This is a genomic window from Clostridium sp. 1001283B150225_161107_B6, from assembly GCF_015556325.1.
In the GTDB taxonomy this organism is placed as follows: domain Bacteria; phylum Bacillota; class Clostridia; order Lachnospirales; family Lachnospiraceae; genus Enterocloster.
Window position 1 is genome coordinate 1 of sequence record NZ_JADNMD010000012.1, and the last position, 57,671, is coordinate 57,671.

Consider the following 57,671-nt stretch of genomic DNA (forward strand, 5'->3'; position numbering starts at 1 on the left):
TCATGACCTGACCGGGAATCGAACCCGGGTTTACGCCGTGAGAGGGCGTCGTCTTAGCCGCTTGACCATCAGGCCTTATCTGTGCATCTCAGCGACAGCTTGTTTATAATATCATATAGTTCTTAGTTTGTCCAGTATTTTTTGAAAAAAATTATACCGGGCAAACATATGCCGGAAAATAAAAATCAGCAAAGTAAAATGACCAGTCGGGGAACTGGTCATTTTAGGAGAAGGTATTTCGTTTCTTATGGGGTGTAACAAAAACTATATAATGTATTGGGGGGGTTTACGTTAATTATAATAGCATATGCCATGAAAAAAGTGTGCACAAAGTTTGAAGAATGGAAAAAAGTATTTTATGCATTCTTACAAGGCTCTTGTGAAAATGAAATAAAAAGGCTCTTTACAGGCTGCCGGACATAGCACTATGAACACAGCACGATAACCCGGTTGGGAGCTGTCTGTGGCGGTATGCTCTTAGTGGCAGCCGCATAATATACCAGCAGGAAATGATTTGCCGGGAAACAGAAATAGGGCTGACCGTTTAGGGTTGACAATACAGTGGACTGATACAGGTTCAGCTTCAGCGATTGGTCGGATGCAGTGAGGGTTTCATCAAACCAGGAAAGGTTTACATCCTCCTCCGGCCTGACAACGGCAATTAATTCAGCCTGGTATTGCGGCGGATAGATAAGGGGAACAGGCAGGGTGCTGTCATAAAATGCAGCCACACGCATGCCCGGCATCAGCCGCATGGTGTCCACCACAAAGGTTTCATTGGATAGAATCATATTGACGGGCTGGCCTTCCACACCCAGTGTTATGACCTGGGTACAGCAGTCCCCTTCCTGAGTAGAGATGTTGGTAATGACTCCGACTATGGGAGTCAGATTTTCATAGTTCATAAAAAATATCCTTTTTTAATTATCATATGCCGGGAACGTAAAAAGAATCCAGAAAGTTGAATAAAAAGGAGGAGGCCGGAAGGACTTCATCCCTCCGGCCGAGTATTATGAAAAAAAGTTTTATTAGCATTAGCTCTTTACATAAATTAGTATATCCATAAAATGTGAGGAAAATTTTATGATTCTGTAACGGAATTATGAACATTATGTGAGAAGTTTGTGAATGACCGGACAGGGGAAGGACAGCGTTATATGTAATTATATGGAATCATATGGAATCCGAAGCTGCTATGTTATTGTTAATTTTCCGCCATTGTATTGTAATAAGGCTAAATTGTGATAGACTGGATTTAGACAATACATAGAAGGAGGTATAATATGAAATTTTATATTTGCAATCACTGCGGCAACATAATTGCCTATGTGAAGAGCAGCGGCGTACCGGTTGTCTGTTGTGGGGAAAAGATGCAGGAGCTGGTTCCAAACACCACAGACGCGGCAGTTGAAAAGCATGTGCCTGTCATCCGCACAGATGGGGCCAAGGTGACTGTCACAGTCGGGTCAGCCGAGCATCCTATGATTCCGGAACACTACATCCAGTGGATTGCTCTGGCTACCAGGCAGGGGAACCAGAGAAAAGAACTGCAGCCAGGACAGAAGCCCCAGGCAGAGTTCATGCTCTGTGAGGGAGATGCGGTTGAGGCTGTATACGCATATTGCAACCTGCATGGTTTATGGAAGGCAGAGCCGTAATCTGCCCGGCATGATATCCGGGTGAGGTGTATCCGGCTTTATAAGATGCAGCAGGATATGATATGCAATCAGACATAATCAAAGGAAACAAACAGCATTTCGGCCGTTGGGGTACGAAATGCTGTTTTTTAGTTGCAAAACAGTGTGGCAGGATAATTAGCAGGATTTTTTTATTGGATGCAACTTTTATGAAAGCTCTCCCGTCTAATCATATGAAACCGTATGGAATATGAAAGAATTAAGATGAAAAGGAGATTTACCATGAAAAAACATTTAGCTGCTGTTACCATCTGTACCCTGGCTCTGACCAATGCCATTCCTGCCGTGCCTGTTTACGCTGCCGCCGGAAAACCGGCTGCCGCTTATTCCGCGAGGCAGAGGCGTGAGGGACAGAAAAAAGTTAAGGATGCGGCATCCAGGGTCAAATCAGCTTTTAAGAAACAGGACCTGAATGCATTGGCAGATTTATGCAACTATCCGCTCACCATATCATACGCATCCGGCGAATTGGTTGAGCTCAAAAACAAGCAGGAGCTGCTGGCCCTGGGTTCCGGTCCTGTTTTTACGGCTGGAATGAAGTCCGCCATTGCATCCACGGATGTCTCCAAGCTGAAAGAGGTAGGGGATGCAGGGGTGCAGATGGGCGGCGATGCAGGTCTGAGTCTGTATAAGTTTGGAAAGCAATGGAAGGTTAACAACATTTACAGTGATTACGGCAGCCAGTCAGGCAGCGCCTCAGGGGCGCTCAATATCGGCAATCTGGAGGAAGCAGCCACCACGGTCCAGAAATGCTTTTCTTATAAGGATATAGAGACTCTTTCCAGGATTTGCAATTATCCGGTGAATGTAATCTATGCAGATGGAACATCCGCAGAATATAGCGATGCAGCCACTTTTATAGCCAAATGCGGCGACAGGCTGTTTACGGACCGTCTGTGCAATTCCGTCACTGCCACGGATGCATCCCGGCTTCAGGCAGTAGGCAACGCCGGAGCACAGCTGGGAGCGGATTCCGGGCTGGCCATGTACCAGTTTGGAGGTTCCTGGAAGGTGAATAATATCTATCAGTAAAGTTTCCGGAAGTTTCTGGCTGGATAGTCCGGCCCCCTGCCGCCGTTACCACAGAATCTGACCGCGGCAGAGGAAGTCAGGAAATCCAATGTATCCCTGGAAAATAGCGGAACAATGCCCTGGCCGTGATATCCTCTTCCGGGACAAAGGGGTCTGGCCATTCCCGGGCGTCACTGGAATGGTTCCGGTTATCTCCCAGCATCAGATAACAGCCTTCCGGCACTTCGAAGTGGTAGTCCTCTGATTCCATGGGCTCCGGCAGATAGGGTTCATTCAAGGGTGTTTCCGATTGGTTGATGTATATTTGGTTATCCCGGATATCCACGGTCTCTCCGGGCAGCCCAATAATCCGTTTGACCAGCCTGGTCTTGTCCCTGCCGGGTTCCGCCTTATGGTTGAAGAGGACGATATCCCCTCTTTGGGGTTGGGCGCCGAACGCGTATGAAAGTCTGGAGCCGATGATTCGGTCCCCTGTCATGATGGTATTTTCCATGGAACCGGATGGTATATAGCTGTTGGCAATGACAAAGGTGTTGAGGACAAAGGCAATGGCAATGGCGGCCAGCAGTATCCTGACCCATTCCAGCAACTCTTTTTTTAGGCCGGAGCTCCCGGATGATTTATTATTAAGTGATTTGTTCATGAAATTCTCCTTTAGGATGCAAATTGAATTTGGAAAAGAACGTATGCTGTGTATCAGTTTAGCATTTACAACTTATAAAGTCTTTATTATTTGTTAATATGTAAGAATAATTAATAGTTTATTTATTAAAAAATTCTTCCCGTGATGTTATTCTATGAATAAGAATGAAGCAAGGGAGTGGAATATGAAACGAATCATACGTACAATAAGCATCATACTGGCTATTCTGTTAGCCGCAGCCGGCGGCTACTATGGGGGAAGAAGGAGCGTCAGACCCATGGTTGGAACCACATTTTACGCTGTCATAGAAGAGATAAGGGAGAACCGTATCCTGGTTCAGGGATTGGAGATAAATGATATCAACGGGCGGGGCGCCTTTGAGCTGACCGTGGGGGATAAAACAGAATTTATTTGGAGAGGGGTGCCCATTACAGCGGAAGATTTGAAGGTTGGAAATACCATATCAGTCACATACACAGGGGAAGTGCTGGAGTCGTATCCGGCCCAGGTCAGGGATGTGCTCCGGATTCAGTTGCTGGACGATGAGACACCCTACTAGGTAATGCCTGACGGACAAAGTAAAATGACCAGTCGGGGAACTGGTCATTTTAGGAGAAGGTATTTCGTTTTTTATGGGGTGTAGCAAAAACTATATAATGTAATGGGGGGTTACGTCTATTATAGTATCACCTGATGCGGAAAAAGTGTGCACAAACTTTTTTAGGGATAAAAGTTTGTTTTGTATACTTTTTTTAGAAGTAATCATGTTTCACATCTGATGGGGGACAATGGGCCTCCGGGTTGGGCAGTATGTTGCGGGAGGAGGATGAAAACGCTGTTCCGGTACCGTGTTTCGATGTAAGAGGATATGATATGCATGAAAGGAGATTTATATGAGTGAAAAAAGATTTTCCATACCAGTCATGTTAGCTGCCGTTATATTGACGGCTTTCTTTACTGCAATTGCCTCCCGATGGTATTTTATCAATCAGAAGGCAGACGGATACAAATCGCAGCTTACGGCCAGGGTTCTGGCCAATGATGGGATGCATTTGACAATCCAGGGGGATATTACCAACAACAAAGGAACCAATGGTACATATGTTGTAAAATACAATTCCGGTGTAACTGTATATGATTCTTCCGGAAATGAAATAGCATTCTCGGATTTGCAGCCTGACAGCCATATTTCTATTTATTACATGTGGAGTATACCAAGGTATGTGTCCCCTCATACTGAATGGAGGGATTTATTTGCATTGGAAGAAAGCCAGAACATACCCGATGTATTGGCAATTGCCAGACTTGAGGACGGCGAGTCCGGAAAACCCATTGATTTTTTCGACCCCAGCCTTACGGCAACTCCATAAGATAGGCTAAGGGGCGTTATAACTGAATAAGATAGTTCAGGCTGGAGCGTGCATTGTATTGGATTCTCCGGCCTTTTTTATGTATACTATTTTGTATTTTTCCAAATTTTCATAAAATCCTATTTTGTTACCTGGTTGTAACCAAAATTTGATAGACTGGAACCAGTTGGTAATTCACTTAGTCCGTTAATATGGGCTATGGAGGTAATGAGAGGAGTGACTGTATGAGCAGCAAAAAAAGGTTTGGTATAAGAAAGAAAAAATTATATGATTTACAGAAACGTTGGATTGCAATTTTGCTGGCGGCAGCTATGGTACTAACCAATGCAGGTGCTGGGATGACTACTGTTTATGCAGCAGATTCAGCAGATACTGTTGTATTTACAATGGACGGTATTCAGTTGCTGGAGTCAATCCAAGAATCCATTGCCAGCAACAACGAAGTGACAATTGGTGACCTTGATTTTACAAATGGTAAAGTTACGGACTTTGAACGTCTGTTTTTTGGAGAAGGAAAACTAATGGAAGTATTCCCGGAACCAGAAGGCGGAAGTGTGGACGCGGAGTTAAGAGTGTTCATACGATTGCCGGAAGATGCCGATGATATGTATATGGTAACTGGTGATGAAGAGATTATTTTCTTATATGTGAATAACGGGGACGATACCATTAGCTGTACCACGAATATCATAAAGATGGATGACGGAGAAGAGAAGGTCAAAAAAACCAAACGGATTAACGTTAAAAACTTTGATGCAGCATATGGGGATGAAGAGGTAAATTATATTTCAAAGCCAGTTGAAGAGACTGCGGAATTCATACCGGACGATGGAAAAGGAACAGATAATAAGGAAACCGCGGCACCGGAAACATTGGCTCCAACGGAAGAAGGGACTATTGAGGAAGCAACCTCGGTTAACCCGGACAAGGATGATGCAGCCAATGATTCTACAGAAGTATCAATAGAAACTTCTGTAGAAAACCAGAAGGATGCTGAGGATACAGAGAAGGAAACAACAGAGACAGCAGAGACGGAGAAAGAAGCAGAGACAGAGCAGGAAGCCCAGCCGGAGAAAGAAACGGAGCAGGAAGCCCAGCCGGAAAAGGCAGCAGAGCCGGAGCAGGAAGTCCAGCCGGAAAATACAGCAGAGCCCGATAGAGGAGCCGATGGCCAGGTGGCATCTATTATCCGTCATTACGCGCCGGTGGTTGGTGACATGGAAGACAGGGATGTTCCGGAACTGCCGAAGGCAGAATCAGTAAGAGAACCGGAGACAGAGCCTGCAATAGATAAGGAAACAGAATCTGTTGACAAAATAGAAGAAACCGCAGATAAAGCAGAGGAACCGGTTATCAAGGAAGAAACTGGACATACAACAGAAGAAACAACAAATGGGACACCGGATGAGACACCGGCAGTCCAGGATGAAACTACAGATGAAGCCGCTGATACCACAGAAGAAACAACGGCGGTTCCTGAAGAAAGTGGCGGCAGTGAAACGGAAGAAGAAATTACCAGGGAAACAGAAGCACCGGAAAAACTGCCGGTCGCATCGCCATCCAATGGCACTGAAAATGAGATGAAAAATGATGCAGGAAAAACAGGTTCCAGTGGTTTGGTAGGCATTGGAAACTGCGCTACGGCAAAAGCATATATTACAACGCTCAGTAAACTGAATATTATGGAAGAAAGAGTAATGGTTTCCACGACGGCAGACGACGGAGCTGTTATAGCGGTATCTGGTTCTGAAAAGGCTATGAAGAATATTGTGGATGTCAAAGCGGAAGCCATGAGCGATATAGACAGCTTTGTGGAAAGGCTAAACACTGAATTGGCCGGCAACGGTGAAAAGGTTGACCGAATTGCTGTGTATGATGTAACTGTAATAGATAACGATGGAAATGAAACGCAGCCAAATGCCGAGGTTAAAATTTCTATTGAAGCGCCTGAGATAGTAGACAATGAAAGCGAGGTCAGTGCATTCCACGTAAAAGAATTTAAAGAGGGCAGCCAGGAATATGAGATTGAGATAAAGGATGCGGTTGTAAACGAGTCACAGGGAATTGTCGTGATGGGGACGGACAGCTTCTCTCCTGTAGGCGCTTTCTCTGTGGTGCCGGCTGCAGATACAGGCTCTGCCTATAAATCATGGGAAGACGGCAGCTGGAAGACCGAACCGATTATACTTGGGCCCACATCAGACGGAATTGATTTCTCCTATGAAATATTAAATTCAAATTATAAGAACTTTGAGGCAGTCATAGAGGTCACTATAGGGGAAGATGTGGATGCCGATGAACTGAATATTAATCTAGATGATTACATTATGGAAGAAATCATACCTAATATAGATGATTACATGTGGAATCAGACACAAGGCGGTGATAAGTACCAATTTAATGTAAAAATCATAAATAAGTCCCAGGTTGATTATCAGTATAAAGATAACAGCTTTGTTTATACGATTCTCAATAATGGTGAGAACACTGGCTTCTATTCATATACTGGTCAGGCCATTCCAAAAGGTACTGTGATATGGAATATGGGGAATACGGCCATGGCATCTCTGTTTAACTGTATGGTAGACAGGGTTCCTTCCTACAGCAAATGGAACCTGAATGAATTCCGTTTTACGGATTCAAAAGGAATGCCCCATGATTATAATGGAACTGGTGATTTGGTTCAGTATTACCTTGACTTTTACAATGACAGGTATGATTTGCAGGCAAAACAGCTTGACCAGTTTCCGGATTATGTCATAGCTGAGATTATAGGATTCAATCCGAATCCTAACTGGGATACAGGGTTTCAGGGCCAGACATTGGGCGGACGCGCATCGGATTTTGAATTAGCTGAAGCGGCATATAACTTTTTCTATAATTCATGTCTGCGGTTATTTGTCAATACAGACAGCTATAACAGGGACGGATTGGACCAGTATTATAAAGACAGCGTGGATTCTGCAACCTATTCTCTTGGAAGCCATATGCGCAGCTACAATGAGAATGGCACAACGGTTATGGAGCCATACTTTTCAAGTGCATTTTCCACCATTAAATCCGGGTCTTCCAATGCACTGGAGAATAATATAGTCATGGCTTTGGATGGCGACTATACGACTGATGCATATCAGGTCAGCTTTTTTGGATTTACATTTGGTTTCCAATTGCAAAAACCAGCGCCGGCAACAGGAACCGTTCTATTTAATGGTGAGAAAGTATTATCCGGCCGTGAGTTTACGGCGGAGGATGAATTTACCTTTTCCTTGAAAAAGAATGGTTCTGAGGTTGACAGAATTACCATTAAGCCGTTAGAAAGCGCCAGGTTTAGATTGACGGATAACCTTGCAGCGGACGAATTGGGAACACAAGCAGTGTACTCTATCTCAGAAGTGGGCGGCGGTACCACGGTCAAAGAGGTTTCTTACGATAATACGGTTTATCAGGGGACGTATGATATTACTCTGGATGAATCAAATAACAGATTGATTGCCGTGCATGTTGGCGGAAGTAATCTGGACCAGGGAGTGGTTTTTACAAATGTTTACAGCCATAATTCCACGCCGGACACCCCTGGGGGAGGCGGAAGCAGCGGCGGCGGAGGCGGCGGCAACTCAGGCGGTCACCGTACCACTCCGGAAACCGGTGGCCCGGGAATAACCATTAATCCGGAAGAAGTGCCGCTGGCATCCCTTCCAGATACACCTGTTTTCATTGACGAAGAAGAAGTGCCGCTGGCTCCATTGCCGAAAACCGGTCAGGGTTCTGCGGTAACCACATTTACCATGCTGTTGTCTGGTTTGCTCCTGGTTCTGACAGCTTTAGGTAAGAAAAGAAAAGAAGAATCGGTCTGATGTCTTGGCAAAGGCGGTGGAGTAGGTGGTTTCAAGCCAGGAGCGGTACTAAGTGCGTAAAGAAATGTCTGTAAATGCGAATCTTTTAAGATAATAACTGGGCTGAAAGTTCCTTTTTGGGCTTTCAGCCCTTGCTTTATATATAACACCAACTACAGTTGCATGTTAAGGGACAATAGACGGGCTTTCCTTTGCCAGCTCCATCATATTATCTGTAATACGCTCCATCAAAGTATAGCGTTCAAATTCGGCAACCACTGCAAATAAATGACCTAAAAGAAATATTTCCGACGTGGAAATAATATTGAAAACTTCAGACCTAAATTGAGGTTCATGATTGCATATGATATACTGAGCGTAACATGTGTAATGGATTTTGCTGCAACAAAAGAGAGAAGATATGCCTTACGTTTGGGTGCACAATAGACGATATTATGGAAATCACACCAAGCATAGAAGATAGATGAAATTTTTATTGAGCTGTAACGACATAAATTTCAGGAGATACAAGGAATGGAATTAGGATGGATTGATTTTTCAAAAACAGAGTGAAGTAAAGTTTTTAATTATGTGAAATCCACTCCATATCTTATGTCATTTATGCGTGATTATCAGTTAAAACGCTATATTGAAAAATACTTTGCTTAACATCCTGATGAAATCAACAAAGTTAATAAAGATACTTTTTGGCTTAAGAGAAGAACACTTGACCGATATGATAAAGTATCGAATAACAATGCCCGGCTTGAAAGAGTTATGTCACATATATTTAAAGATAATGTAGAGCTTCTTTTGTGGGTTCCTCCGGCACGTCCGTATTATCAGCCGCAGGGTGTATTTAATGGGGGACCCTTAAAGGCCCCTCATTTATTAACTTTTTGTTAGATTTCATATTGTGGTTCGTGTTGTGCCTTATCATAAAAACGCACATTTTTCATTAGATTTGCAACATAATATATGTGATTAAATAAATGAAAAAAGTACGTATTTACGTTGTTTTCCGCAAATACGTACTTCTCAAAAAATGGAGCTGAGGGGAATCGAACCCCTGTCCGAAAATCAATTCCCTGTTCTTCTACTATCATAGTCCTTTATTTGACATTCCCTCTGCCATCAGAGAAAGGACACCCGGATGGTTTCAGTAGCTTCATGATACGCCCATATGCTCAAAGCTTTGCATACGTCGTTTCCCACATAGTCGATGCCAGGGTCTTAAAGTGCGGGTGCTCTAAGTCTGACAGCTGCCATTAGGCAGCGATTGCTAATTCGTCGTTAGCGTTTATATTTATTTTTGCCATTTAACCCATCGCATGGGGATAGCTTCACCAGCTGCATGACCCCCGTCGAAACCAGTACAACCCCTGAATACTCAGTGCTGCGCTTACCTGGTATGCTAACGAAATCCTGCGCTCACTCTATATTAGCAGTTTCCGGCGCCGCTGTCAAGGGCAGTGATGAAATATGATAGATATGGACAGTCTGGATAACAATGGCTGCCTCAGGACAGATATGGCCGGAGCTCCGGATGGGGCCGGACATAAATTCGTATAAACTTTGTAATGAAACATACCTCTATAATTAAGAGAAAAGAAATACCAGAATCCCCTCTTTCTGGTAATATAAGGATAGGGCATATTTGTATGCTCCGCATCATATGAATAGATTCCGGTGATAACGGAAAAGAGGGAGGCAATCATGAAACATAATATGAAGAAGACAGTATACGCAGCAGGACTCAGTGCGGCAGTGGCGGCCGCAGCCTTAGGGCTTGGCGGCTGTGCGGCCGGGACACAGATTCCGGACACCCTGAAGGTGCAGAATATTGGCGCGGCGGAGAATGTAATTACAGTAACAGGCCGCGAGGAGGTAAAGGTGGTGCCGGATATGGCACAGATTGAGTACGCTGTCTATACCAGGGAAGATACGGCTGCTGCATGCCAGGAGAAGAACGCCCAGGACCTGAACGCAGCCATTGAGACATTGAAGGGACTTGGGGTTGAGGAGACTTCCATACAGACATCCTCCTATGGTCTGAGCCCCATCCGTAACTGGAATTCCGATAGACAGGAGATAACCGGCTATGAGATGACCACCAGCCTGACTGTGTCCGACATTCCCATTGACAATGCAGGTACCATTATCACAAAATCAGTGGCAGCAGGCGTCAATGGCATTAATTCCGTCAGCTATTTTTCCAGCAGCTATGATGCCAGCTACCAGGAGGCGCTGAAGGGAGCCATGGCTGTTGCCCAGGCCAAAGCACAGGCCCTGGCAGAGGCCAGCGGGAAGACACTGGCAGGCGTGGTTCACGCAGAGGAATTTGGCTATCGGCCGGAGACACGATATGCCTCCTATAATTCAGGCGGCTCTGCCAAAATGGCGGCGGCAGTGGAAGATGCAGCTGCTCCTGTTATGCCGGGCCAGGTCAGCGTGGAAGCCCAGGTAACGGTTTCCTATGAGCTGAACGAATAGATTATATTGAATCTGCCGGATGAAAAATAAATAAAGTATTGCAGCGGATATACCCCGGAATCAGTATCATATAACATGATGCGGTACTGTTTCCGGGGATATTTGTCATTGATATTTAGGCATAAATATATTATTATTATTTTATAGTCTAATGAAGACAGGGGTACTATGAGATGACAACTGCAGATTGCAGAGGAAATGGCCGCAGGGATACGCTGCTTCCTATCATACTGTGTTTATGTTTTATTGCCAGCAGTATTATTTTTCTTGTACAGATGATTCTGAAAAGCCAGAAGGAGAACGTGGCATACCTGTATGATGCCGCGAATCAGACAAGGACATCCATTATAAAACAGATTGAGGGAGACTGGCAGACACTGGAGGGACTGGCTGTAAGTCTGAGGGATTTGGTAATCCTGGATGAGAACCAGATTATGACCATATTAAAGGATATAAATGAGGAGAATGCTTTTATCCGGATGGGCTACGCGGATGTCCGCGGCAATGCGCGCATGGTGGACATGAACGGCAATGTCCAGGAGGTTAATCTCAGCGGAATGGAGTTCTTTGAGAGGGCTCTGCAGGGCGAAAAGAGCATATCCGATACATTTGCGGACCCGCAGGATGCCAGTGGATATATCAATTACTTTGGTGTCAGGATTAATGACAGTAAAGGTAATGTCAGAGGCATACTCTGTGCGGTCCATTCAGCTGTCATACTGAGGGAGATTATCGACGCGCCGGTTCTTAAGGGGGCTGGTTATTCCAATATCCTGGATGACGATGGTAATTATGTGCTTAAGACCATTAAGACATATGAGGGAGACATCCTTCCTGAAAATAGAACAAAGATTGCAGAAGTCATAAAGAAAGAGGGCAGCGGTGATTTTATTCTTACAGACAGGCAGGGAATCAGGCAGATGCTGGTTATCCTTCCCATTATTGAGGGGCAGTGGTACCAGGTAAGCATGGTGCCTGTGGATGTGCTGCGTTCCAGCTACATCCAGACAGCAGGAGGTATCATGACCATTATCGTGGTGGCCTGCGGCCTGTTTATATGGCTGATGAGCAGACAGCAGAGGATGGCTGTGAATAACCAGAAGATGCTGATGAAGCTGGCTTACAGCGATTCCCTTACAGGTCTGCGCAATTTTGCGGGCTTTAAGCGGGAGGCGGAGATACTCCTTAACCGTCCTGAACTGGCCCGTTCTGAGCTGCCCGCCTATGTGCTCTGGTATGGTGACCTGAGGAATTTCAAACTGATTAATGATGTGCTTGGGTATGAGGAAGGGGACCGGCTGCTCAGGCTGGTGGCGGAATTCCTCAGAACAGTGGAAAGCCCCGACCGTATCAGCTGCCGCATAGCAGCTGATAACTTTGCCGGCATAACCCGTTGCGTGGATATGGAAGCGCTGGACAGAGGGCTTTGTCAGCTTAAGGAGTATATGAGAAATTCGGGTATGGACGAGCAGCCCTTCATGGAGATTCCCGTGGGCGTCTACCGCTTCCGTCCGGGAGATGAGAAACAGTCCCTGGATGTGCTGGTGAATTATGCCAACATGGCCCATAAGATAGCAAAGGAAAGACCGGGAACCTCCTATGTGTTCTATGATGACGGCATCCGCAGGCGCATGCTGGAGGATTCCGCCCTGGAGTCTGAGGCTGAGGCAGCTATGGAGAACCAGGAATTCATGCTCTATATGCAGCCCAAGATTGATATACAGAACGGGAACCGGATTACCGGTGCAGAAGTGCTGGTCCGCTGGCTCAGTCCAAGACGGGGGCTGATACCGCCCGGTGATTTCATCCCATTGTTTGAAAAAAGTGAGCTTATTGTAAAACTGGACCGCTATATGTTCGAACATGCATGCCGCTGGTACCGGATTTATCTGGAACAGGGCAAAAGGCCAGTGAGCCTGGCAATTAATGTATCAAAGGCCGGTCTGTTCCAGAACGACTTTGTGGATTACTACACGGGCATCAAGGACAAATATTCTATACCGGATGGTTTTCTGGAACTGGAGTTTACGGAAAGTATCCTGGCTGCTGACACGGAATTATTTGCGGAACTGGTGGTTAACCTGAATGCGCACGGTTTCATCTGCTCGCTGGATGATTTTGGCTCGGGATACAGTTCCCTTAACCTGCTGAAGAACCTGCCTATCGACGTGCTGAAGCTGGACATCCTGTTTTTCCACAAGAGCCGGGATATCAGGCGGGAGCGTATTGTTGTGTCCAATGTCATTAACATGGCCAGAGAATTGAATATAAAGACCATTGCAGAGGGCGTGGAGGATATGGACACCGTGGAATTCCTCAGGGATGCAGGCTGCAATGTGATTCAGGGGTATGTTTTTGCAAAGCCCATGCCGCAGGAGGATTTTGAACACCTGCTGACGAAATACCAGGACGGGCCTTTTGGAGGCATGGATGATAAATAGATAGGATAAATCAAATGAAAAACGGACCATCCCGCCAGGGGACAGTCCGTTTTTCATTTATACCATTACAATAGCAGGATTAATTCTTTTTTACTTTACCGGTATCCTTCGGAAGGGTGACATTCAACAGGATAGCCACCAGCGTAGCGATGACAACCGGAGATTTTCCGAAGATTGTGGTAACCCATGTGGGGAATGCGGACAGGGATGCGGATGCCTGTGACACGCCCATTCCCAGGGCAGCTGCAAGACCTACAATGGAGGTATTGCGGTAGTTCATATCTTCCGTCATAACCAGCTTCATACCGGTCATGGCAATGGAAGCGAATACAGATACAGTCGCGCCGCCTAAGACCGCATAGGGAATCGTGGTCAGCAGGGCGGAGAATTTGGGGAACAGTCCGGCAACCAGTATAATCAGTGCGGAAAGCCCTAAGGTCACGCGGTTAACAACCTTGGTGGTAGCCACGATACCTACGTTCTGGCTGTAGGTGGCGGTTGGCAGACATCCCAGGAATGCACCTATGATGTTTGAGAAGCCATAGCCCAGGATAGCGCCGTGAAGCTCATTTGTGGTGGGCTCCCGGTCCAGACCTCCTGCCGTGGTGGCGGAGAAGTCACCGATGGCCTGCACGGAGTTGATGACAAACAGCAGTCCCAGGGCCACGCAGGCAGACGCCTCAAAGCTGATGCCGAAATGCATGACCTGAGGGAGCTGGAACATGCCGGATTCAGCCACATTGCCAAAGCTTACCATGCCAAAGAACATGGAAAAGATATAACCTGCAATCATGCCCATAAGGATGGACGCCAGTTTCAGGAATCCCTTGGCAAAATGGTTCAGCACAGTAACTACCACCAGAGTGAAGATGGCAACCACCCAGTTCTGCCATGCGCCGTAGGTGGGCTGGCCCGCGCCGCCTGCCATGTAGTTGATGGCAGTGGGGTAGAGGGACAGACCGATGGTGAACACAACCGTGCCTGCAATCAGAGGCGGGAAGAACTTTCGTATCTTCTTGATGGTAAGGCCTACGAGAATGGCGCAGACACCGCCTACAATCTGGGCTCCCAATATGGCCGGGATGCCGGACTGCTCCGCAATGGCCTGCATACTGGGAACATAGGCAAAGCTTACGCCCAGGATAACAGGAAGGCCGGCGCCCAGATGGAAACTGTTCTTATTGCCTATGGGAAAGAGCTGCAGCAGGGTGGCAAGGGCGGATACAACCAGGGAAGCCTGAATCAACAGAACCCTGTCTGCCGTGTCAATGCCTGCTGCGCCGGAAATTATGATGGCCGGCGTTACACAGCCCACAATCATGGCTACTACGTGCTGCAGGGCCAGGGGAATTGCCTGGCTCATTTTTGGCACACCATCCAAATCAAACAGGGATGCGTGCTGTTTCACTGTATTGTCTGTATTCATATATCATTGCCTCCTTTACGCTAAATGGATATGAGTACCGGTTTTTCCCTGGATACCGTCTTTTGCTTTTTCCAACAGCGTAATGAGGGCAGTGCGTCCTGGTTTTGATTCAGCAAATTTAACAGCAGCCTGAACTTTGGGAAGCATGGAACCAGGGGCAAAATGTCCCTCTTTGATATATTCTCTTGCTTCTTCTGTGTCCAGGTCATCCAGCCACTTTTCTTCCGGCTTTCCGAAGTTAATAGCAACCTTTTCAACTGCAGTGAGAATAATCAGGAAATCAGCATTCAGATTCTCAGCTAACAGTTCACTGGCGAAGTCCTTGTCGATAACAGCGCTTGCGCCCTTTAAGTGGTTTCCCTGACGGGTAACCGGGATACCGCCGCCGCCGCAGGCAATTACCAGCTGTCCTGAGTCTACCAGGGAGCGGATAGCGCCGATTTCAACGATTTCAGCAGGCTTTGGAGATGCCACCACACGGCGGTAGCCGCGTCCGGAATCTTCCTTCATAATGTATCCGTACTTTTCCTCTGCAATCCTGGCCTGTTCTTCTGTCATGAAGTGGCCGATTGGCTTGGAAGGAGCCTCAAAGGCAGGGTCGTCTGCATCCACGCGGACCTGGGTAATCATGGTTGCAACCGGAATATCATACATTTCGCGGTTATAGAGTTCCTCTCTCAAGGCATTCTGCAGGTCGTAGCCAATATAGGCCTGGCTCATAGCCACACAGACGGAGAGAGGGGTGTTTGGCTGGTTTGCGTCCTCGCGGCTCAGTGCAGCCATTGCATTGTTAATCATACCCACCTGAGGGCCGTTGCCATGGGCAACGATGACCTCGCAGCCTTCTTCAATAAGGTCTACGATGGCCTTGGCCGTAATCTTGACTGCTTTCATCTGCTCAGGAAGGGTATTGCCCAGTGCATTGCCGCCAAGGGCGATGACAATACGTTTTTTCTTGTTTTCCATAGTGATTTTCCCCTTTATAGGACGGGATATGAGGGTATCCCGCCGAGTTTTTGCATAATTTGAGACAAAAAGGGCTGCAGGACTCAGTCCGGCAGCCCTTACATTGTATTACATGGTAAGATGAATGGTTTATTTGAATACTCTGGGTGTTCCTTTTTCTTCCAGCTTCTTTAAGATATCAGCCGGGTCAGCGAACTTAGCCAGCATAATCATAGCAGCAATTACGTATGGCTTGTAGCTTGCTTCTTTGTACAGAGGGTCACGGTAACGGTCAAATACAGTTGCCTCAACCTCGCCGTCCTTGCAGCTTACATCGTTGATGTCAGCCGGTAAGCAGTGCAGGTACAGAGCCTTGCCGTCCTTGGTGGTCTTCATCAGTTCCTCTGTACAGCACCAGTCTTTGTGCTCTGCGTTCTGAGCCAGCAGTTCTTTCTCCAGAGCCTTGATGCCCTCGGAATCGCCTTCTGCGTACAGGTTGGTTCTCTTTTCCATAGCTGCAAATGGAGCCCAGCTCTTTGGATATACAATGTCGGCATCCTTGAATGCGTCTGCCATGTCATGGGATACGCGGAAGGAACCGCCGGTCTTCTCAGCGTTCTTTCTGGCAACTTCCTCAACCTCAGGCATGATTTCGTAGCCTTCCGGATGAGCCAGGACAACTTCCATACCCATACGTGTCATCAGGCCAACAACGCCCTGGGGAACGGAGAGAGGCTTGCCGTAGGAAGGAGAGTAAGCCCATGTCATGGCTAACTTCTTGCCCTTTAAATTCTCTACGCCGCCGAACTCATGGATGATGTGCAGCATATCAGCCATACACTGGGTTGGGTGGTCGATGTCGCACTGTAAGTTAACCAGGGTTGGTTTCTGCTCCAGGATGCCGTCCTTGTGGCCCTGTGTAACAGCGTCAACAACTTCGTGCATGTAAGCATTGCCCTTGCCGATGTACATGTCATCGCGAATACCGATAACGTCAGCCATGAAGGAAATCATGTTAGCTGTCTCACGAACAGTCTCGCCGTGAGCAACCTGGCTCTTGCCCTCGTCCAAATCCTGAACTTCCAGACCTAACAGGTTGCAGGCAGAGGCAAAGGAGAAACGGGTACGGGTGGAGTTGTCGCGGAATAAGGAGATGCCAAGGCCGCTCTCAAATACCTTTGTGGAGATGTTGTTCTCTCTCATGTAGCGGAGAGCATCAGCCATGGTCCAGACTGCTTCCAGTTCTTCGTCTGTTTTCTCCCAGGTCAGGAAGAAATCGTTCTCGTACATTTCCTTGAAGTTGAGGCTGTTTAACTTATCAATGTAATCCTGTAATGTTTTCATTTGATTGACTCCTTTAATATATTTAATTTTTAATTTGGGTATCGTTGTTAGAAGTTACAAAATAATAGGGACATCCATTCCACCAGTACCTTGGGCCTGAGCCGTTCCGGCGGCCTTCAGCATAGACCGCCGGAACCAAACAGGTCACTTAGGACTTCATGGAAAATGGTTTACGAATGAGCAGTGCGAAAATAAAATGTAAGTGCAGCTGTAAAGAGTTTTCTCTTATAAGGATGCAGTTATATTTTATTTTTCATAGGGCGTATGCCCTATGTTTCCTGGCCGCCCCCCAGGCCAAGAAGACGGCACTGCGGGCCAGCGGGCCGCGGCCACAACTGTGTGGCAGCCAAGAAATCACCCTGCGGACAATAAACGAATTAAAACAAACACCTGCTGCAAAATTACTTACAGTACACGCTAGGCAGAGCAGCATAAACAGCCGCACAGGTAACCAAATCCTGCTTCCATGTAATCTCGTTGGGAGCATGGGCCTGAGCTTCAGCGCCAGGACCAAATCCGATACAAGGAATGCCGTTGCGTCCCATGATGGAAACGCCGTTGGTGGAGAAGGTCCACTTATCGGTGAGAGGACGTGCCTTTCTCATCTCTGCTGTGGCATCAACGCCGATACGCTCGTCGCCGAACAGGTTCTTATAAGCTTCCTCCAGGGACTTGGTAACTTTGTGGTCCTCCGGGATAACCCAGGTTGGGAAGTAGCACTCGATTGGATATGTAAGGCCCTTATAGGAAGGACGGGAATACTCATACATGGATACGGTAACGTCGTCGCCGTATTTCTTAACTGCAGGAAGAGCACGAATCTCATCCAGGCAGCTCTCCCAGGTCTCGCCTGCTGTCATACGGCGGTCAAGGGATACGGAGCAGGAATCAGCAACTGCGCAGCGGCTTGGAGAGGTGAAGAAAATCTCGGAAACAGTAACCGTGCCGCGGCCTAAGAAGTTAGCCTCCTTATACTCCGGATTGTACTTCTCATCCAGCATCTTCACAAGGCCCTTAACTTCCTTGTCATCAGCTGCATCGTTTTCGTTCAGTGCGCGTACATCCTGAAGGATGTCAGCCATCTTATAGATAGCATTGTCGCCGCGCTCAGGAGCGGAACCATGGCAGGAAACGCCCTTAACGTCAACGCGGATTTCCATACGGCCTCGCTGTCCGCGGTAGATACCGCCGTCTGTAGGCTCTGTGGATACTACGAAATCGGGACGGACCTTATCCTCGTTGATGATATACTGCCAGCACAGACCGTCGCAGTCCTCTTCCTGAACCGTACCGGTTACAAGAACCGTATACTTGTCGCTTAACATTCCTAAATCCTTCATGATTTTAGCGCCGTATACAGCAGATACAATACCGCCGCACTGGTCAGACACGCCGCGTCCGCCAATCTCGGTGTCATTCTCATAGCCCTCGTAGGGGTCGAAATTCCAGTTGCTCTTGTTGCCGATGCCAACTGTGTCGATGTGGGCGTCAAAGCCAATGAGGGTTTCGCCGGTTCCCATGTATCCCAGAACATTGCCCATTGGGTCGATTTCAACTTTGTTGAAGCCCAGCTTTGTCATCTCCTCAGCAATGCGGTCGATGTGAGCCTTCTCATCGCAGCTCTCGCCTGGGAACTTAACAATGTCGCGTAAGAACTTGGTCATGTCTTTCTCATAGTTCTGTGCTGCTTCTTTGATTTTTGCGTAATCCAGATTCATTTCTTCGTTTCCTCCATTATACATTGATATTTGGTTAAGGTGTGATATAGGTGATTGTTTGTGCTTTATTTGTCCAGACCCTTCCAGACAATGTTTTTGTAGCGCTCAGGGTCTGTATCGCCTTCGGTGGAGAAGAGCAGTACCCTGGAATTCTCATCCAGGCCAATGTCTTTCCTTAAGTCTGCGTATTCATCCATGGACATGACGGCTGCCAGTGCGCCGAATGGAGCTGCGCCGGATTCTCCGGAGGTAACAGGTGCGTCGCCCTTGATGGGAGCGCCTAACATACGCATACCGGTTGCGGCTACCCAGTCAGGAGCAGCGATGAATACTTTGACATGGTTCTTTAAGATATCCCATGAAATGGTGTTGGGCTCGCCGCAGGCAAGACCGGCCATAATGGTTTCCATGTCGCCGTCCACAATGCGGATTTGTCCGTCACCGGCAGCAGCGCCCTTGTACAGGCAGGCAGCCGCCTCAGCTTCCACAACTACAAATGTAGGAGGATTATCAGCATAGAGATTGGAGAAGTAGCCTACCACAGCGCCTGCCAGTGAACCAACGCCTGCCTGGACAAAGATGTGGGTAGGACGCTGGCAGCCGTAGTCTCTCAGCTGTTCGCCGGCCTCCATGGCCATGGTTCCGTAACCCTGCATAATCCAGGATGGAATCTCCTCGTAGCCGTCCCAGGCTGTATCCTGTACCATAACGCCCCTTGGCGTCTCGTCGGCTTCCTTGGCTGCCAGACGTACGCAGTCATCGTAGTTCATCTCCTGGATGTCTACTGCAGCGCCTTCCTTGGCAATGTTCTGCAGACGTGTCTGGGTGGAACCCTTAGGCATATGTACCACTGCCTTCTGTCCAAGACGGTTGGCTGCCCATGCAACGCCGCGTCCGTGGTTGCCGTCTGTGGCGGTAAAGAAGGTAGCCTGGCCGAATTCTTCTCTTAACTGGTCAGAAGTGAGGACTGAGTAGGGAAGTTCGGATACGTCCCTGCCTGTCTCCTTGGCAATGTAGCGGGCCATGGAGAAGGAACCTCCCAGAACCTTGAACGCATTGAGGCCAAAACGGTAGGACTCATCCTTTAAGTAGATTTCCTTTACTCCCAGGTAAGCTGCCATATTGTCCAGCTTGGTGAGTGGTGTTTTGGTGTACTGGGGGAAGCTTTCGTGGAATGTCCTTGCCTTCGCAATCTCCTCCAGTCCCATAATCGGCAGGTTCTTGTCATCTGTCTTAGGCATATGATTGACCGCCCATAGAATCTTCTGGTCCATGTTACATAATCCTCCTTATAATCATCACGCTTTTTTATCTTCCGACTTGCGGCTGTTTACATCAATGTAGCTGTACAAAGTAAATTTGGAGATTCCGAAGTACTTGGAAACCTTGTCCCCTGATTTTGTTATAAGGAAGGCGCCTGCATCGTTCAGGAACTGGATGGCAGTCACTTTTTCCTCCTTGTTCATCAGGGCGGCCGGCTTGCCGATGAGGGCCACCGACTGCTCTATCAGGGTATCCAGCAGGTCGTTGACGTTGTGGACAATCTGTTCGGGCTGCTGCTTCACGTCCGATTGGGGTTCGGTGTCGATGAGAGCTTTAATGGAACGGTCCACGGTCATCAGGCCTGTGATGTCGTAATTAATGGACAGGAGGTAGTCAATGGAATCCCCTTCCTCATTACGGATGTAAATGGTGCTGGACTTCAGTATCTTGCCGTTGGATGTACGGGTCAGGTATCCGAGATGGTCTTTCAATGAAGCCGGGTCCTTGTGAAGGGTTTCCAGGACTACTTTTGAAGGTCCGTCCCCCTCCTGGCGGTTTGTCACATGACCATTGTTGATGTGTACGATGGAATGCTCCAGGTCGTGTTTCTCAAGGTCGTGTATGACAATCTCACAGTCAGGTCCGAACTGTCTTGCAAGGCCATCAGCAAGCTGTTTCAGTAAATCTAGTGTGTATGACATGGCTTTAACCTCCTTTTCCTCGGACTCTTCAAACCTTTCCCCGGCTGCTGCCGGGGACTTACCGTTTATGGTGACTTTGTACAATAAACATTTCGCAAAGTTGTGATGCGTTGTTTATGATTCCATCATAGCACAAAAAAAAGGAATTGCAAGAGGTTTTTACAAAAAAATTTTGAATATCTAAAAATTTTTGCATTTTCTGCTTGCAAATGGATTTGTATGGTGTTAGTATAGGGGTACAGGAAGTCCTGTTCTATCTTATTAGAGTTTATGAATTCCGGATGGTGTTTAGGACAAAATCCAAGAGCAGGTACATAAAATCATAAAATGAAAGAAAGAAAAGGAGAGAGGTTATGTTAGTGATTGGGAACGGTCGTCTGGTTACCAGAGACCCAGAACAGCCATTTTTTGAAAATGGGGCAGTGGCAATGGACGGTACCGCAATAAAGAAGGTGGGTACGCTGGAAGAGATTAAAAAAGAGTTCCCTGACGCCGAATATGTGGACGCAAAGGGGGGCGTCATCATGCCGGCCTTCATCAACACACATGAGCACATCTACAGCGCCATGGCAAGAGGTCTTTCCATAAAAGGATATGACCCCAAGGGATTTCTGGATATTCTGGACGGCATGTGGTGGACCATTGACCGCCATCTGACGTGCGAGCAGACCCGCCAGAGCGCAAGGGCCACTTACCTGGATTCCATTAAGAACGGAGTCACCACTGTATTTGACCATCACGCCAGCTTTGGCGAGATAAAGGATTCCTTATTTGCCATTGAGGACGCTGCAAAGGAAATGGGCGTCAGGACCTGTCTCTGCTATGAGGTTTCCGACAGGGACGGCATGGATAAGGCAAGGGCGGCTGTGATGGAGAATGCGTCCTGGATTAAACATGCGCTGGCAGATGATACGGATATGATTGCCGGTATGATGGGTATGCATGCGCAGTTCACCATCTCAGATGAGACGATGGAGCTGGCGGCAGCCAATAAGCCGGCTGAGGTGGGATACCACATCCACGTTGCAGAGGGCATTGAGGACCTTCATGACTGCCTTAAGAAGTATGGCAAGAGAATCGTGGACCGTCTTATGGACTGCGGTATTCTTGGGGAAAAGACATTGCTGGCACACTGTATTTACGTGAATCCCCATGAGATGCAGCTGATTAAGGATACGGACACCATGGTGGTGCATAACCCTGAGTCCAATATGGGCAATGCATGCGGATGCCCTCCAACCATGGAAATCGTCCACAGAGGCATTCTCACCGGTCTGGGAACCGACGGCTACACCCACGACATGACAGAGTCCTTCAAGGTGGCCAATGTTCTTCACAAGCATCACCTCTGCGATGCCAATGCAGCCTGGGGCGAGGTTCCGCAGATGCTCTTTGAGGGCAATGCAAAGATTGCGAACCGCTATTTCAGGAAGCAGTTAGGCGTATTGAAGGAAGGGGCTGCGGCTGATGTGATTGTCACGGACTACATCCCGCTGACGCCCATGGACGCCTCCAATGTCAACGGCCACATCCTGTTCGGCATGACCGGAAGAAGCGTGGTGACCACGGTGTGCAACGGAAAGGTTCTGATGAAGGACAGGGAGCTTGTGGGAATGGACGAGGAGAAGATTCTTTACGAGGTAAGGGAAGAGGCAAAGAAGCTGGCCCATTCCATCAACGGTTAATTGCCGGGGCAGCAGCCGGCAGAAGCAGGAAAAGCCTTCCAGGGATGGCTGGCTTTTCCTATATATAAGCAATACAGGCACAATGTATAATTTATAAGTGATATCCGATTGCAGGGCGGCGGGATTTGGCACCCCGGGATGATAGTATCTCCCGGGCGGCTGAGCCGGATGGAGGACCTGCGGACATGGTCCGCGGTATCCGGTGCTGGGACCTGGTCTGGTTATAAAGGAGGATAAGAATAATATGAGCGACATTATGACCCCGATTCCATTTGGAAAACTGATGAACTGGATTCTCGAAGAGAACAAAAAGGGTGCTGTATTCGGCATCAGGAGGCCATTCATTGCAGACCCGGACAAAACCTACGAGATTTTTGGCCGTAAGCTGGAAACTCCCTTTGGACCCGCAGCAGGACCCCATACCCAGCTGACCCAGAATATCGTGGCTTCCTACGTTGCAGGCAGCCGTTTCTTCGAACTTAAGACCGTACAGAAGCTGGACGGCGAGGACCTTCCCGTATCCAAGCCATGTATCAAGGCTGACGACGAGTGCTACAACTGCGAGTGGTCCACAGAGCTTTATGTGCCCCAGGCATTTGACGAGTATGTGAAGGCATGGTTTGCCTGCAAGGTGCTGGCGAAGGAATACGGCCTGGGCAGTCCTGACGGCTTCCAGTTCAACATGTCCGTCGGATACGACCTGGAGGGAATCAAAACAGAGAAGATTGACCGCTTCATCGAGGGCATGAAGGATGCCTCTGATACCGCCATTTTCAAAGAGTGCAGGCAGTGGCTCTTAGACAATCTGGACCGCTTTGAAAAGGTATCAAAAGAGGATGTGGAAGCCATTTCACCAGAGGTGTGCAACTGCGCAACCCTTTCCACCCTTCACGGATGTCCTCCGCAGGAGATTGAGCGCATCGCCAGATACCTGATTGAGGAGAAGAAAGTACATACATTCATTAAATGCAACCCAACCCTTCTTGGATATGAGTATGCAAGGAAAATCATGGACGATATGGGCTATGATTATGTTGCCTTTGGCGATTTCCACTTTAAGGATGACTTACAGTACTCAGACGCTGTTCCCATGCTCCAGAGGCTGCAGGCCCTGGCAGATGAGAAGGGCCTGGAATTCGGCGTAAAGATTACCAACACCTTCCCGGTGGATGTAAAGCAGAACGAGCTGCCCAGCGAAGAGATGTACATGTCCGGAAAGTCCCTTTATCCCCTGTCCATGTCCGTTGCCGGGAAACTGGCTGAGGACTTTGGCGGGAAGCTGCGTATTTCCTATTCCGGCGGTGCTGATTACTTCAATATCACGGATATCGTGGACGCAGGTATCTGGCCGGTGACCATGGCTACCACCATGTTAAAGCCGGGCGGCTATGAGAGACTGGAGCAGATTGGACAGCTGTTTGCAGCCAGGGAAGCAGCTGCCTTTGACGGCGTGGATGCAGGCAAAGTAACCGGTCTGGTGGAGGCGGTGAAGTCCGACAAGCATCACGTTAAGGCAGTGAAGCCTCTTCCTTCCAGGAAAATCAGGAAGCCGGTTCCGCTGACAGACTGCTTTATCGCTCCCTGCCAGGAAGGATGCCCCATCCATCAGGATATCACCAGATACCTGCAGCTGGCCGGAGCAGGCGAGTTTGAGAAGGCACTGGAGGTCATTCTCAATAAGAACCCGCTTCCATTTATTACCGGAACCATTTGCGCCCATAACTGTATGAGCAAGTGTACCAGAAATTTCTACGAGTCCCCGGTGGATATCCGCAGGACCAAGCTGGAGGCGGCAGAAGGCGGATTTGATGCTGTCATGGCAAAGCTCAAGGCTCCCGCAGTCACCTCTGACAAGAAGGCAGCCGTAGTGGGCGGCGGCCCTGCAGGACTGGCGGCAGCTTATTTCCTGGCCAGGGGAGGCGTGAAGGTGACCCTGTTTGAGAAGGAAGATAAGATGGGCGGCGTTGTCCGCAATGTGATTCCCGGTTTCCGTATCAGCGACAGCGCCATTGACAATGACGTGAAGCTGGTGGCGGCCATGGGAGTGGAAATGGTAAACGGCAGGGAAATCACGGACATAGAGGCGCTTAAGAAGGATTACGATTATGTTGTCCTGGCAGTGGGCGCATCCGAGCAGGGAAGGCTTAAGCTGGAGGCAGGGGATACCATGAACGCCCTGGATTTCCTGGCCCGGTTCAAGGCAACGGACGGAAAGGTGGAATTAGGAAAGAACGTGGTTGTCATCGGCGGCGGCAACACAGCCATGGATACAGCCAGGGCTGCCAAGAGAAATGCCGGTGTGGAAAAGGTTTCCCTGGTATACAGAAGAACCAGGCGCTACATGCCTGCGGACGAGGAAGAACTGGTCATGGCTGTGGAGGACGGCGTGGAATTTGCTGAACTGCTGGCCCCCGTGAAACTGGAGCAGGGAGTCCTGTACTGTAAGAGGATGGTGCTGGGCGACCTTGACGACAGCGGACGCCGCAGCGTGGTGGAGACAGACCAGGTGGTGGAGGTGCCTGCCGACACTGTGATTGCAGCTGTGGGTGAAAAGGTGCCGGGCGCATTTTACGAGAACTGCGGCATTGCCCTGGACAGCAGAAGGCGTCCCCAGGTGAACCAGGAGACACTGGAAACCTCTGTGAAGGGCGTATATGTTGCCGGCGACGGTCTCTACGGTCCTGCCACGGTAGTGGAAGGAATCAGGGACGGCAAGATGGCGGCGGAGGCTATAGTTGGAAAGGCTCTGGCAGAGGACCTGTTCAGGCTCTCTGACGCTGACGCCATCTACGGACGCAAGGGCAGGCTGGCGGAGGAGAATGACCAGATTGTTGACAGCACACGCTGCTTATCCTGCAACAGCTACTGCGAGAACTGTGTGGAGGTATGCCCCAACAGAGCAAATATTTCCCTGGTGGTTCCGGGCATGGAGAAGCATCAGATTATCCATGTGGACTATATGTGTAATGAGTGCGGCAACTGTAAGAGCTTCTGTCCGTGGGACAGCGCTCCTTATCTTGACAAGTTCACCCTGTTTGCCAATGAGGCAGACATGGAAAACAGCAAAAACCAGGGCTTTACGGTACTGGATGCAGCTGCCGGCGCCTGCAAGGTAAGGCTTCAGGGCAAAGTCATGGATTACACGGTTGGTTCCGAAAACCAGGATGTGCCGGACGGCATCCGTAAAATCATCAAGACAGTTATCAGCGACTATTCATATATGCTGTAGATAAATGTGCGAATTGCCGTACAAAGGAGTCCTCAATGAAAATGTGGGGACTCCTTTAGCAAAGGTTTGTTAAAAAAGTAACGTTATTCTTTTTGGAGAATAATGAAAGGAGAAGAACAAAATGGCACAAAAGCGCAATAAAAAAGTAGCTGTGGTGCAATGCTTTGGGGGCTGTCATGCAGAGGCAGACATTTTGCGGGAGGACCTGACAGGGGATTGCCGGCAGGTTATGGCAGAGCATCCGGAAGGCATACTGAAATGTAAATGGGGATGTCTGGGTATGGGCAGCTGTGTGGCGGCCTGTAAGCTGGATGCCATCCATATAAACGGCTTTGGGGTTGCAGAGGTGGACCGGGGCAAATGTGTGGGCTGCGGGCTGTGCGTAAAAGCCTGTCCCCAGAGCCTGATACGCATTACCACGCCGGAATATCCGGTTTACCCGGCATGTGTGAACCAGGATGCAGAGGCGCAGACAAGGAAGGAATGTTCCGTGGGCTGCATTGCCTGCGGTATCTGCGTGAAGAACTGTCCGGCGGATGCAATCAGGATAGAAAATAACCACGCGGTCATCGATGAAGCAAAGTGTATCGCCTGCGGTATGTGTGCAGTCAAATGTCCAAGGGGAATCATACTGGATGCCGACGGCATTTTCACAGTAAAGGCGTAGAGGCAGGAGGCATAAAATGGGAGAGAACTATTGTTTTACAGTGAATGGAGAGGAACGCTGTACCAGCGAGGACAAACCGCTGCTGCGTTATCTGAGGGACGACCTTCACCTTCATTCCGTCAAGGACGGATGCAGTGAGGGAGCCTGCGGAACATGTACCATTGTGGTGGATGGAAAGGCAGTCAAGTCCTGTGTCCTGACCACCAGAAGGGCGGTGGGAAAGAACATTATTACCACGGAGGGATTAAGCGACGCTGAAAAGGAGGCCTTTGTGTACGCCTTTGGGGCAATGGGCTCCGTGCAGTGCGGATTCTGTACACCGGGCATGGTGATGGCCGGAAAGGCATTGATTGACCGTGTGCCGGACCCCACTGAGGAGGAAATCAAGGTTGCCCTGAAGGGAAATATCTGCCGCTGTACCGGATATAAAAAAATCATTGAAGGCATCCAGCTTACAGCAGCCATCCTGCGGGGGGATGCCAAAATTGAGGAGTCCCTTGAAAAGGGAGATGAGTACGGCGTAGGGAAGCGGGCATTCCGCCTGGATGTGCGGGAAAAGGTGCTGGGCTACGGCGAGTACCCGGATGACGTGGAGATGGAGGGAATGGTATATGCATCGGCTGTCCGTTCCAAATATCCCAGGGCGCGGGTGCTGGATATCAATTATGAGAAGGCCGCGGCACTTCCGGGGGTGCTGGCCGTGCTCACGGCCCAGGATGTCCCCAACAACAAGGTGGGCCATCTCCAGCAGGACTGGGATGTAATGATTGCAAAAGGGGAGATTACCCGCTGTGTGGGCGATGCCGTCTGCCTGGTGGTTGCCGAGTCCAGGGACATCCTGGAGAAGGCAAAGAGGATGGTGAAGATAGACTATGAGGAGCTGACGCCTGTGTGCTCCATCCGGGAGGCCATGGCAGAGGATGCGCCCAAGGTCCATGAGAAGGGCAATCTGTGCCAGAGCCGCCATGTTACCCGCGGGGATGCGAAGAAGGCCCTGGAGAACTCCAAATACGTGGTGACACAGTCTTACCGCACGCCCTTTACCGAGCACGCTTTCCTGGAACCGGAATGCGCAGTTGCATTTCCTTACAAGGATGGAGTGAAAATATATTCCACGGACCAGGGGGTCTACGATACCAGGAAGGAAATTTCCATCATGCTGGGCTGGGACCCGGACCGCGTGGTGGTGGAGAACAAGCTGGTAGGCGGCGGCTTCGGCGGCAAGGAGGACGTTTCCACGCAGCACATAGCAGCTCTTGCAGCCCTTAAGGTGGGAAGGCCGGTAAAGGTGGTATTCTCCAGGGAGGAATCCTTAAATTTCCATCCCAAGCGCCATGCCATGGAGGGCACCTTTACCCTTGGATGCGATGAGAACGGTATCTTTACAGGATTGGATTGTGAGATTTATTTTGATACAGGCGCCTATGCGTCCCTGTGCGGACCGGTGCTTGAGAGGGCGTGCACCCACTCCGTAGGACCTTACTGCTATCAGAATACGGATATCCGGGGATTTGGTTACTATACCAATAATCCGCCGGCAGGCGCGTTCCGCGGCTTTGGTGTATGCCAGAGTGAGTTCGCTCTGGAATCCAACATTAACCTTCTGGCGGAGAAGGTGGGTATTTCCCCATGGGAAATCCGCTACCGCAATGCCATTGAACCGGGAAAGGTGCTTCCCAACGGACAGATTGCAGACTGCTCCACAGCCCTAAAGGAAACCCTTCTGGCTGTAAAGGACGCCTATGAGAGCAATCCCGGCAGGGCCGGAATCGCCTGCGCCATGAAGAACGCAGGCGTGGGCGTGGGCCTCCCTGACAAGGGCCGGGCAAAGCTGGCTGTCCATGACGGAAAAATTGAATTGTACAGCGCTGCCTCCGATATCGGTCAGGGATGCGCCACCGTATTTGTGCAGATGGTTGCCGAGGCAACCGGCCTTGGGAGGGAACTGGTCAGGAATATGGGAGCCAATTCCGAGGTGGCCCCTGATTCAGGAACCACGTCCGGTTCCCGTCAGACCCTGATTACAGGCGAGGCAATCAGGATGGCTGCGGCTGATCTGAATGAAGCGCTGCAGGAAGCAGGTGGGGACTTAAGCCAGCTGGAAGGCCGTGAGTTCTTTGCGGAGTTCTTTGACCCCACCGATAAGCTGGGCGCGGATGTACCCAATCCAAAGAGCCATGTGGCCTACGGATTTGCAACCCATGTGGTGGTGTTGGACGACGACGGAAGGGTAAAGGAAGTGTATGCTGCCCATGACTCCGGAAAGGTAGTGAACCCCATTTCCATCCAGGGCCAGATTGAGGGCGGCGTGCTCATGGGACTGGGCTATGCCCTGACCGAGGACTTCCCGTTAAAGAACGGCGTTCCCCAGGCAAAATACGGCACCCTGGGACTGATGCGCTCCACCCAGATTCCGGATATCCATGCAATTTATGTGGAGAAGGAAGAACTGCTGCCCTTTGCCTACGGTGCAAAGGGAATCGGGGAGATTGCCACCATACCAACTGCCCCGGCGGCACAGGGAGCTTATTACGCAAAGGACCATGTGCTGAGGACAACGCTCCCCATGGACGACACGTATTATTCAAAGAAAAAATAAACATAACACTGGAAATGAACGGCGAAAGGCAGTCCACCTGCTTTTCGCTTGTTCCACATAAGGAGATGACATCATGGACAACACCCTTGGCGGAACAGGGCGTGGGATGAAACATGAAGGTACGGACAGGGCCATTGAATTCCGGTTTGCAGCGCCTCAGGATATACCCATGATTCTCAGGTTTATAAAGGAACTGGCTGATTACGAGGGAATGCTTAACCAGGTGGTGGCTACAGAGGAGCTGCTGAACCAGTGGCTGTTTGAGAAGGAAAAGGCAGAGGTGATTCTGGGAATGAAGGACGGGGAGACAGTTGGATTTGCGCTGTTCTTCCATAATTTCTCCACCTTTTTGGGAAGGGCCGGCATTTATCTGGAGGACCTGTATGTGCGCCCCGGGTACAGGGGCCGCGGCTTCGGCACCGCCTTTTTAAACCAGCTGGCAGCCATTGCGGTTAAACGGGGCTGCGGACGTCTGGAGTGGTGGTGCCTGGACTGGAATAAACCCAGCATTGACTTTTATCTGGGAATGGGAGCCCAGGCCATGAGCGACTGGACCGTGTACCGGATTGACGGGGAACGGCTGGAGGCTATGGCGGCGGATGCCCACAGGTGACAGGGAAAAAGGGAAATAGGCCGGAACATATGGTTAGATTGACAGAGAGAAACAGAACAGGAGAGTGATATATATGAAGAAGGTATTAAAAGGCGGAACCGTTGTTGGCGGAAGCGGCAGTGTCCGGGCGGATGTGCTCATTGACGGGGAAAAGGTGGCGGCAGTGGGAACCAGTGGGGAAATGGAGCGCCTGGCGGATGAGGATACACAGATTGTGGATGTGGAGGGCTGCCTGCTCTTTCCGGGCTTCATCGACGCCCACACCCATTTTGACCTCCATGTGGCCGGAACGGTTACGGCAGATGATTTTGCCACGGGAACCAGGGCGGCTGTCAGGGGAGGCACCACCACCATCGTGGACTTCGGGACCCAGTATGAAGGGGAGAGCCTGGCGGACGGACTCAGGAACTGGCATGAAAAGGCGGACGGCAAGTGTTCCTGTGATTATGGATTTCACATGTCCATATCGGACTGGAACCCATCGGTCAGCAGGGAGCTTAACGACATGATGGAAGAGGGAATCACCTCCTTTAAGCTGTACATGACATACGATACCCAGGTAGACGACAAGACTATCTTTGAAATCCTGCGCAGGCTTAAGGAGGTAGGTGGAATCACCGGGGTCCACTGTGAGAACAGCGGCATGATAGCCGCCCTTCAGGCAGAGGCAAAGGCTGCCGGAAGGATGGGCGTGGAGAGCCACCCGGCCACCCGGCCCGCTGCGGCCGAGGCCGAGGCCATTGACAGGCTGCTGAGGCTGGCTGAGGTGGTGGATATCCCTGTGATTGTGGTGCATCTTACCTGCCGTGAGGGCTATGACGTAATCATGGAAGCCAGGAAAAGGGGCCAGAAGGTATATGCGGAGACCTGTCCCCAGTACCTGCTTATGGATGACAGCCTGTACGGCCTTCCCGGCATGGAAGGGGCCAAGTATGTATGCGCTCCGCCTCTGAGGAAAAAGGAGGACAGCGCCTGCCTGTGGAAGGCCCTGGCGGACGGAACCATCCAGACCGTGTCCACGGACCACTGCAGCTTTACCACTGAGCAGAAGGCACTGGGGAAGGATGATTTTACCAGGATTCCGGGAGGCATGCCCGGAGTTGAGACAAGGGGAACGCTTCTCTACACCTATGGCGTGGACGCGGGAAGGATTACCAGGGAAAAGATGTGCCAGCTGCTGTCGGAAAATCCTGCCAAGCTCTATGGAATGTATCCTGAAAAGGGAGTTATTGCCCCGGGAAGCGACGCGGATATCGTTGTTATGCGAACCGGCGTGGAGGACAGGGTTACGGCAGCGGACCAGGTGCAGAATGTGGACTATGCTCCATTTGAGGGAAGGAAGCTGACGGCCCGTATAGAGAGCGTGTTCCTGCGGGGTACCCAGGTGGTGAAGGACCATCAGGTGGTGGTGGAAAAGGCAGGGAAGTTTGTGAAGCGCGGGAAGTATGGGCTGTAGGCAGCAGATGATATTCTCCTGGTACAGATGAAAATATAAAAATCGGATGGTAAAGGACTTACAAATAAAACCAGCAGTCATGTTCTCTGATATGGGGCATGGCTGCTGGTTTATTTGTATTTTCTGTATATCTTTTGCGATTCCAAACAACCATTGCATTGTTTGGTCAGCGGGGGCGGAGTGTGTTTTGTGTTCATTTGCTCAGAAGAATCTCGCGGAATCCCTTTGCCAGCGGAGAAAGCGCTGCATCCCTGACCCATGTCAGATATATTCTCTGGATTAGGGGAACATTGGTAGCAAGGTGAAGCTCCGTAAAGCCTAAGCTTCTGAACTGCTTATAAAAAGTGCGGGAAACAATGGAGATGCATTGGTTGGAAATAACCTCATTAATCAATCCGTAATCATTATAAGCAGCTGTAAGGGTTTTCGGCCTGAAACCTGCTCCTTCGCATATTTCATAGAGCAGGCGGTTGGTGCCGTTGGTGCTTACGTTGTAGACAGCAAAGGGTTCGTTTTTCAGTTCCTTGGGCTCTACCAGTTTTCTGCATGCCAGGGGATGCACTCTGCTTATGACAAATTTTACTGGTTCCGTATAAAGAAGGATTTTTTCCAGGCTGGCATACTCGGATTCATTGTCAAACTCTCCGCATAAACCAAGGGTACTGGTATAATTGAGCACATCCTTGATGATGGCTGTGGTATATTTAAAGGTTATATTCAGGCTGCAATCGGGATAAGCAAGTTGGAATTGAGCGCTTTTCCTCGGCAGAAACGTGGTATTGATGGAGCATAAGGCGGATAGGTCAACCGTATTCAGGTCGCTGTTGACCTGATGCTTTACAGCGGATATTCCATGGTTGATTTCTTCCAGGGAACGTTTTGCATAATCAAAAAAGATACTTCCGTATTTTGTCAATTCTATGTTCCGGCCCCGTTTCATGAATAGCGGGGCGCCAATCTCTTCTTCAATCCCAAGTATAGCCTTTGTAAGAGCAGGCTGTGTGATATGCAGATGTTCAGCGGCGCGCGTGTAGTGCTGGTATTCAGCGGCCTTTAGAAAGTATTCCAGATGTTGGTAATTCATACGCCCTCCCATTTCCAAAAGTTATTAATCGTTAAAAAAAAGTAATTAGTAATAATTGCATAAATATGGTTGAATTATATTAGATAAATCAGTAAATATACTCAAGTGTACCTTAATTATAGATTAAATTATGAATGGATTCAAGCAGGTGGGGGAGTGATTGGACAAATATTAGGAAACAGCAACGGGAATCACATTTTTATAAAAAAGGAGGAACAAGAATGAAAAAAACAATGAAGAAAGTGATTGCAGCCATGGTTTCAGCCGCAATGCTTCTGCCGTTAGCGGCTTGCGGAAACTCAAATGCCACAAGTGCCACGGCGCCAGCAGCAGCGGCTTCGTCTGACGGAGCTGCTGCCGAAAAGAAAGGCGGTGACGGGACCGGAAGCCCGGGCGGTGTGGACCACACCCAGGGGGCGTCTTTTAAAATCCGTTTTGCCACCAATTCATCGGCAGGAGACGTTGCCGGAGAGGGAATCAGCCAGACCGGAAAGGGAATGATTTATTTCTGCAAACAGATTGAAGAACGCAGCGGCGGCCGCATCACCACCCAGATATTCACGGACGGACAGCTGGCTTCGTCCACCCAGGAATACATTGGCGGCGCACAGAACGGCGCATACGAGATGTTCATGCTGAACTGCGGTTCCTGGGCAGATTATACACCGGCCTATGCTGGGCTGAATATTCCATATCTGTATATGGATTACGACGATGCTTATGCGGTCCTGGATTCGCAGATACGTCAGGAATGGGACCAGCGTGCCCAGGCTGATACAAAATGCATACCCCTGGCCCATCTGGATATTGGCTTCCGCCAGCTCACGGCCAACAAGGAAATTCACGCTCCTGCAGACTTAAAAGGTGTGAAAATCCGCACCATGGTGGACCCAATCCAGATGAACTGCTGGGAAGCTTTTGGCGCCAGTGTTACTCCCGTTCCCTATGCGGAGCTGTATACCGCCCTTCAGCAGAAACTGGTGGATGCCCAGGAAAATCCGCCGTCCAATATCGTCTCTTCAAAACTTTATGAGATGCAGAGTTACTGCATGAAGACAAACCATAACTTTACAACTACCATCATGGCTGCCAGCCCGGTGTTTTGGGATACGTTGTCAGAGGAAGACAAGGCGTTCCTCCAGGAGCTCTGGAAAGAAACAGAAATGTATGTCCGCTCCCTGACAGAAAATTTGTCTGACGGATTCTTTGATGAAATGCAGTCAAAAGGTACAACGGTTGTGGAACTGACAACAGATGAGCTTAAGGTGTTCCAGGACGTAGCCAAGTCAGTATGGCCGCAGGTGGAGGAACAGATGGGTTCGGAGGCGTACAATAAACTGGTTGATTTTGTCATGGATTATCAGGCGAATAAATAAGCAGGATTAAACGGAGGGTATCGTATGAAAGATGGAAAGTTCCACTTGAAAACGTTTCTGGATAACATAGAACTGTACATATCTGCTGTTTTGTTCATAGGCCTTACAGTCCTGCTGTTTGCAAATGTATTCTGCCGCTATGCACTTAAGCATTCCTTTGCATGGGTGGAAGAGGTTGCCACCATTGCATTTGTCTGGATGATATGGTTTGCCATGTCGGCAGCTGTAACAAAGAGAAAGCATCTGCGCATTGATTTTGTGCTGGAGATGGTTCCGTTCAGAGTCAAAAAGGGAATGCTTGTTATCTCAAATGGGGTTTTTGCGGCTTTTGACATATACCTGCTGTATGTGGTGATGACAATCATCGGGAGACTTGGGAACAGCCAGACCACGCTTCTGAGACTTCCCCAGCAGATGGTGTATTCTATCATTCCCATAGGCCTGGTGCTGAGCGTGGTGAGAATTGTACAGGATACAGTTAAGCTTATACATGAAAACGAGGCCAATCTTGGCGCTTCCAAGCCTGCAATGGACCTGGATGAATGCGAACGGATTTATCTGGAAAAGAGGGCTGCAAAAGAGGCGTCTGCAGTGAAAGGAGGGATGCAATAGTGGCTACAGGTATTATGTTTCTTGTAATGTTCGGCCTCATGTTTCTGGGAGTGCCGATTGCGGTGGCCATGTTCATCAGTATGTTTGTACTGATTCATATTGACCCGGTTACCACCAGCTCCTTTATTGCGCAGACAACCTATGGCGGCGTTGCAAGCTTCACCAATCTGGCGCTTCCGTTCTTCATGATATCAGGAACTATTATGGAGACAGGCGGCCTGTCCAGACGTCTGGTGAATGCGGCCAATTCTATCATAGGCGGCGTCACGGGTTCCCTGGGTATGGTTACTGTCATAGCATGTATGTTCTTTGGCGCGGTTTCAGGTTCCGCACCGGCTACCGTGGCTGCCATTGGAGCCATCATGATACCCATGATGGTCCAGGAAGGTTATAACAAATATTATGCGACCGCCCTTGCCTGCTGTGCCGGCGGGCTCGGCGTTATCGTGCCGCCCAGCTATCCCCTGGTTCTGTATGGCGTTACCTGTAACCAGTCCGTGGGGGACCTGTTCATTGCGGGCCTTCTGCCGTCTTGTGTGGTGGGTGGAATCCTTATTCTTATCAATTACGGATACTGTAAAAAGCATAAGCTGAAGGGAGAGAAACGTTTCCGCATTAAGTCGGCATTCAGCGCCTGGTGGGATGCCAAATGGGCCTTAGTCATGCCGGTCATCATACTGGGAGGAATCTACGGCGGATTCTTTACCGCAACCGAAGCAGCGGTAGTGGCTGTTGTATATGGTATCTTCATAGGCTTTGTGGTATACAGGGAGTTGAAAGTTGAGAAGCTTTGGGCCGTATTCCGGGACAATGCCGCATTCATAGCGGGCACCATGTTCATTATGTGTCCAGCGAAGGCCACGGGCTCTGTGTTTGCTTACCTGAATATCAACCAGACCATAGCGGATTTTATGTTCGGCATATCCAGCAATTATTATGTGGTCATGTTCATGATTTTTATCATCATGTTCCTTGTGGGAATGTTCATACAGACCACACCAGCCATTATCATTCTGGCTCCCACCCTTTTGTCGGTTGTTACCCAGGTGGGATGCGACCCGATTCACTTTGGCATTGTGCTGGATTTAGCCCTTGCCATCGCATTTGTGACGCCGCCTGTGGCCATCAACCTGTTCGTGGGTTCGTCCCTTACAGGCATCAGCATCGACAAGATTACCAAAGCAGAGATGCCCTTGCTGCTCGGTCTGATTGGCGCATTCTTCGTAGTGGCATTCGTGCCGGCGATTTCACTGCTCCTGCTTGGCCGGGTATGATGCCGGATATCCTGCCTTGACCGGAGAAACTAAACTAAGTATCAGGAGGGAACATGGATATCCTATATCTTTCCATTGTGTTTCTGGTAATTGTTGTAATCATATGGCTGAAGAAGCCCTTATTTGTAGCAATGACAGGGGGAATAGCAGCCACTATCATTTTATTCCGCGTAAATCTGAAGGATGCAGTCATGGTTCTGGGGCGGCAGACCGTGGCCTGGGATACCATAGACGTATTGCTGAGCTTTTATCTCATTATATTTCTCCAGCTCATGCTTGAGAAAAGAGGGAAGCTGGCAAATGCAAAGGATTCTTTCAGCCGTCTGCTCAGAAACCGGCGGATGAATACCATTGTATCACCTGCAATCATGGGACTTCTTCCGTCAGCAGCGGTTATGACCATCTGCGCAGATATGGTTGACAAGACATGCGGGGAATACATGGACGCTAAAAATAAGACCTTTGTATCATGCTATTACAGACATATACCGGAGATGTTCCTTCCAACCTTTCCGGCTGTGCTTCTGGGACTTACACTCAGCGGACAGAATGCTGGCCTGTTTGTACTGGCCATGGTTCCTATGGCAGTTGCAGCATGCGCCGTGGTATATGTGACACATTTAAAAAAACTGCCAAAGGAAATGCCGCAGATGGAGGATGCAGTTGACAAACGGGCGGAAATCGTCCATCTGGTAAAAAACCTGTGGACCCTGATTGCTGTGCTGTTCATCATCATTGCATTTAATTGGTCCGTGTGCATGGCAGCGCCTTTGGTCATCGCAGCGAATTATGTACTTGACCATTTCAGCATAAAAGAACTGCCGGACCTTATGGTACGGTCGGCGGAACCCATACTGCTGGGCAATATGTATCTCATCATGCTTTTTAAAGGCATATTGTCCCACACCGGCGTCATAGGACTTCTGCCTTCCTTTATAGGCCGGTTTCCTATTTCGCTGACCATGTCCTTCGGCCTGCTGTTTTTTATCGGCACGGTCATAAGCGGCTCCCAGACAATCATTGCACTCTGTATGCCAATGGCGTTTCTGGCATTTCCCCAGGGAGGGATTCCTCTCCTTGTCATGCTCATGAGCATTGCATGGGCCGCAATGCAGATATCGCCCACTCATGTCTGCTCCTTTGTTGCAGCGGATTATTATCACACCACACTGGGAGACATTGTTGTGAGGGCGTTTATTCCGGTTATTGTATTTTCCATTATCTCGTATGGATACGGAGCATTGCTTGGAAGGATTTTTTATTGAAGGAAGCCGCCGGAAAAAACTATGCCATTGAGATATGTATATAAGGCACAGTGAAACCCGTCAACAGTTATATATGGATAAGGAGAAAGATTTATGAAGATAGCAAGCGCAAAATTATTTCTGACTGAGTATAACCGCTCCAATACGCCCGAATTTCCAAAGAAAAGCAAGGTGGTGGGAATCCGCATTTACACGGATGAAGGTATTTACGGGGACGGCGAGGTGGCAGGAATCCATGCAACCTTCGGGGCCTTCGGCGTCATAAAGGATATGTGGCCTTTTATTGCAGGGAGGGACCCCTTTGAGAATGAGGTACTGTGGGACCAGCTGATGCTCAGAACCTTCTGGGGACAAAACGGCGGCGCGTTCTGGTACAGTGCAATCAGCGCCATTGATATTGCACTTTGGGACATCAAAAGCAAGGCCCTGAATGTACCGTTATATAAACTTCTGGGCGGTAAGCGGCGGGATAAGGTGCGCTGCTATGCCTCGCAGCTGCAGTTCGGATGGGGGCCTGCTGATTCACCGGCCATAACCGTACAGGACTATGTGGACAGGGCCAGGTTTGCCCTTGCGGATGGCTATGACGCCATTAAAATTGACTTCCTGAACTGGGATGAAAAGGGAAACATTTTAAATGAAACCAACCGTCTGGGCCTGCTTGCGCCGGAGCTCGTACAGGTTTTCTCAGACCGCGTTCACGCTGTTAGGGAGGCAATCGGGCCAAAGACAGACCTTATTATTGAGAATCATGCGGGTACCAATTCCAATTCCGCAATCCAGCTGGCGGCAGCTGTCCAGGACTGCAATATTTACTATTTTGAGGAACCCAACACACCTGTATTTTACAATAACAAGTATGTAAAGGATAATGTGAAGATGCCGCTGGCCCATGGGGAGCGCGTGTTTGGCCGTTGGGAATACATAAGGTATTTCCTGGACAATTCCATCCAGGTCATCCAGCCTGATATCGGCAATGCGGGCGGCATCACGGAAACCAAGAGAATCTGCGATATGGCGTATACCTTTGATGTGGGGGTCCAGATTCATACGTGCGCATCCCATCTGCTGACGCCGCCGTCCGTGCAGCTGGAGGCTTGTATACCCAATTTTGTTATTCACGAACAGCATATGCGCAGTATGAATCCTTCCAACATGGAACTCACAACAAAGATTGTGCTGCCAAAGAACGGGTATCTGGACGTGACCGATGAGATTGGCATTGGAAACCAGTGGTCTGAAAAGGCGCTTGCATCCGAAGACCAGATAACGCTTAATTAAAGGGGGAATCATAAGATGAAGATTACAAGTGTGGAATGCTACAAAGGGGCGTTTATTACAATTAAGGTGAATACGGACGAGGGTATCAGCGGTTTTGGTGAAGCAGGGCTTTCTTACGGCAGCTGCCAGAATGCAGCGTGGGGAAACTGCCAGGATTTCGCCAAAATGGTCATTGGCATGGACCCCTTTGACACGGAGAAGATTTATGAACATCTCCACCGGCATACGTTCTGGGGCATGAATGGAGGCGTCACGGTATCCGCCGCCATGGCCGCCATTGACATTGCCTGCTGGGATATCAAGGGCAAGGCCCTGGGGCTGCCTGTTTATAAGCTTCTGGGGGGCAGGACCCATGATTCGCTCCGGGCATACGCATCCCAGCTCCAGATGGGGTGGAGGACCCTTATCACAAAACTGGACCGGTCCGAGCTCCAGTTTGAGCCAAAGGATTACTATGACGCTGTAAAGGACGCCATGGCGGACGGATATGACGCTGTTAAGATTGACCCCTGCTTTGCCGGGCTTTCCAGGGAGGATTTTAACCAGGCTTATTTAAAAAGAGGTGATAACCTTAAGGGGGCTTACCCGGAGGCACTGAGAAAGATTGCAGTGGAGCGTATTGCGGCTGCCCGCGAGGCGGGAGGGGACGAGCTTGACATTATCATAGAGATTCATTCCACCCTTGACGCCAACACGGCTGTGGTTTTAGGCAAATCCCTGGAGCCTTACCGCATCATGTACTATGAGGAACCCACCATGCCTTCCAATCCGGAGGTCTTCAAGCATATCAAACAGAAATGCGACATCCCCCTTGCAACCGGAGAAAGGAGCTACACACGCTGGGGATTCAGACAGTTTTTTGAGGACAGGACGCTCAGCATTGCACAGCCCGACCTGTGCAATACAGGGGGGATTACAGAGGTCAAGAAAATCTGCGACATGGCGAATGTTTATGACATCGGCATCCAGCTTCATGTGTGCGGCGGTCCCATTGCAACGGCTGCAGCCCTTCATGTGGAAACCGTCATACCTAATTTTGTTATTCATGAGGAACACTGTGCGAATTTCAAGACGGATTACCAGAAGGCAGGCAAATATGCCTGGGCTCCGGTGAACGGCAGCTATGTGATGAACGACCGGCCGGGAATCGGACAGGAGATGAGCGAGGAGGCAATGGAGTCCTATGCCAGGGTAGTGGTTGACTAGATTTGGGAAAGCAGGCGGTAAAATGCCTGCTTTTCCTTGTGGGGGACAGGAATGAATTCTGCTTTTCAGAGGGTGCTTTTCTGTGAGGAATGTGATAAAATAACTAGAATATCAGATTAACATACAAAATTCCGGAGGTAACAGCATGAATAAGATGGAACAGATAACCGTTGTATATTTCAGCCCCACGGGCGGCACCAGGAAAGCCTGTCTCAACCTGGCCATGGAGATGGGGAAGAAGGTCAAGGATGTGGACCTCTGCAGCCTGGACGGAGCGTATTCCTTTGGGCCGGAGGATACCGTGATTGTGGGCGTGCCTGTGTTCGGCGGCAGGATACCCGGGTATGCGGCAGAGAAGCTTACATATCTGAAGGGCAACGGGGCAGTGGCTGTAACGGCTGCTGTCTACGGCAACAGGGCTTTTGAGGATGCCCTTCTGGAACTGGACGACTGTTTAAAGAAGCAGGGATTTAAGATTGGAGCAGGGGCAGCGCTGCTGGCAGAACACTCCATGGTCCGGGATATTGCGGCCGGAAGGCCGGATGGCAAGGACCAGAAGGAAATGGCATCCTTTGCAGCAGGGATTCTTGAAAAGCTGGAAGGGGACGGCTGGCAGGAGCCTCAGGTGCCCGGAAACAGGCCCTACCGCGACTGGAAGCAGATGCCGGTGATTCCGCTTACCAATGCATCCTGCATATCCTGCGGGCTGTGTGCTGCCAGATGTCCTGTGCAGGCGATTCCTGTGAGCAATCCTTCTTCCACGGACCCGTCACGCTGCATTCTGTGCATGCGCTGTATCTCTGTCTGTCCGGTAAAGGCCAGAAGCCTGCCTGAGCAGGCATGCGCCATGCTGGAGCAGAAGCTTTCTCCTGTCAGGGATATCAGACGGGAAAATGAGCTGTTTTTATAATCCCCCTATTGAATCCCGGTGCATTTCGGATTATAATCTTAAGATGTACTTGTAAAAGGATGGAAATATATGATGGGTGATGGAACGGACAGGCTGGCTGTTATTGGCATGGGATGGATTGGGGAGTATATGGTTCCCTGTTACAGAAGCCTGCTGGGGGAAGGATATGAAAGGCGGATGTTTGCAGTAAAGGCCAGTCCGCGGGGACTGGAGCAGCTGAGGGACAGATACGGCTTTGAAATCATGGCAGGCGGTTGTCTGGATAAGCTGAAGGAATATAGGCCCGCCACGGTGGTGCTTTCCGTCAGGCCCCATGAGGTGGCGGGGGTGGCGGAGGATACCATAAAGCCTTATGCAGAGTACCGCAGGGAACTGGGGCTGGGCGGTCTGCTGCTGCTTTCTTTTGCACCCAGTCCCCGCCCGGAATGGTATACCAGGACTCTGGGAAAGGGCGTGAAAACCGTGTGCATTCTGCCTGCCATGGAGACTGTTATCGGCGGGCTGGATGTGTATTCGCTGGCGTTCAATAAGATTACATATGACCCTGCCTGTCCTCCCGGCCGGAAACAGCTGGATGATGTCAGGCGTTTCCTCAATCCTCTTGGGCAGGTATTTGAATGTACGCCGGATGAATCCCTGCGCCTGCTGTCCATGAGCATTACCTATCATATGTTGTACCTTTTATGCTTTGGCCTGGAACCGTATTATGGGGATAAGGGCGGCAAAGACGGTACAAGCAGTAAAAACGGCTGTGCCCTGGCTGCTGCTGTCCTGTATGCGCTGAACCGCCGGAGACTGGGCCTGCCCGGTCTTATTACGCCCGGTCCGGCGCCGGACCTGCAGCAGATGGATGAACTGGCCTGGCTGGAAAAAGGATGGTATGAAGGCGCTCTGGCATTTGCCTGCGGGGAAACAGGTGAAGGAGCCGGAACCAGGGCCCGGGGGGAATGCGGTGGGAGAGCCGGGAATGCAGACATCATTGCCCCCAGATCCTTTGAGCTGCACCTTCTCTCGCTGCAGCTGGAGACCAGGGAATTCCTGGAGAACAAGCTGAAGGACCACGCCACGCCGGGAGGCATGACAGAGGAAGCGGTCAATGGGTTCAGGCAGCTCTGGGCAGAAAAAGGCTGGCTGGAAAAGGACTGGCCGGGAAAAGACGGGCCAGGGAAGGACTGGCGGTATGGGGATGAGTCCATAGCCTATGAGATATCCTGCAGGCTGGCGGAACGGGTTTACAAAAAAGGGAAGGCATTGGAGAAAAGAAGATGAAGACAAAGAAGACCCTGAAAGAAACCGTGGTGGAGGGAATCTACCGGGAGATAGAAGAAGGCATTTATAAGCCCAACGATATCATCCATGAAGGGGAAATCATGGAGAAGTATGCCATGAGCAAATCACCGGTGCGGGAGGCCCTTATTGAGCTGTGCAAGGACAATGTTCTGAAAAGTATACCAAGGGTGGGGTACCAGGTGGTACCGGTGACCCTGAAGGAGATACTGGACCTTCTGGAATTCAGGATTGATGTGGAAACCGCCAATCTGAGGCGGCTGAGCCAGAGGATTAGCCCTGAGGAGATAGAGCGGTTAAGACAGCTGGATACCATCACAAAGGATAACCATGAGAGGATGGTGGCCATCCACTGGAACCGCAACACGGATTTCCACTTAAAGCTCTGTGAGATGGGAGGTAACGGCTATATCTGCGATGTGATTGCCGCTGCCCTTCAAAAATCCTGTTCGTATATTTCCCAATATTTTCAGACAGCCTGGAAAAAGAACGCCGAATCCAACAGCTTTTACCACAGGGAAATCATTGAGGCCCTGGAGAACCGCGATACGGAGCGGGCCGTGGAAATGCTCCAGAAGGATATACTGAATGTGAAGGAGCAGATTCAGGAGAATTATTCCCTCTAAGGAACATGGTCCGGGGATATGGATGAAAATGCATAAATACTAAGGATGTAAGATTGATACTGTCAATTTTACATCCTTTTTTTGAATAATAATCGGATATGGTGTGAAAATAAACAAAAACAACGGGGGATAACAAAATTATTTTAGAAAAATGGTTAAAAATTATTTGACACGGCCTGCCAATGGTGCTATAATCGCTATTAGTAAGATTACTAATCACATCAGTAGTATGATTAATGGAGGAAACAGCCATGACAAAAAAAGAGAGAGTGATAGCAGCCATCCGGGGAGAAGAAGTTGATAAGATACCCAGCGGCTTTTCCCTGCATTTTCCAAAGGAAACAGCGTTTGGGGATGCAGCAGTAAAAGCTCATCTGAAATTTTTTGAGGAATCCGATACAGACATCCTTAAAATTATGAATGAGAACCTGGTACCCTATATGGGCGAGATTAACAAGGGTTCCGATTACAGCCTGGTAAAAGAGATGACCATGGAAGACGGCTTTATGCAGGACCAGGTGGAGCTGGTTAAGAAGATTCTGGCTGGATGCGACAGGGATGCATTTATTCTGGGCACCCTTCACGGCATCACGGCATCATCCATCCATCCGCTTGAGAAGATGGACCCCGGCTATACATATGACCAGGTAAGGGAAAAGCTTTGCCGCCTGTTGCATGAGGATACGGATACGGTCCTGGCAGGTATGAAGCGCATTGCGGATGTGATGTGTGAGCTGGCAAGGACATACATTGAACTGGGTGTGGACGGCGTATATTATGCGGCTCTGGGCGGAGAGACACGGTTCTTCACGGATGAGGAATTTGAGCAGTGGATTAAGCCCTTTGATTTGCAGATTATGAAGGCCATCAAGGACGCGGGCGGTTACTGCTTCCTCCACATCTGCAAGGACCAGCTGAACATGGACCGCTATAAGGATTACGGCCCTTATGCTGACGTGGTGAACTGGGGCGTGTACGAAGCTCCCTTCAGCCTGGAGGACGGCAGGAAGATGTTTGCAGGAAAGACCATCATGGGCGGCCTGCCAAACCGCCACGGCGTGCTGGTGGACGGACCGGCAGAGGCAGTGAAGGAAGAGACAAGAAAGGTTATCGGGGAATTCGGAAGGACCCATTTCATCCTGGGAGCCGACTGTACCCTGGCAACAGAGCAGGATATGAATCTTTTAAAGGCAGCCGTAGAGGCAGCCAGGGAATAAAGAAGCAGTGAATAGGAAAAGGAGGAACAGAGAATGATGAAAAGAAAGTTAGCAATGGCACTTGCAGTATCCATGGTGGTAGGCTCACTTGCGGCCTGCGGCAGCAAGACCGAGTCAGCAGGCACAACAGCAGCACCTAAGGCAGAGAATGCCCAGGGCGCGGAGAGCGGGGCGGCAGCCGGGGATTCAGAGGCAGCGGATGGTGAGAAGACCGTGTATCCCGCAGGAACCCTGGTGGTCTATGCCATGGGAAATCCCCAGTACAGGCAGCAGTGGTTTGAGACCTGGCTGGAGAACCACAGGGATATTGCGCCGGATGTAAAGATTGAATTTGTACAGACAGAGGGAACCGCAGACATCCGTGAAAAAATCACCATGACAGCCTTGTCGGGAGCCACCGAGGACCTTCCCGATGCAGCCATGCTGGACCCGGTAACCATCATGGATTTGGCCGGCGCAGGACTTCTGAAGGATGAGACAGACTATCTGACGCCCCTTCTGGATAAGATGGTGGACGGAGCAACCACTGACGCAACCATCGGCGGACGCATCTATGCGCTTCCGGATTCCGTAAGGCCCCAGGTACTGTTCTACAACCAGGAGATTTTTGACAAGTACGGCGTGGATGCAGAGCAGATGAAGACCATGGAGGGCTACATTGAGGCAGGACGCCAGTTAAAGGAAAAGAGCAACGGGGAAGTTTACCTCTCCTATATTGACCCAACCAGCAAGACCTGGAGATACTGGGGCCGCAGAGGTCTTATGCCGTCAGCAGGAGCTAAAATCTGGGATGAGAACGGCGAAGTCATAATCGGCAGCGACCAGGGCACACAGAAGGCATTGGGCGCTCTGGACACCATGAACTCCGAGGGCTTACTGTTAAAGACCACCATCATGGAGCCGGCCCTTTACGACGCCATCAACAAACAGCAGGTAGCCACCTTCTGCATCGGCGCTTTCTGGGATGAGTTTATGAGAAAGAACTGTGAGGCCACCAAGGGACAGTGGAGAGTTATGTCAGCTCCTGAGTTTGAAGGCGTTGGCAAGGCAGGCGCTCCTGTATCCCAGTACATGGCCATCATCGAAAAGGGCGACAATCCTTATTCCGAGCTGTTCCGCCAGATGTGGTATGATTTCACCTTTGACACCGAGGCAAAGGAAGTGTGGGTAAATTCCATGGAAGAGCAGAACGCACCGTATTCCAACCCTGTATCCAAGGAAATGCTGGAAGACCCATTCTGGAAAGAACCGTCTGATTTCTACGGCGGCCAGTCCTTCCGCGAGATGGAGGGCAAGTGCCTTGAGAACGGCGCAGCCAACCTGGTGGTAACACCTCAGGATGCAGAGGCGGATGAAATCATATCTGCTGAGCTGGAGAAATATGTGGCAGGCAACCAGTCCATGAACGACGCTATCGCCAACATGGATAAGAACTTAAAGGCTAAGATTGGCAAGGCTGAAATCAGCCAGTAATACATGAAAAGGCTCCCGCCCCGAGGAGGGAGCCTTTTATAAACCTTAAGGAGGAGGTAGCGAATGTTAAAAGCACTGAAAAAATACAGGGCTCCCTATCTATTCATCATGCCCTTTTTTATCCTGTTTCTTGTATTTCAGCTGGTGCCCACCATATGGACATTCTATATCAGCCTGACAAACTGGAAGGGAATCGGGACTCCGGATTTTTGCGGGTTTGACAACTACAGGAAAATGCTGATTGACGATATGTTCTGGGAATCCCTGGGCAACACAGTGGTCTACTGGCTCACCGGACTGGTATTCATCATCTGCTGTGCCCTGCTCATTGCATCCTTACTGAACAGCAGATACTTAAAGAGTAATTCCGCCAGGGCATTTTTCAAGACGGCTACCTTCCTTCCCAATATCTGTGCGGCCATTGCAATGGGTCTTATCTTCAGGATGCTGTTTGATGAGAACGTGGGCCTGGTCAATGAGGTGGTGACAATGTTCGGGGGCAGCAAAATCCCCTGGCTTACCAGCACCACATTTTCCAAGATACCGGTTATCATCCTGAATGTCTGGAGATATACACCGTGGTTTACCATGATTTTATTGTCAGGACTGCTCAACATATCCAAGGATTATTATGAGGCGGCCACGGTGGACGGAGCCAACGGGTGGCAGCAGTTCTGGTTTATAACCCTTCCGTCCTTAAAGAACATCCTGTTCTTCTGTTCCGTCACACTGACCGTGGATATGTGGAAGCTGTTCAATGAATCCTATATCCTTCCGGGACCGGGAACATCCAACTCATCCCTGTTCCAGTACATGTACGAGTCAGGCTTTAATGTATTCAATATGGGTTATGCTTCGGCAATCGGCGTTATCCTGATTCTTATCCTGATTGTCATATCCATCATCCAGTTTGTGGTAAGACACAAGCAGGGCGAAATATAGAAGGAGGGAATGAAATGAACAGAAAGAAAAATGCATCCACTGTCCTTGTTTACGGCGTGCTGGCATTCATCACCATTGTCTGCCTGTTTCCCATTGTGTGGATGTGCCTGATTTCCATCAAGAGCACCAGCGAGAGCATCACAGGATTTAATTCCCTGATGGTATCCAATCCCACCATGGCCAACTTTAAGCGCCTGTTTGAGATGATTCCCGTTGGACAGAATGCCTTTAACAGCGTGTTCACCACCATCATGGGAACCATTACCTCCCTGTTTTTCTGCGCCCTGGCAGGCTTTGCCTTTGCCAAATACAGGTTTCCTGGCAGGAAATTCCTGTTTTACTTTGTCATTGCCACCATGCTGGTGCCGCCTGAGGTGGGAAGCGTGCCTTTGTTCATCATCATGAAGAAGGTGGGGCTCATTAACAGCCTCTGGTCCCTGGTGATTCCAAGGATTGCCACCGCAGTGGGTATCTTTTACATGAACCAGTATATAACAGATGTGCCGGATGAGCTGGTGGAGGCAGCCAGGATTGACGGATGTTCCGATTTTGGCATCTTTACCAAAATCATCCTTCCTGTCATCAAGCCGGCCATGGCGTCTTGGGGCGCCATCACCCTGATTGCCAGGTGGAATGATTTCTTCTGGCCTCTGCTGTACTTGCGCAAGCAGACAAAGTATACGCTGATGGTGACCATTTCCCTGCTGCCTGTCAGCGAGGGCTTATCCACCCCGTGGCCTGTCATACTGGCAGGCACCACCCTGGTTATCATACCCATTATCATCCTGTACCTGATTCTGGAGAAGTTCCAGAAGGCCGGAATGATGGAGGGCGCGGTCAAGGGATAACGAAAAGCACATTGACAAGAGAATGTTTTTTGCCTATGATTATGGCATAAGCAAAGACAGGAAAAGCAACAGCATTTTCAGGAATATTGCATGGGCAGTGAGCCTGGACGGACAGCGAGTCGCTGCCCGGAGTGAACAGCAGAGGGATGAGTCCGCAATCTGCGCCGGGGTACATCCGCACATTTCATGTGCCGGCCGCCAGCGGCCCGGTACCCCTATGCATCTTACGGTATCCGGATACGTGTTGCTTCTCCTGTTTTTGTTTTACGAAAAAATACTGGAAAGAGGGGGCGCAGGCTCCGGGAGGGAAGAGATATGGCTCAGGCGGATTTGTGGAAATATTGCAGTACGGAGCATTGCAGGGAAATGCTGCTCTCCTTCCGGCTCCTTGGAACCAGGGACTGGCCTCCGGAGAAAATAATGGGCTGTCTCTATGCCCTCAGCAACCATGCGCAAAGGCATTACCGGAAGGTGCGGATACCTAAAAGAAGCGGCGGTTACAGGACGCTTCTGGTGCCGGATTCCCTTCTGAAGGAAGTGCAGAGAAACCTGCTTCACCATGTACTGGACGGATTTGCGGTGTCCGCCAGTGCGGCGGCTTACCGCAAGGGCGCTTCGGCAGCTGCCAACGCAGGGATTCATCAGGGCAGGAAGATTGTCATGAAGATGGATATTGAGGATTTCTTTGGCAGCATCACCTTTCCCATGGTGCTTCATCACGCATTTCCGGCCGCCTATTTCCCGCCGCCAGTGGGCGCAATGCTGGCCGCCCTTTGCTGCTGCCATGACCGTCTGCCCCAGGGAGCGCCTGCGTCGCCGGCTGTTTCCAATCTTGTGATGAAGCCCTTTGATGAATATATGGAGGCCTGGTGCGGGGAGCGGGATATCGCTTACAGCAGGTATTGCGACGATATGACCTTTTCCGGTGTTTTTGATACGGCTGAGGTGAAGGGAAAGGTATACGGCTTCCTCAGGTCCATGGGATTTGAGCCAAACCAGAGAAAGACCCGTATTCTGACCAGAGGAACCAGACAGACAGTAACCGGCCTGGTGGTAAATGACCGTGTCCAGGTTCCGGCCCCCTACAGAAGACGTCTGCGCCAGGAGATTTATTACTGTCTGAAATATGGGGCGGAGGAACATTTGAGGAGGACCGGAAGGGACGCATATCTGAAGGAAGGGGATGCCGGGGTAAAACGGTATCTGGAGTCCCTGCTGGGCAAGACTGCCTATGTGCTGCTGGCAGGCGGCGGGGATGCCTGGTTTAGGGAGGCGCAAGTGAGACTTAAGAGCATGGTGCGGCAGGGGATATGAAAAAGGGGAGTATGACAAAGTGGAGTACGACAAAGTGGGGTACGGCAGGCGGGCCGGGACAATGCCAAGACGGCATGTTCCCGGCCCGCAATGACTGTCTGCCGCGAAAGCGATGAGAGGGGCCTACACCCCCTGTATGACCGGCTGAATCTGCCTGCCCTCCAGGGCTTCCTTCAAGGTGTCCTCTATGAGTCCGGTATGGGCAACCATGGAGGTGGGCTTTTTCACCGGGTCATCCTGGCCAAAGGGAACAAAATAGATGTTCTTCATGTTGAACAGAAGTCCGATGTTCTTAAGGTTCATGCCAAGGGCATCGTTGGTGGATACGGAAATCACCAGGGGCTTGCCGTTGCGCAGGTGTGCTTTGGCAGCCATGAGCACCGGGGTGTCCGTGATACCGCCAGCCAGTTTGGCCAGGGTATTGCCGGTGCAGGGGGCGATGAGGAGGACGTCCAGGTATCCTTTCGGGCCAATGGGTTCCGCCTCCTCTATTTTCAGTATTGGCTTTATTTCCGTGATGGATGTTATGCGGTCCATGAATTCGCCGGTATCCCCGAAACGGGAGTCCGTGGACTGGACACTATTCGAGAAAATGGGGTGCAGGATGGCTCCTGTCTCCTTCAGTTGCCTGATTTCCTGTTCTATCTTTGCAAAGGTGCAAAAGGACCCGGTGACGGCCAGACCTACATTTTTTCCTTTTAATTCCATAATATTCTCCTTATTCCTTACTGAGTCTGTGAATCCCGGATATGTTCCATGACAGCCTCATAAAGAATCCTGGCAGAGGAAAGGGGGGAATAGCGTCCGGGAAGCCCGGGGCATAACCTGGCCCGGATATTCCGGCGCTCCAGTGCCGGGAAATCCACTCCTCCCGGTGCAGAGGCAATATCAATAACCGCTGCATTGTCCTGAACCTGTTCTGCCAGTGCTGCATCCAGCACCAAGGATGGGATGGTGTTGAATATAAAATCAAATTCTCCCATAATTGGTTCCAGTTCCTTTAACAGGCAGGTATTGTATCCCAGACAGCGGGCGCTGACCAGCCGTGAGGAATCGCGGCCAGCCACGGTTACCCCGGCTCCCATGCCCTTCAGACGGTCTGCCAGGATGGAGGCGCACCTGCCCCATCCGGTTACAAGGCAGCGGCTCCTGTAAAGGTTCAGCGGACTTAAGGCTATGGCCTCCGCCACAGCGCCCTCTGCCGTGGCAACGGCATTTTTCCATGCAACCTCCTCCATCCTCATGAAATCATGGAAGGGGATGGAGAGGGAGCCGCAGCGTTCCCTGACAGCGGTAGGGATATTCCCACCAAAGAGTGTATGGGTGTTATTCAGAGCGGCCGTGAAATCATGGATTTCCAGGCCGGGCAGGCTGTTGACAGAGAAAATGGTGCTGCCGTCCTTGGTAAAAGGGACAGGGCAGAGGATGATATGGGAATCCTCCATGGCCTCCCTGAGGGAGAAGGAGGTAAGTTTGTCATAGTAAAAGAGAGTTTTATGGCCGGTCTGATTCAGAAGCCGGTTCAGGCAAATCTGTCTGGAATCTCCGCCCAGTATGAGGATTGGATGCATGGATACGCTCCTTATGAGATTGGATTCATAATGTCACTATATGACAAAAGGAAATAATTGGTACCATTAGGATGAGTTTGTCATATTTTCATAGTATAATGGTAACTGTTCAGAACAGCGGAAAAATTGGCTTTTGGGTCAGGAGGAAACGCCATCCTGGACCGTTACGAATCACGATTGAATCGGGGGACTGATGTTTATGAGACACAGTATTTTTGAGGGCAGCGCCGCAGCCGTGGTAACGCCCATGAATGGATATGGTAATCTTGATTTTGACGCCTTTGGGCGGCTTTTGGAGTGGATTATAAGGGAAGGGACAGACGCTGTGGTCGTAAACGGCACCACAGGGGAGTCGGCTACCCTGGACGATAAAGAAAAGCTGGCTGTCATCCGGTATGCCATAAGGCAGGTGGACGGCAGGATTCCTGTGATTGCAGGCACGGGAAGCAACTGTACGGAACACGCGGTGGAGCTGTCCAGGAAGGCCCAGGAGCTGGGGGCGGACGCCCTGCTGCAGGTGACGCCTTACTACAACAAGGCATCCCAGGAAGGGCTGGTGCGCCACTTTACCCAGGTGGCGGACCATGTGGGCATTCCCATTCTTTTATACAATGTAAGCAGCCGTACAGGAGTGACCATTCAGCCGGAGACATACAAGATTCTATCGGAGCATCCGAATATACGGGGGACAAAGGAGGCCGGCGGCAACCTGTCCCTGATTGCCAGAACAGCCGCCCTGTGCGGGGAGGGATTTGATATCTATTCCGGCAATGATGACCAGACCCTTCCCATCATGTCCCTGGGAGGCAAGGGGGTGGTATCGGTGCTGGCCAACATTATGCCAAAGGAGACACATCAGATGTGCCGCCTGTACCTGGACGGGGATGTGAAGGAGAGCAGGCGGATGCAGCTTAAGCTTCTGGATATCATGGAAGCCCTGTTCTGGGATGTGAATCCCATACCGGTCAAGGCAGCCCTTGGCATGATGGGTATCTGCGGGGACGACCTGCGCCTTCCGCTGACGCCCATGGAGCCGGAACAGAGGAAAAAACTGGCGGGTGTCATGAAACGGCATGGAATCAGCCTGAAAAAAGAATTGCATAATCAGACAAATCTGCTATAATAAAGGGAGTGAAAGAATAGCAGTTTGGAGCTTTATGCACAGAGAATCAAAAGCCGGCAGCAGCCATTGCGACAGGTGTTTCTGAAACTATCAGATGCCTTATAAGAATGGTTTGCCCGGCTTTTATCTTTGAGGACGTTATTCTTAAAAAAACATAACCAATCAGGAAAAGGGGGCATATCATTGGAACAGAATCAGCTTCACTATGGGCTATCACTGAAATTATATTTTGAAAATAAGGCATTCGGACCCGGCATGTCGGCATTGCTGAGGGGAGTGGAAACCACCGGTTCCCTTCAGGGGGCGGCCCAGGCCATGAACATGGCTTACAGCAAGGCATGGAAGATGCTAAAGGAGTCGGAAAAGGCATGGGGGTTCATGCTGACGGAGCGGGAGACAGGAGGCAGGGACGGAGGCGGCTCCACCCTGACGCCCCAGGCTATCCGGCTGTTGGAGGCATACGACGCCTTTATGGCTGAGACCAGGCAGGAGCTGGACCGGCTTTTTGAAACGCATTTTTCAAAGGAATGGGTGGAGGAGCTGAAGCAATCGGCTGAACTGGCAAAAGAATAATTTAAGATGGAAGGAAATGGATGTAAAATGACGGAACGTACAAAACAACTGGTAATTGTCAGAGGAGGCGGTGATATTGCCACGGGTACCATCCACAAGCTTTGCCGCTGCGGATACCCGGTGCTGGTGCTGGAGTCGGGATATCCTTCGGCAATCCGCAGATGCGTAGCCTTTTCCGAAGCAGTATATGACGGTACGTCTGAGGTGGAGGGTATCACCTGCATCAAGGCTTCCGGGTATGAGGAAGCCTGCTCCATTATGGAACAGGGAGCAGTCCCTATCATGATTGACGAGAATTGCCAGGTGCTGGGGAAGGTGCGTCCATGGGCTTTGGTGGATGCCATTCTGGCAAAGAAGAATCTGGGAACCACCAGGGATATGGCGGACAAGACCATTGGACTGGGGCCCGGGTTCACGGCAGGACAGGATGTGGACCTTGTGATAGAGACCATGAGAGGCCATAATCTGGGCCGCATCATTGGAAACGGAAAGGCGGCCCCCAATACCGGTGTTCCCGGAATTATCGGCGGCTATGGGGCGGAGCGGGTTATCCATTCCCCGGCCAAAGGGATTTTCTTTGGCAGGTCCATGATTGGTGACATGGTGGAACAGGGACAGGCGATTGGCGTTATTGTGACCGGGCAGGGCGAGGTCACGGTGGAAGCATCCCTTACAGGGCTTTTGAGGGGAATTATAAAAGACGGATATCCCGTGGTAAAGGGATTTAAGATTGCCGACATAGACCCCAGAAAAAGTGAATATGAAAACTGCTTCACCATCTCGGACAAGGCCAGATGCATCGCAGGCTCCGTGGTGGAGGGTCTGCAGATGCTGGAGGTGAAGCAGGGGTACTGATTGGAAAACCTATACGGCACAGACCGCGCATTTTTCTTCCAGGATTTCTGTGAGGGCTGTGCCGCTGCTGGTGTGACAGCGGACAATCTCCGTGCTGCTTCCCACTTCGTCCAGGGCGCAGCGTATCATCTTGTGGGATACGGTGTTGGTAAACAGGACCAGGAGGTCAGGACTGCCAATCTGTTTGTCCAGGCTGGCGCTCATCTGGGTGAATACCTTTGCCTTACATTTGTAATTCTTGCAAATCTTTTTATATTGGCTTACCATGCGGTCATGGCCTCCGATAATGACAACGCTCATGAAAATCCTCCTTTTGTGGTGTCTATATTGGTTAGTTAAAACTAACTTCGTAATGACATAATACAATAATTCTGTAAAATTGTCCAGCCCTGCACATGAGAAAGTTTATCATGTTTAAAGGGCGTATTTCCGGTCTTTGGCGGAAGGAAGCAGGAGAGGAGCCGGGGCAGAGGGCTGGGGTGAAAGACTCCGGCGAAAGGCCGCATTTTACAAACAGGGAAAAATGTGATATACTATATAAATACCCCGTTAACACTTGAACAGTATCTGTTCGGAAAGGTGGGAATTTGTTTAAAAAAGGAGAATATATTCTCTATGGAACTGTAGGCGTATGCCAGGTGGAGGGCATATCGAAACCTGACTTCTCGAATAATGACAAGGTGTATTACAGCCTTGTGCCAAAGTTTGACCAGGATACCACCATCTATATACCGGTGGACAGTCCAAAGGTAAAGATGAGGGAAATCATGACCAGGCAGGAAGCAGAGCAGTTCATACTGGCACTGCCGTCTGTTGAAGGCAAGCAGTATGCAAACGATAAGGAACGGCCCCAGGTATACAGGCAGGTCCTTGAATCCGGCGATTGTCTGGAACTGGCCTCCATGATTAAGGAGATATCAGAGATGGAGCAGAACCGTAAGGGCAAGGGCAAGCCCCTGTCCATCCGGGAACGGGACGGCGTCAAGAGCGCCCGGAAACTGCTGTTTGGAGAGCTGGCCGCTGCCCTGAACATCTGCCCTGAGGAGATTCCTGACTATATTACCAGTCAGATTGGGGAAGCCTGATGAAGCCTGTGAAACATTTAACTATTTTCTTTTAGTCTGAACTGTGGTAAAATCTTGAGTTGGAAGAATCAGATTCTTAACTTGGGAAAGGCGGCAGGAGAGATGAAAAAGAGTATGCGTACCCGTGGACAGATGTCGGAGGCTGTGTCAACGGGTATTTTTTTGACTTTATCCGGAGGTTTCCAGGATGCTTATACGTATTACTGCAGGGGAAATGTGTTTGCCAATGCACAGACGGGAAATATTGTGCTCATGGGAAGCCATCTGGCTGCCAGGGAGTGGGCCATGGCTGTGCGCTATCTGGCTCCGGTCCTGGCTTTTGCAGGGGGCGTGTACATGGCAGAGCATGTGAAGCGGCTTCACCGGCAGGACCGGCGTTTTCATTGGAGGCAGCTGATTGTTGCCATTGAAATCACCCTGCTTTTTGCAGTGGGATTTCTGCCCCAGAGCATGAACATGGCAGCCAACATCATTGTCTCCTTTGTGTGCGCCCTTCAGGTCAATGCGTTCAGGAAAATCAAGGGAAGCCCCTATGCCACCACCATGTGCATCGGAAACCTGCGAAGCGCCACGGAAAACCTGTACTGGTACCGTCACACAGGCAAACAGGACCACCGGGACAAATTCATACGCTACTATGGGGTCATCGGCATATTTGCAGTGGGAGCTGTCATGGGAAGCGTGCTCACGGCGCATCTCAGGGAAAGGACCATATGGGTCAGCTGCGGGCTTTTGCTGGTCAGCTTCCTTATCATGTTCGTGAAAGAAGATATAGAAGGCGAAGAAATGGAGACATATGGAAAATAAAGAAAACAGGGAACCTGACAGCTGTTTCTGCGGGTACGGTTTATCCGTTGAAATCATGGAGGCATTGTCGCTGCTGGGGTATGAGCATCCCACGAAGGTACAGGAGGAGGTGCTGCCCCAGGTGCTGGCAGGCAGGGATGTGGTGGTGCGCTCCCAGACAGGAACCGGCAAGACAGCTGCATTTGCCATCCCTTTGTGCCAGCAGATTGTCTGGGAGGAAAGCCTGCCCCAGGCCCTTGTGCTGGAGCCCAGCAGGGAGCTGGCCGTACAGGTGAGCCAGGAGATATTCAGGATTGGCAGGAAAAAACGGCTGAAGGTGCCGGCCGTGTTCGGCGGCTTTCCCATTGACAAGCAGATACAGACACTGCGCCAGAAAACCCATATCGTGGTGGGCACCCCCGGACGTGTCATGGACCATGTGCGCCGGGGAAGCCTTAAGCTGACCGGCGTCAGATATCTGGTGATTGATGAGGCGGACCTGATGCTGGACATGGGATTCATGGATGAGGTCAGGCAGATAGCGGGGCTGCTTCCTGCAAAGCGGCAGACCCTTCTGTTTTCAGCCACCCTGGATGAGGATGTGAAGAATCTGGCAGAGGAAACAGTCAGGGACGGGGTGTCCATTTTCCTGGAACAGGAGGGAGAGGCCGCCCTTCCCATTGAGCAGTCCGTGTACGGCGTGCCGCAGGACCAGAAGTATACGGCATTTAAACGCATTCTCATGAAGGAGAATCCGGAGCGCTCCATGATATTCTGCGGAACCAGGGAAATGGTCCAGGTATTGTTTCAGAAGCTGAGAAGGGACAGGATATTCTGCGGCATGATTCACGGCGATATGGAGCAGAAGGAACGGCTTAAAAATGTGGATGCCTTCAGACGGGGAGGATTCCGGTACCTGATTGCCACGGATGTGGCTGCCAGGGGAATTGATTTTGAAGATATCAGCCTGGTGGTGAACTATGATTTCCCCATGGGAAGGGAGACTTATGTGCACCGGATTGGGCGGACCGGAAGAAACGGCAGGACAGGCAGGGCCGTCAGCCTTGTGACTGAGGATGAGATGAGGACCCTGCATAAAGTGGAGGCCTACATGGGAGCATGCCTGCCGGTCCAGCCCTGCCCTGAGACAGGGGAAGAGGAGGAAAAGGCATTCTGGGCCCTTCAGAGAAAGAAGCCGGATTCCGGGTCCCATAAGGGGGAGAAGCTGGACCAGTCCATCACCAGACTCTCCATTGGAGGCGGACGCAAATCCAAAATGAGGTCCGGGGACATTGTGGGCGCTGTGTGCGGCATAGAGGGCGTGGATGCCGGTGACATAGGAATCATTGACATCAGGGAGAGCCTTACCTTTGTGGATATCATGAACCGGAAAGGCCCCCGGGTCCTGGAAGGACTTCAGAACAGGACCATTAAGGGGAAAATCAGGAAGGTGAGAATTACTTCGCACGGTTAAATTCCTTTATTCTCAGACTGTCGGGAAGATGCATCATATGATGGCGCGTCAGCGGCAGCAATATGAGTCCTGCCACTGTATGGCGGCCCCAGAAATTCCTGAGCCATATGGACTGCCTGGCCTCCAGCAGACCGCCTTCGCTGACCAGCCGTCCCAGGCTCTCTTCGCTGGGTTTCCGTTTCATATCACCGGGGGTCAGGGCATTTAATATCCTGCGTGTCCGGCACCCCACCGCGTTTCGGTAATGTATCAGCTCCTGCTTGTTTACCTGCCGGCTAAAGCCGATGATTTCCTCATCCGTCATGGCGTTGCCGGTGTCCTTTACGGAAACCTGCAGCCTGTCCATCCAGTATCTCGTCGCAGAAGGTGGGAACAGCGCTGGCGGAAACACTGCCGGTGTGTGTGATTCCATGGATGTTAAGGGCCAGTTCAATGGCAGGACCAAAATTTTATGAGTTTGCGCAGCTGGTCTATCCGGGTGTTGTAATCGTTTTCAATGTCTGTCATATCTATAGCCTCCTTACTGTTATTCAATGCATCATTCCGCTAATCCCGGGGCTTTACAATAACCGCACTGCCATGAAGGTCGCATAAGGGAACAAGGCACAGGCGGCTGTATTGTTTTTCATATTCATCCACAGCCTGCCCGGCTCCGCGGAACCGTTCATTGTTGTAATCGTGGAGCAGAATCATGCCTCCGGGTACAAGACGGGGGTAGAAGAATATAAGGCCGGACAGAATAGGAGCATACAGGTCGGCATCCAGGCTTACCAGGGAAAAGCGCTCCTGTTCCAGACCTGCCGCTGTATCCGGAAAATATCCCCTGCGCATGACGGCCTGGTCAGGAAAGGGGAGCCGTCCCAGCACTGCCTGCTCGCTGGTGTCAGAGAATTCCCCTTCCCTGGCAAAGGAACACCCCATATTTTTTTCTTCTTTTATATCCCTTGCGTCAAATCCCTGGAATGTATCAAATAAATAAAGCCTTTGCTGCGGAAACAGGGCGTTGAGCTTCCAGGCCGTATCGCCCTTAAAGACGCCCAGTTCCGCTATGCTTCCCTGGAGGCCCTGTCTATGAATCCGCTCAGCCAGACGTTTCAGGGTGGCGCTTCGTATGTCAAAATACCGGTAAAGCTGGCTCAGCATCAGAAATCTGCCCTCATATCCTGATTCCAGGGCCTGTTCCTTAAGCTGGCCGGAACGCAGCGGGTCCGTCACACCGGTAATGACATAATCAGGTTTCAGCAAGAGGGCTTTTTCTACCGGTAAAATCGGGATATTGGCTGGAAATCCTTTTTCTGTCCGTTCTGGTTCGGTCAGCCGGTGCAGTGCAGGGTTATTATCCCCAAAGGCCAGAAGGGCCATGTTTTCCTGATTCAGCAGTCTGGCAGCGCCGCGGCCAAACTGGCCCGCCCCCAGGATGATGACAGTTTCCATATAGTTCCAATCCTCCTATCATATAATGATGCAGTCCTGTTAATCCCATCCCATACATTGTATCACGGAACCGTAATCTGTGGATAGTTACCGCTGAATATATATGACACTTACATCACATGTGAAAATTTGATATAATGTAGTATAAGCTACTAGTTGTTAAAATACTAACAGTGTTATAATTTTGTTAAAGGATGCAGGCGTTTTTGGGGATTCATATGGTGAAAAGCCATAAAAGAGAGGGTGGTTATATGGTGGGTCAGGAGTGTAATACCGCAGTACAGATGCCGCATGCTAATGTTGTATCACGTCTTCTATATCTGCCCAGGGGAATATCACGGCTGGAAAAGCTGGGACAGAGAAAGGTATTTCCAAAGAATCACATGCTGCTGCAGGGCATTGCCCATGACCCGCAGCTTTCCATGGATATTATGGAGTCCCTCTCCACCAAGTATCTGTCGGCCATGGAACAGGTGCGCCATACCAATTTCCACAACGCCGGCTGGAAGATTTGCGACCTGCTGCTTATATTTGCAGAGCATTACGGGGTTCCCTATGACGGGAAAATACTTATCAAAGAAAAGATAAGCCAGCAGCTCCTGTCAAATCTGCTGGGCATTAACCGGGTAACTGCGGTCAGGGCCATTAAGGAGCTGAAGGAGATGGCGCTGATAGAGCAGATTAACGGATACTACTGCATCCGCAGCCTGGAGAAACTGAAACGGCACCAGGAGAGGATGTGCCAGTAGGAAAATGAATGAAAAACACGGAACCGGAGTAAAATCTGATTCCGTGTTTTTTGATGCACATGCATAGGGTGTATCCTGCACTACTGGAATCCTGTATTCCGGCCGGATATAATACCTGTAAGGCAACTTATTAAGACGGTCTTTGCAGGAA

The 57,671-nt window shown here is 50.1% G+C and carries 48 protein-coding genes, 1 tRNA gene and 1 other RNA gene; 34 read left to right on the top strand and 16 right to left on the bottom strand.

The window, feature by feature from the left end; genetic code table 11:
• Nucleotides 1–3: 3 nt before the first annotated feature.
• Together I2H39_RS22135 and I2H39_RS22140 are read right to left on the bottom strand one after the other, a co-directional pair.
• Nucleotides 4–75: transfer RNA gene (locus I2H39_RS22135), tRNA-Glu, on the bottom strand.
• Nucleotides 76–425: 350 nt separating this feature from the next.
• Entirely contained in the window at nucleotides 426–905 is a 480-nt protein-coding gene (locus I2H39_RS22140) for a hypothetical protein (RefSeq protein ID WP_138311021.1), read from the bottom strand.
• A 378-nt stretch (nucleotides 906–1,283) separates the two neighbouring features.
• Here I2H39_RS22140 and I2H39_RS22145 point away from each other — a divergent pair, with 378 nt between their 5' ends.
• Both I2H39_RS22145 and I2H39_RS22150 read left to right on the top strand, forming a co-directional pair.
• Nucleotides 1,284–1,658, top strand: a complete 375-nt coding sequence (locus I2H39_RS22145; RefSeq protein WP_138311022.1) for a desulfoferrodoxin family protein — start codon at nucleotides 1,284–1,286, stop codon at nucleotides 1,656–1,658.
• Nucleotides 1,659–1,919: 261 nt separating this feature from the next.
• On the top strand, nucleotides 1,920–2,729 hold the full coding sequence (locus I2H39_RS22150) for a hypothetical protein (protein WP_195627544.1): 810 nt from the start codon (nucleotides 1,920–1,922) through the stop codon (nucleotides 2,727–2,729).
• Nucleotides 2,730–2,805: 76 nt separating this feature from the next.
• Here I2H39_RS22150 and lepB read toward each other — a convergent pair whose 3' ends face one another.
• A complete protein-coding gene (lepB, locus tag I2H39_RS22155; protein WP_138311024.1) occupies nucleotides 2,806–3,372 on the bottom strand; it encodes a signal peptidase I in 567 nt (188 codons plus the stop codon).
• A 154-nt stretch (nucleotides 3,373–3,526) separates the two neighbouring features.
• Here lepB and I2H39_RS22160 point away from each other — a divergent pair, with 154 nt between their 5' ends.
• The 3 genes from I2H39_RS22160 to I2H39_RS29340 all read left to right on the top strand — a co-directional run bounded on the left by I2H39_RS22160 (nucleotide 3,527) and on the right by I2H39_RS29340 (nucleotide 8,596).
• Nucleotides 3,527–3,931: a YobA family protein gene (locus I2H39_RS22160; protein WP_227146073.1), complete on the top strand. Its 405-nt coding sequence runs from the start codon at nucleotides 3,527–3,529 to the stop codon at nucleotides 3,929–3,931.
• Nucleotides 3,932–4,265: 334 nt separating this feature from the next.
• Nucleotides 4,266–4,742, top strand: a complete 477-nt coding sequence (locus I2H39_RS22165; RefSeq protein WP_195627545.1) for a hypothetical protein — start codon at nucleotides 4,266–4,268, stop codon at nucleotides 4,740–4,742.
• A gap of 224 nt (nucleotides 4,743–4,966) precedes the next feature.
• Nucleotides 4,967–8,596, top strand: a complete 3,630-nt coding sequence (locus tag I2H39_RS29340; protein ID WP_227146070.1) for a doubled motif LPXTG anchor domain-containing protein — start codon at nucleotides 4,967–4,969, stop codon at nucleotides 8,594–8,596.
• A gap of 1,022 nt (nucleotides 8,597–9,618) precedes the next feature.
• On the opposite strand, the gene ssrA is transcribed toward I2H39_RS29340, so the two are convergent.
• Nucleotides 9,619–9,958: a transfer-messenger RNA gene (gene ssrA, locus I2H39_RS22175) on the bottom strand.
• A gap of 333 nt (nucleotides 9,959–10,291) precedes the next feature.
• Between ssrA and I2H39_RS22180 the strand changes: the two genes are divergently transcribed.
• On the top strand, nucleotides 10,292–11,068 hold the full coding sequence (locus tag I2H39_RS22180) for an SIMPL domain-containing protein (RefSeq protein ID WP_138311026.1): 777 nt from the start codon (nucleotides 10,292–10,294) through the stop codon (nucleotides 11,066–11,068).
• 173 nt (nucleotides 11,069–11,241) lie between these two features.
• On the top strand, nucleotides 11,242–13,509 hold the full coding sequence (locus tag I2H39_RS22185) for an EAL domain-containing protein (protein WP_195627546.1): 2,268 nt from the start codon (nucleotides 11,242–11,244) through the stop codon (nucleotides 13,507–13,509).
• 79 nt (nucleotides 13,510–13,588) lie between these two features.
• Here I2H39_RS22185 and I2H39_RS22190 read toward each other — a convergent pair whose 3' ends face one another.
• From I2H39_RS22190 to I2H39_RS22215, 6 genes are all read right to left on the bottom strand, one after another.
• Complete coding sequence (locus I2H39_RS22190) at nucleotides 13,589–14,935, bottom strand: nucleobase:cation symporter-2 family protein (RefSeq protein ID WP_138311028.1); 1,347 nt, start codon at nucleotides 14,933–14,935, stop codon at nucleotides 13,589–13,591.
• 15 nt (nucleotides 14,936–14,950) lie between these two features.
• Nucleotides 14,951–15,901 carry a carbamate kinase gene (gene arcC, locus I2H39_RS22195; protein ID WP_138311029.1) on the bottom strand — a complete coding sequence of 317 codons (951 nt, stop codon included), beginning with the start codon at nucleotides 15,899–15,901 and terminating at the stop codon, nucleotides 14,951–14,953.
• A 129-nt stretch (nucleotides 15,902–16,030) separates the two neighbouring features.
• Nucleotides 16,031–17,224 (bottom strand): knotted carbamoyltransferase YgeW, encoded by a 1,194-nt coding sequence (ygeW, locus tag I2H39_RS22200; RefSeq protein WP_138311030.1) that lies wholly within the window; start codon nucleotides 17,222–17,224, stop codon nucleotides 16,031–16,033.
• Nucleotides 17,225–17,625: 401 nt separating this feature from the next.
• Nucleotides 17,626–18,936: a YgeY family selenium metabolism-linked hydrolase gene (locus I2H39_RS22205; protein WP_347563890.1), complete on the bottom strand. Its 1,311-nt coding sequence runs from the start codon at nucleotides 18,934–18,936 to the stop codon at nucleotides 17,626–17,628.
• A 71-nt stretch (nucleotides 18,937–19,007) separates the two neighbouring features.
• On the bottom strand, nucleotides 19,008–20,216 hold the full coding sequence (gene dpaL, locus I2H39_RS22210; protein ID WP_138311032.1) for a diaminopropionate ammonia-lyase: 1,209 nt from the start codon (nucleotides 20,214–20,216) through the stop codon (nucleotides 19,008–19,010).
• Between the two features lie 24 nt (nucleotides 20,217–20,240).
• Nucleotides 20,241–20,906 (bottom strand): helix-turn-helix transcriptional regulator, encoded by a 666-nt coding sequence (locus tag I2H39_RS22215; RefSeq protein ID WP_138311033.1) that lies wholly within the window; start codon nucleotides 20,904–20,906, stop codon nucleotides 20,241–20,243.
• A gap of 353 nt (nucleotides 20,907–21,259) precedes the next feature.
• Here I2H39_RS22215 and ssnA point away from each other — a divergent pair, with 353 nt between their 5' ends.
• From ssnA to hydA, 6 genes are all read left to right on the top strand, one after another.
• Nucleotides 21,260–22,591: a putative aminohydrolase SsnA gene (gene ssnA / locus I2H39_RS22220; protein ID WP_138311034.1), complete on the top strand. Its 1,332-nt coding sequence runs from the start codon at nucleotides 21,260–21,262 to the stop codon at nucleotides 22,589–22,591.
• Between the two features lie 244 nt (nucleotides 22,592–22,835).
• On the top strand, nucleotides 22,836–25,820 hold the full coding sequence (gene ygfK / locus I2H39_RS22225) for a putative selenate reductase subunit YgfK (protein WP_138311035.1): 2,985 nt from the start codon (nucleotides 22,836–22,838) through the stop codon (nucleotides 25,818–25,820).
• Nucleotides 25,821–25,941: 121 nt separating this feature from the next.
• Nucleotides 25,942–26,487 (top strand): 4Fe-4S binding protein, encoded by a 546-nt coding sequence (locus I2H39_RS22230; protein ID WP_195627547.1) that lies wholly within the window; start codon nucleotides 25,942–25,944, stop codon nucleotides 26,485–26,487.
• 16 nt (nucleotides 26,488–26,503) lie between these two features.
• Nucleotides 26,504–29,086: a selenium-dependent xanthine dehydrogenase gene (xdh, locus tag I2H39_RS22235; protein ID WP_195627548.1), complete on the top strand. Its 2,583-nt coding sequence runs from the start codon at nucleotides 26,504–26,506 to the stop codon at nucleotides 29,084–29,086.
• Nucleotides 29,087–29,159: 73 nt separating this feature from the next.
• Nucleotides 29,160–29,699, top strand: coding sequence for a GNAT family N-acetyltransferase (locus I2H39_RS22240; protein ID WP_138311038.1), 540 nt, complete (start codon nucleotides 29,160–29,162; stop codon nucleotides 29,697–29,699).
• Between the two features lie 73 nt (nucleotides 29,700–29,772).
• Nucleotides 29,773–31,155, top strand: a complete 1,383-nt coding sequence (gene hydA / locus I2H39_RS22245) for a dihydropyrimidinase (protein ID WP_195627549.1) — start codon at nucleotides 29,773–29,775, stop codon at nucleotides 31,153–31,155.
• A gap of 193 nt (nucleotides 31,156–31,348) precedes the next feature.
• Here hydA and I2H39_RS22250 read toward each other — a convergent pair whose 3' ends face one another.
• Nucleotides 31,349–32,239: a LysR family transcriptional regulator gene (locus I2H39_RS22250; protein ID WP_195627550.1), complete on the bottom strand. Its 891-nt coding sequence runs from the start codon at nucleotides 32,237–32,239 to the stop codon at nucleotides 31,349–31,351.
• Between the two features lie 221 nt (nucleotides 32,240–32,460).
• Here I2H39_RS22250 and dctP point away from each other — a divergent pair, with 221 nt between their 5' ends.
• From dctP to I2H39_RS22320, 14 genes are all read left to right on the top strand, one after another.
• Complete coding sequence (gene dctP / locus I2H39_RS22255; protein ID WP_195627551.1) at nucleotides 32,461–33,615, top strand: TRAP transporter substrate-binding protein; 1,155 nt, start codon at nucleotides 32,461–32,463, stop codon at nucleotides 33,613–33,615.
• Between the two features lie 24 nt (nucleotides 33,616–33,639).
• Nucleotides 33,640–34,227, top strand: coding sequence for a TRAP transporter small permease (locus tag I2H39_RS22260; protein WP_178332057.1), 588 nt, complete (start codon nucleotides 33,640–33,642; stop codon nucleotides 34,225–34,227).
• On the top strand, nucleotides 34,227–35,501 hold the full coding sequence (locus tag I2H39_RS22265; protein WP_195627552.1) for a TRAP transporter large permease: 1,275 nt from the start codon (nucleotides 34,227–34,229) through the stop codon (nucleotides 35,499–35,501). Before I2H39_RS22260 ends, I2H39_RS22265 begins: the two co-directional genes overlap by 1 nt.
• Before the next feature lie 53 nt (nucleotides 35,502–35,554).
• Complete coding sequence (locus I2H39_RS22270) at nucleotides 35,555–36,766, top strand: DUF401 family protein (protein ID WP_138311044.1); 1,212 nt, start codon at nucleotides 35,555–35,557, stop codon at nucleotides 36,764–36,766.
• A gap of 93 nt (nucleotides 36,767–36,859) precedes the next feature.
• Nucleotides 36,860–38,047, top strand: coding sequence for a mandelate racemase/muconate lactonizing enzyme family protein (locus tag I2H39_RS22275; RefSeq protein ID WP_195627553.1), 1,188 nt, complete (start codon nucleotides 36,860–36,862; stop codon nucleotides 38,045–38,047).
• 15 nt (nucleotides 38,048–38,062) lie between these two features.
• Nucleotides 38,063–39,253, top strand: a complete 1,191-nt coding sequence (locus I2H39_RS22280) for a mandelate racemase/muconate lactonizing enzyme family protein (RefSeq protein ID WP_138311046.1) — start codon at nucleotides 38,063–38,065, stop codon at nucleotides 39,251–39,253.
• A 145-nt stretch (nucleotides 39,254–39,398) separates the two neighbouring features.
• Nucleotides 39,399–40,163, top strand: a complete 765-nt coding sequence (locus I2H39_RS22285) for a 4Fe-4S binding protein (RefSeq protein WP_195627554.1) — start codon at nucleotides 39,399–39,401, stop codon at nucleotides 40,161–40,163.
• A gap of 69 nt (nucleotides 40,164–40,232) precedes the next feature.
• Nucleotides 40,233–41,432 (top strand): hypothetical protein, encoded by a 1,200-nt coding sequence (locus I2H39_RS22290; RefSeq protein ID WP_138311048.1) that lies wholly within the window; start codon nucleotides 40,233–40,235, stop codon nucleotides 41,430–41,432.
• Nucleotides 41,429–42,076: a GntR family transcriptional regulator gene (locus I2H39_RS22295; protein ID WP_138311049.1), complete on the top strand. Its 648-nt coding sequence runs from the start codon at nucleotides 41,429–41,431 to the stop codon at nucleotides 42,074–42,076. The genes I2H39_RS22290 and I2H39_RS22295 overlap by 4 nt, the downstream gene beginning before the upstream one ends.
• Before the next feature lie 251 nt (nucleotides 42,077–42,327).
• Nucleotides 42,328–43,293, top strand: a complete 966-nt coding sequence (locus tag I2H39_RS22300; protein WP_138311050.1) for a uroporphyrinogen decarboxylase family protein — start codon at nucleotides 42,328–42,330, stop codon at nucleotides 43,291–43,293.
• Nucleotides 43,294–43,326: 33 nt separating this feature from the next.
• Nucleotides 43,327–44,766: an extracellular solute-binding protein gene (locus I2H39_RS22305; protein ID WP_138311051.1), complete on the top strand. Its 1,440-nt coding sequence runs from the start codon at nucleotides 43,327–43,329 to the stop codon at nucleotides 44,764–44,766.
• A gap of 63 nt (nucleotides 44,767–44,829) precedes the next feature.
• Nucleotides 44,830–45,708, top strand: a complete 879-nt coding sequence (locus tag I2H39_RS22310; protein WP_138311052.1) for a sugar ABC transporter permease — start codon at nucleotides 44,830–44,832, stop codon at nucleotides 45,706–45,708.
• Between the two features lie 14 nt (nucleotides 45,709–45,722).
• Nucleotides 45,723–46,556, top strand: a complete 834-nt coding sequence (locus tag I2H39_RS22315; RefSeq protein ID WP_195627555.1) for a carbohydrate ABC transporter permease — start codon at nucleotides 45,723–45,725, stop codon at nucleotides 46,554–46,556.
• A gap of 315 nt (nucleotides 46,557–46,871) precedes the next feature.
• Nucleotides 46,872–47,870 carry a reverse transcriptase family protein gene (locus I2H39_RS22320; protein ID WP_195627556.1) on the top strand — a complete coding sequence of 333 codons (999 nt, stop codon included), beginning with the start codon at nucleotides 46,872–46,874 and terminating at the stop codon, nucleotides 47,868–47,870.
• 123 nt (nucleotides 47,871–47,993) lie between these two features.
• Here the strand turns inward: I2H39_RS22320 and I2H39_RS22325 are convergent, their stop codons facing one another.
• Both I2H39_RS22325 and I2H39_RS22330 read right to left on the bottom strand, forming a co-directional pair.
• Nucleotides 47,994–48,578 (bottom strand): dipicolinate synthase subunit B, encoded by a 585-nt coding sequence (locus I2H39_RS22325; protein WP_195627557.1) that lies wholly within the window; start codon nucleotides 48,576–48,578, stop codon nucleotides 47,994–47,996.
• 17 nt (nucleotides 48,579–48,595) lie between these two features.
• Entirely contained in the window at nucleotides 48,596–49,441 is an 846-nt protein-coding gene (locus I2H39_RS22330; protein WP_195627558.1) for a dipicolinate synthase subunit DpsA, read from the bottom strand.
• Nucleotides 49,442–49,640: 199 nt separating this feature from the next.
• Here I2H39_RS22330 and dapA point away from each other — a divergent pair, with 199 nt between their 5' ends.
• The 3 genes from dapA to yqeB all read left to right on the top strand — a co-directional run bounded on the left by dapA (nucleotide 49,641) and on the right by yqeB (nucleotide 51,992).
• Nucleotides 49,641–50,564, top strand: a complete 924-nt coding sequence (dapA, locus tag I2H39_RS22335) for a 4-hydroxy-tetrahydrodipicolinate synthase (RefSeq protein ID WP_195627559.1) — start codon at nucleotides 49,641–49,643, stop codon at nucleotides 50,562–50,564.
• Nucleotides 50,565–50,747: 183 nt separating this feature from the next.
• Nucleotides 50,748–51,137: a LysR family transcriptional regulator gene (locus I2H39_RS22340; protein WP_195627560.1), complete on the top strand. Its 390-nt coding sequence runs from the start codon at nucleotides 50,748–50,750 to the stop codon at nucleotides 51,135–51,137.
• A gap of 27 nt (nucleotides 51,138–51,164) precedes the next feature.
• Nucleotides 51,165–51,992 (top strand): selenium-dependent molybdenum cofactor biosynthesis protein YqeB, encoded by an 828-nt coding sequence (gene yqeB, locus I2H39_RS22345; protein WP_138311059.1) that lies wholly within the window; start codon nucleotides 51,165–51,167, stop codon nucleotides 51,990–51,992.
• A 9-nt stretch (nucleotides 51,993–52,001) separates the two neighbouring features.
• Here yqeB and I2H39_RS22350 read toward each other — a convergent pair whose 3' ends face one another.
• Complete coding sequence (locus I2H39_RS22350; protein WP_138311060.1) at nucleotides 52,002–52,292, bottom strand: DUF2325 domain-containing protein; 291 nt, start codon at nucleotides 52,290–52,292, stop codon at nucleotides 52,002–52,004.
• A 287-nt stretch (nucleotides 52,293–52,579) separates the two neighbouring features.
• On the opposite strand from I2H39_RS22350, the gene I2H39_RS22355 reads away from it, so the two are divergent.
• The 3 genes from I2H39_RS22355 (at nucleotide 52,580) to I2H39_RS22365 (ending at nucleotide 55,337) form a co-directional block, all read left to right on the top strand.
• Nucleotides 52,580–53,077, top strand: a complete 498-nt coding sequence (locus I2H39_RS22355) for a CarD family transcriptional regulator (RefSeq protein ID WP_138311061.1) — start codon at nucleotides 52,580–52,582, stop codon at nucleotides 53,075–53,077.
• A 102-nt stretch (nucleotides 53,078–53,179) separates the two neighbouring features.
• A complete protein-coding gene (locus I2H39_RS22360) occupies nucleotides 53,180–53,884 on the top strand; it encodes a YoaK family protein (protein WP_138311062.1) in 705 nt (234 codons plus the stop codon).
• Nucleotides 53,874–55,337, top strand: coding sequence for a DEAD/DEAH box helicase (locus I2H39_RS22365; protein ID WP_195627561.1), 1,464 nt, complete (start codon nucleotides 53,874–53,876; stop codon nucleotides 55,335–55,337). The genes I2H39_RS22360 and I2H39_RS22365 overlap by 11 nt, the downstream gene beginning before the upstream one ends.
• Here I2H39_RS22365 and I2H39_RS22370 read toward each other — a convergent pair.
• Together I2H39_RS22370 and I2H39_RS22375 are read right to left on the bottom strand one after the other, a co-directional pair.
• Entirely contained in the window at nucleotides 55,321–55,683 is a 363-nt protein-coding gene (locus I2H39_RS22370; protein ID WP_195627562.1) for a hypothetical protein, read from the bottom strand. The genes I2H39_RS22365 and I2H39_RS22370 overlap by 17 nt on opposite strands.
• 200 nt (nucleotides 55,684–55,883) lie before the next feature.
• Nucleotides 55,884–56,771 carry a TylF/MycF/NovP-related O-methyltransferase gene (locus tag I2H39_RS22375; RefSeq protein WP_195627563.1) on the bottom strand — a complete coding sequence of 296 codons (888 nt, stop codon included), beginning with the start codon at nucleotides 56,769–56,771 and terminating at the stop codon, nucleotides 55,884–55,886.
• A 251-nt stretch (nucleotides 56,772–57,022) separates the two neighbouring features.
• On the opposite strand from I2H39_RS22375, the gene I2H39_RS22380 reads away from it, so the two are divergent.
• Nucleotides 57,023–57,520, top strand: coding sequence for a Crp/Fnr family transcriptional regulator (locus I2H39_RS22380; protein ID WP_195627564.1), 498 nt, complete (start codon nucleotides 57,023–57,025; stop codon nucleotides 57,518–57,520).
• Nucleotides 57,521–57,671: the final 151 nt, after the last annotated feature.

Excerpts from the sequence above, each read along its gene's own strand:
- I2H39_RS22140 (WP_138311021.1), bottom strand. The coding sequence starts at position 905 with ATGAACTATGAAAATCTGACTCCCATAGTCGGAGTCATTACCAACATC.
- I2H39_RS22145 (WP_138311022.1), top strand. The coding sequence starts at position 1,284 with ATGAAATTTTATATTTGCAATCACTGCGGCAACATAATTGCCTATGTG.
- I2H39_RS22150 (WP_195627544.1), top strand. The coding sequence starts at position 1,920 with ATGAAAAAACATTTAGCTGCTGTTACCATCTGTACCCTGGCTCTGACC.
- lepB (WP_138311024.1), bottom strand. The coding sequence starts at position 3,372 with ATGAACAAATCACTTAATAATAAATCATCCGGGAGCTCCGGCCTAAAA.
- I2H39_RS22160 (WP_227146073.1), top strand. The coding sequence starts at position 3,527 with ATGAATAAGAATGAAGCAAGGGAGTGGAATATGAAACGAATCATACGT.
- I2H39_RS22165 (WP_195627545.1), top strand. The coding sequence starts at position 4,266 with ATGAGTGAAAAAAGATTTTCCATACCAGTCATGTTAGCTGCCGTTATA.
- I2H39_RS29340 (WP_227146070.1), top strand. The coding sequence starts at position 4,967 with ATGAGCAGCAAAAAAAGGTTTGGTATAAGAAAGAAAAAATTATATGAT.
- I2H39_RS22180 (WP_138311026.1), top strand. The coding sequence starts at position 10,292 with ATGAAACATAATATGAAGAAGACAGTATACGCAGCAGGACTCAGTGCG.
- I2H39_RS22185 (WP_195627546.1), top strand. The coding sequence starts at position 11,242 with ATGACAACTGCAGATTGCAGAGGAAATGGCCGCAGGGATACGCTGCTT.
- I2H39_RS22190 (WP_138311028.1), bottom strand. The coding sequence starts at position 14,935 with ATGAATACAGACAATACAGTGAAACAGCACGCATCCCTGTTTGATTTG.
- arcC (WP_138311029.1), bottom strand. The coding sequence starts at position 15,901 with ATGGAAAACAAGAAAAAACGTATTGTCATCGCCCTTGGCGGCAATGCA.
- ygeW (WP_138311030.1), bottom strand. The coding sequence starts at position 17,224 with ATGAAAACATTACAGGATTACATTGATAAGTTAAACAGCCTCAACTTC.
- dpaL (WP_138311032.1), bottom strand. The coding sequence starts at position 20,216 with ATGGACCAGAAGATTCTATGGGCGGTCAATCATATGCCTAAGACAGAT.
- I2H39_RS22215 (WP_138311033.1), bottom strand. The coding sequence starts at position 20,906 with ATGTCATACACACTAGATTTACTGAAACAGCTTGCTGATGGCCTTGCA.
- ssnA (WP_138311034.1), top strand. The coding sequence starts at position 21,260 with ATGTTAGTGATTGGGAACGGTCGTCTGGTTACCAGAGACCCAGAACAG.
- ygfK (WP_138311035.1), top strand. The coding sequence starts at position 22,836 with ATGAGCGACATTATGACCCCGATTCCATTTGGAAAACTGATGAACTGG.
- I2H39_RS22230 (WP_195627547.1), top strand. The coding sequence starts at position 25,942 with ATGGCACAAAAGCGCAATAAAAAAGTAGCTGTGGTGCAATGCTTTGGG.
- xdh (WP_195627548.1), top strand. The coding sequence starts at position 26,504 with ATGGGAGAGAACTATTGTTTTACAGTGAATGGAGAGGAACGCTGTACC.
- I2H39_RS22240 (WP_138311038.1), top strand. The coding sequence starts at position 29,160 with ATGGACAACACCCTTGGCGGAACAGGGCGTGGGATGAAACATGAAGGT.
- hydA (WP_195627549.1), top strand. The coding sequence starts at position 29,773 with ATGAAGAAGGTATTAAAAGGCGGAACCGTTGTTGGCGGAAGCGGCAGT.
- I2H39_RS22250 (WP_195627550.1), bottom strand. The coding sequence starts at position 32,239 with ATGAATTACCAACATCTGGAATACTTTCTAAAGGCCGCTGAATACCAG.
- dctP (WP_195627551.1), top strand. The coding sequence starts at position 32,461 with ATGAAAAAAACAATGAAGAAAGTGATTGCAGCCATGGTTTCAGCCGCA.
- I2H39_RS22260 (WP_178332057.1), top strand. The coding sequence starts at position 33,640 with ATGAAAGATGGAAAGTTCCACTTGAAAACGTTTCTGGATAACATAGAA.
- I2H39_RS22270 (WP_138311044.1), top strand. The coding sequence starts at position 35,555 with ATGGATATCCTATATCTTTCCATTGTGTTTCTGGTAATTGTTGTAATC.
- I2H39_RS22275 (WP_195627553.1), top strand. The coding sequence starts at position 36,860 with ATGAAGATAGCAAGCGCAAAATTATTTCTGACTGAGTATAACCGCTCC.
- I2H39_RS22280 (WP_138311046.1), top strand. The coding sequence starts at position 38,063 with ATGAAGATTACAAGTGTGGAATGCTACAAAGGGGCGTTTATTACAATT.
- I2H39_RS22285 (WP_195627554.1), top strand. The coding sequence starts at position 39,399 with ATGAATAAGATGGAACAGATAACCGTTGTATATTTCAGCCCCACGGGC.
- I2H39_RS22290 (WP_138311048.1), top strand. The coding sequence starts at position 40,233 with ATGATGGGTGATGGAACGGACAGGCTGGCTGTTATTGGCATGGGATGG.
- I2H39_RS22295 (WP_138311049.1), top strand. The coding sequence starts at position 41,429 with ATGAAGACAAAGAAGACCCTGAAAGAAACCGTGGTGGAGGGAATCTAC.
- I2H39_RS22300 (WP_138311050.1), top strand. The coding sequence starts at position 42,328 with ATGACAAAAAAAGAGAGAGTGATAGCAGCCATCCGGGGAGAAGAAGTT.
- I2H39_RS22305 (WP_138311051.1), top strand. The coding sequence starts at position 43,327 with ATGATGAAAAGAAAGTTAGCAATGGCACTTGCAGTATCCATGGTGGTA.
- I2H39_RS22310 (WP_138311052.1), top strand. The coding sequence starts at position 44,830 with ATGTTAAAAGCACTGAAAAAATACAGGGCTCCCTATCTATTCATCATG.
- I2H39_RS22315 (WP_195627555.1), top strand. The coding sequence starts at position 45,723 with ATGAACAGAAAGAAAAATGCATCCACTGTCCTTGTTTACGGCGTGCTG.
- I2H39_RS22320 (WP_195627556.1), top strand. The coding sequence starts at position 46,872 with ATGGCTCAGGCGGATTTGTGGAAATATTGCAGTACGGAGCATTGCAGG.
- I2H39_RS22325 (WP_195627557.1), bottom strand. The coding sequence starts at position 48,578 with ATGGAATTAAAAGGAAAAAATGTAGGTCTGGCCGTCACCGGGTCCTTT.
- I2H39_RS22330 (WP_195627558.1), bottom strand. The coding sequence starts at position 49,441 with ATGCATCCAATCCTCATACTGGGCGGAGATTCCAGACAGATTTGCCTG.
- dapA (WP_195627559.1), top strand. The coding sequence starts at position 49,641 with ATGAGACACAGTATTTTTGAGGGCAGCGCCGCAGCCGTGGTAACGCCC.
- yqeB (WP_138311059.1), top strand. The coding sequence starts at position 51,165 with ATGACGGAACGTACAAAACAACTGGTAATTGTCAGAGGAGGCGGTGAT.
- I2H39_RS22350 (WP_138311060.1), bottom strand. The coding sequence starts at position 52,292 with ATGAGCGTTGTCATTATCGGAGGCCATGACCGCATGGTAAGCCAATAT.
- I2H39_RS22360 (WP_138311062.1), top strand. The coding sequence starts at position 53,180 with ATGAAAAAGAGTATGCGTACCCGTGGACAGATGTCGGAGGCTGTGTCA.
- I2H39_RS22365 (WP_195627561.1), top strand. The coding sequence starts at position 53,874 with ATGGAAAATAAAGAAAACAGGGAACCTGACAGCTGTTTCTGCGGGTAC.
- I2H39_RS22370 (WP_195627562.1), bottom strand. The coding sequence starts at position 55,683 with ATGGACAGGCTGCAGGTTTCCGTAAAGGACACCGGCAACGCCATGACG.
- I2H39_RS22375 (WP_195627563.1), bottom strand. The coding sequence starts at position 56,771 with ATGGAAACTGTCATCATCCTGGGGGCGGGCCAGTTTGGCCGCGGCGCT.
- I2H39_RS22380 (WP_195627564.1), top strand. The coding sequence starts at position 57,023 with ATGGTGGGTCAGGAGTGTAATACCGCAGTACAGATGCCGCATGCTAAT.